Source organism: Catenovulum maritimum, assembly GCF_001050375.1.
Lineage (GTDB): Bacteria > Pseudomonadota > Gammaproteobacteria > Enterobacterales > Alteromonadaceae > Catenovulum > Catenovulum maritimum.
The window spans coordinates 176223-233507 of the sequence record NZ_KQ130486.1 but is presented as its reverse complement, the minus strand read 5'-3'; the positions used below and the strand labels follow the sequence as shown (position 1 = coordinate 233507).

Genomic DNA, 57285 nt, shown 5'->3' with positions numbered 1-57285 from the left:
AATAGCGAAAGCTATACAAGATTAAGCCCTTAGCGAAAGCTAAGGGCTTTTTTCGTTTAAGCTGTAAATAAACTACCACAGTGAAATAAACTACCACAGTGAAATAAACTACTAGATTCAGTTAACTTCTATTCACTTAACCTCGGTTAATTCGTTAGAATAAGCTAACTCAATTTTTCGGTATTTTATTTTGATTACAGCGCGAGCCTTCGTTTTTAAAGATTTTAAGTTTGATCCCGTCTCTAATTCATTGAAGCTAAATTATGCATTAGATGATTATGAATTCACTGAAACTTTTATTTTTGACGCTAAATTAAATATAGATACATCATCTCAGTCTATAATTTCAGCCTTTAAAGTTTTACATCTCATTGCTGGAGTTAGTTATTTAAAAATTTATCCTTTTGCAAAAATCCAGTATTCGGACTACGAATTGACGAACACCCAAGCTGATTTTTATCATAAATTGTACCAAAATGGTTTGGCTGAGTTTGCATATAGAAACAACTTGGATTTAACCGAGAGTTTAGTTTTTCCTAGTTGCTCTGCCAATCAACACTCTGAGCCTGATTCTGGCGCAACACGAATCAAGGCAATAAATAAAGAAGCAACTTCTATTAAACCTCTGGTACTTATCGGCGGGGGGAAAGATTCTTTAGTCAGTGTAGAGGCTATCAAAGCCAATACAGATAAGGCTTGTTTGTTTGCTCTTAATCCTGCAAAGCCAATCCTAGATTGTATTGAAAAAAGTAGTTTGAGCAGCTTAATTGTTAAGCGCCAATTAGATCCTTTGTTATTTGAATTGAATGAGAAAGGGGCTTTGAATGGCCATGTACCTATTACTGCCATTGTCAGCTCTGTTGCTTATATTTGTGCTATCAGTGGTGGTTTTACTGATGTGATTACATCAAATGAGTCCTCTGCGAATGAAGCTACTGTGGTTAACAATGGCCAAGAAATTAATCATCAATACAGTAAGTCTTTAGAGTTTGAATCTGATTTTTCGAACTTTATTCAGCAACAAACTCAAACTCAGATTAACTATTTCTCTCTTTTACGTCAGTTTACTGAAATGCAAATCGTCCGTGAGTTCGTAAAAACAGATGAGTATGATTCGGTTTTTACTAGTTGCAATCGTGCTTTTAGAATATTTCGCGAAAAATCAAAACAGAGGTGGTGTTTAGAGTGCCCTAAGTGTCATTTTGTACACCTTATGTTTGCGGTCAGTGGTGCAAGATTTGAGCGCCTTGAGGCTATTTTTTCCGGCAACCCATTGACACAGGAAGATAATTTAGAGTCTTATCGTCAATTGGTCGGTTTAACTGAGACTAAGCCTTGGGAATGTGTTGGTGAGGTACTTGAATCTGCTACAGCTATCTATGCGCTTTCACTAAAGCCTGAATCAGCTAATTTTATTCTTGTAGTCAAGCTAATGCCGGAAATATTGAAACGATTTTCAATTAGTGAGTTAGAAAGTGCTTACAACCAGATGTCTGATTTGAGAAGCCAGCATAATATTCCTCAACAGTACTTAGGTTATTTCAATGATTGATTATTGTATTTGGGGGTTTGGCAAAGAAGGCCAAGCAAGCTATCAGTATTTATCTCGCTTATATCCGAATGCCAGTATTGCTGTGTTAACAGATGTATTTGATGCTAAAGTCGCCCAGTTATTTACAGATAAGCAATATTTTTATGCTGATGGGGGGCTAGATTTATTAGCGCAGGGACATTTTAAAACCATAGTAAAAAGCCCTGGTATTAGTTTATATAGAGATGAACTCGTTCAAGCTAAATTAAATGGTAGTTTAGTCACATCCTCTACAAATTTATGGTTTCAGCGCTTTCCTGATGCTAAAAAAATAATCGTTACTGGTACAAAAGGAAAAAGCACAACGGCTACTTTGCTGCATTATTGTTTGTCTTTATTCGGGATGGATTTATGCTTAGCGGGTAACTTAGGTACGCCACTAATTGATGTAGAGCCGGGTAAAGACTGGACTATTTTAGAGCTATCATCATATCAGCTGGCTGATTTAACTGAATCTGCTGATATTTCTATTTTGCTTAACCTATTTCCAGAGCATATCCCTTGGCACAAATCGGTAGAACAGTATTACCTCGATAAAACGCATAGCTTGAAATTATCTTCCTCTATTATCTGCAATGGTCAGTCCCAATTGGTCAGCCAGTATTTAGTGGATGTTACTGATAAGACAACTCACTTTGATACCCCGAATGGCTTTAATGTCAAAGATCACCAACTCTATTATAAAGAAGACTTATTGCAGCATAATTTTACCCTTAAGGGAGATCATAACTTAGCAAACTTAGTCTGTGTATTAACTTTACTTGATCAACTTAAGCTTAGTTGGCGTAGTATTTTGATGAAGTTAGCTGATTTTGAAGCTTTACCTCATAGAATGGAGCTGTTTGTAGATGCCAATGGTATTGAATTTATTAATGATAGTATCTCAACTACACCAGAATCGACTAAATGTGCGATTGAATGCCTAGCGAATACTAAATTATTCTTATTGCTTGGTGGTGCAGAAAGACAGCAAAATTATCTTGAGTTGCTCTCGTATTTAGAAACATTAGACATAGGTCACATAGCTCTGATCGGGGTTACAGGTAAACGCATTAACGACTATTTGATATCAGTTAATTCTAAGCTTAATTTTGCATATTATGATCGACTTAAAGACGCGTGTGTATCAATACAAAAACTGGTCAAACCGGGAGAAAAGGTGTTATTGAGTCCTGCTGCTCCAAGTTTTGGTGAGTTTGATAATTTTCAACAAAGAGGCGATGCTTTTTTACTGCATGCAGGTTTCTCACGTTAAGCTTTAATAAGTGCTTAAAGCTTAACGTAAGTCATTCTGCCTAGATTTAGGTCGAGTGGAAAAGCTCTAGTAGGTTCTCAGCCGTTAAATCTTTAATTGATTCGGCAGTTTGTTTTTGGAATAAGTTCTGATTTAGCGACTTTTTATTCTCTTGCATCTTCAGTACTCTTTCTTCAATTGTATTCTGACAAATCAGTTTATATACAAACACAGGTTTAGTTTGGCCGATACGATAAGCTCGGTCACTTGCTTGAGCTTCAGCTGCAGGGTTCCACCAAGGGTCATAGTGAATAACAGTGTCTGCTGCGGTTAAGTTTAAACCTGTGCCGCCTGCCTTTAATGAAATTAAGAAAACTGGATTATCTCCATGCTGGAAACTATCTATTTGAGCTTGTCTATCACGTGTTCCGCCCGTTAGCTTGGAATAAGGTATTTTTCGACCATTTAGTCTTTTCGCGATTAACTCCAACATTTTGGCAAATTGAGAAAAGATTAATATTTTTCGTCCTTCTTCAATCATTTCCGGGATCACCTGCATTAGGTACTCTAATTTAGCTGATGCTTCTATTGTCTTCGTTGACTCTAAATTTAATAAGCTAGGTGCGCAGCAAATTTGTCTGAGTTTTAATAAGGCGTCTAAGCACTCTAATTGACTTTGTGCTAGACCTTTAACTTGCAGTATATTTTTTACTTTATCTTCCATACTGGCGCGTATGGTTTCATATAACACCCTTTGTTCATCTTCTAAGGTAATATATTTCACGATTTCAGTTTTCTTCGGTAGTTCTTTGGCGACTTCTTCTTTTTTCCTTCTTAATACAAACGGCTTAATTTTTTTGTATAGTCGGTTTTGTGCTTCTGCATCCCCTAAGTTTTCTATTGGCTTTCTGTATTCCTTACCAAATTTAGTCACAGTGCCCAAAAAGCCAGGCATCAAAAAGTCGAATAAAGACCAGAGCTCACCTAAGTGATTTTCTACAGGGGTACCACTTAAACACAATCTATATTCTGAAATAAATTTCTTAATATTTTGCGTCATCTGGGCTCTAGGGTTTTTAATATTTTGAGCTTCATCCAATATCATTAATTTAAAATCAACTTGCTGGAAAGTTTCAAAATCTCGGTTTACTAGTGGATAAGTTGTGATGACGGCATCATATTCAGTTAATTCAGCTAATACTTTGTGCCTATCAGAGCCATAGGCTGCGATTATGTTTAGTCCAGGTGTGAACTTACTTGCTTCATTGAGCCAGTTACCGACTAAACTGGTTGGACAAATTATTAATGACGGTTTATCCAGTTGCTTGTTTAGTCGCATTACTTCTAACAAACATAAAGCTTGCAAGGTTTTACCTAAACCCATGTCGTCAGCTAAAATGCCACCGAAATTAAATTCGACTAAGAAATTAAGCCAATTTAAGCCATGCTCTTGATAAGGTCTTAATTCAGCATTGACTGTATCAGGTACTTCAACTTGCGCAATACCGTTAAAACTTTCTAGCTGTTTGGCAAGGTTACGAACATGTTGCCCGCCAATACAGCTATTTATCTCTGGTATTTCATTTAATAAATGAGCTTGCCTTGGCGAAAATTGCGCTTGCTTGGAGTTTGTCTCTTGTAAAATATCAAGTATAGGTCTGAGTTTATCTATATGAATACGGACAAACTGATGACGATTTAGTGCGATTTTAACTTTGCCTCGTTGCAGGCGCCAATTATCAGTTTGCTTTAACCAGTTAATTAAAACCGGTACTAAATCGACTTTATTGCCATCAAAATCGATTTGCATGCCTAGCTTGAACCAATCTCGATTTTCGCTTATTTCGTACTCGAAACTCGGATCATCGACTACGTTAATTGGATGTACGCCAGTTTCATACTCAATTTGCCATCCTTGAGAGACCAGTAAGGGCATGACTTCTTCGAAAATATTTAACCAGAACTGGTCGTAACGTACGCCGATTTCTGTGTTGTAGTAAAAAATAAAATCATTTTCACTGCCAACGCCTTTGGTATGTGCAAAGCCGTAGTTGTCTAGTAAATAAAATGCTTTACGTTCTTGAGATTGGTTTCGATAAAGGTGAATCGTTTTGCCATCTTGTTCTAATTGAGCATATTGTTTACTCAATAGCGACATAGGGATTTCGTACTTGCCATATTTTAATCTAAGTTTGGCAACATAGCTTTCTTCTTTAACCCCGATTCTAAAAATAGGCGTTAAACTTTCTTTGACGATTTCTATTGGTTTTTCGGTTGGTAGCTTGATTAAATTATTGGCTAGATTCTCATTTTGCCATAAGGCGAATTCATTGAGTTCTTTTACTTCAAGTTCTGGGCAGTTGAGTAGGCCAACTAATAAATCACCTGGGATACTGCTATCGATTTGCCCAAGCGTGCCTTTTTGCGGATCTATATACCAAGCGGGTGTTGTCGGTATCACAAACCAGCGTTCAGACTTAGTTAAACTCAGTTCTAATTTATATTTATCTTGATTCAGTCGCCAATTAAAGCTGAGCTTTTGTGGCGCGCCATACTGTAGTGCAGGGGATTTAGTTGATTGCCAATAGCATTTGCCTGATTCAAGCATTAATGCCAGTGCAGATGCACAATTATCATTGGCTAAAATTTTACTAGAAAGTGGTTTTAACTCGAGATCTGCATTTTGGTTTAGCTCAGATATGATCTCTAAATCTTGCTCGGTTACTTTCTTAGATGAATACTCTAAACTTAATTGGATTTGAGTAAAATCTGTTTCTAATTGCAGATTTGGTTGTAAGTTGTAGATGATGCCTTCGAACGAGTTTTGCAACGGAGCCGTTTTTTTATTAAATTTTTTCTGCGCTTGCTCAACATTATTCTTCCATTTTGCAAAAGGCGTTGTTGGCGTTCTATTGATTAAGTTGTTCGCTTCAGCTGCAACTAATGTGGCGACAGCATGTTCACAATTGCCGCTATTATCACAGGTACAAAGGCTAGACATATCTGCCTTATCTATCGCGACTCTAAATTGTTGGTTTCTTAGTTCTACAACTGCGGTAATTGTATTTAAAAGTGGAATCGCCTTTAATTTTTTTACTTTGTCTTGCAAGTAATGGTCTAACCCCTTTTGATAAGTGGCTTTTCCAAATTTTTCCGTTAATTCTGCATCATAAACCGTCATAAAGTATTAGTACCTAGTTGCAATTAATTCACTTAAGCATCGTCCAGTCTACCAAAGAAATTTTAATTTTATTATTAAAATCTTAATTTAATCTCATAGTCTGCTTTACTTAGCCCAAGCAAACGATAGAATTGCCCACAGTATAAGTAATAAGTGAGTTAATTTTGGAATTTACCGATTTAGACCTTGATGATGTGTTAGTTGGCGCAACTACTGAGTTTGGCTATAAAGCCCCAACTGTTATTCAAACACTTGCCATTCCACCTGCTTTGGAAGGTAGAGACATTTTGGCCAGCGCGCCAACAGGGACAGGTAAAACGGCAGCATTTGTATTACCAGCATTACAACACTTATTAGATTACCCACGCCAAAGACAAGCAGGGGTAAGGATCTTAATTTTATCGCCAACTCGTGAATTAGCCGAGCAAACTTACAAAGTTGCTAAAAGCTTTAGTGAATATTGTGATCTAACATGTGCCATCATTACTGGCGGGATTAATTATGGCAAGCACAAAGAAATCTCAGATAAAATTGTTGATGTATTGGTTGCCACACCAGGTCGATTAATGGAATACATAGAGAATGAAACCTTTGATTGTCGAGATATTGATTGGTTAGTGCTAGATGAAGCCGATCGTATGCTCGATATGGGTTTTAAACCTTTAATCACTAAGATAGGTGAAGAATCTCGTTGGCGTAAACAGACACTGCTATTCTCTGCTACTTTAGAAGGGAAAGGTGTCGACTCTTTTGCCGCAACCGTGTTAAAAGATCCAATTACAGTTACTGCTGATTCTCCACGTAAAGAAAAAGCTAAAATTCACCAGTGGATTCATTTAGCTGATTCTAAACAGCATAAATTCGATTTATTAGTCCATTGGCTTAACCAAGAAGAAGTCAAAAAAGCCGTTGTTTTCGTTAAAACCCGTGAAAGAGTTGACGAAATATCAGGCCAGTTAACTGGAGCGGGATTAGCCTGTTGTTGGTTACAAGGCGAAATGCCACAAGATAAGCGTCAAAAGTCGATTAAAGCCTTTACTACAGGGCACAGAAATATTTTGGTCGCGACAGATGTTGCGGCAAGAGGTATAGATGTTGATGACGTGACACATGTGATCAACTTTGATATGCCTCGCAGCGCAGATGTCTATGTGCATCGTATTGGCAGAACAGGCCGCGCTGGACGAAAGGGTACAGCTATCAATTTAATTGAAGCCCATGATATGGTTATTTTGGGTAAAGTTGAGCGATATATTAAAGAGAAATTGCAGCGCCGAGTAGTCAAGGGTCTTGAGCCTCAGCATAAGATCTCTAAAATTGCGCCGAAAAAGAAAAAGCCGAAAGTGCGTAAGTTAGTGCATAAGAAGCTCGTTGCGGGGAAAGCTAAAAAAGCAGCGAAAAAGCCGCTAAAAAGTCAACGACTGATAAGTAAAATAAAGTAACGGGTAAGGTACGTATAGTTCGCTATAGATTTTGTTATAGGGTCTAGATTTAGCGCATTAGCACTTTACTCGTTCTGATTTTATATGCCCTCAATATCCATTCAAACGAGTTAGACTTTTTAAGTTTTAAGTATTTCCCATATTGTAAACTTAACCTTTTTCAAAACGACCTTTCTCTTTTGGTTAGTGATGGGGCTATATATTCATAACTCATCCATTCACGTTTGTTATTTCGGTTGAAACGCTTGTTTCAAGCTAAGCGTATTGCCATTATCCTCGATAGGAATATAGTAAGCACGCGCTGTACTATGATTATTAGGGTAGTGCAACGCGAGTCTTAACTGTCCGGAAAAGTCTTCAAAAATCATGCCGTGCCCGCCGTTATAATCAAGTAAAGGCTCGGGGTCTTGCTTCCATGGGCCAGTCACTTTCCCTGATTCAGATCTTGCAATGCCAATCGTGTACTTGTTTTTGCTAAAGCTTGACCAAATCATAATCAGCTCATCACTTTTAGTTTTATGCAACCAAGGGCCATCAGTGATGTATCCATGAGGTCTAGTTTTACCTTTTGGCGCGAGTGAAGCTAGGCTGACAACCCAAGGTGCTTCAGTTGCTTTAAATAAAGTTTGTGGCTTGGATATCATACGAGATAAATCCTTACTCATTTTGACAGCCTCCATAGTGCCATCCGTTATTTGTGCCCATTCATGACAGAAGATCATCCAAGCTTGGTTGTCTTCTACCCATAATGAACCATCTAAAGCTAGCCAGTCTTCGGGTGTGGTTGGCCCAGGCGCTAATTTTTTAAACGGACCTATTGGTGTGTCTGCAACAAATATTTGAGTGCCGCGTTTGGTCAATGATTTGTCTTGCATCCTTTTGGCTTCTTGAGTTGCCATTAAAGTCACGAATAAATAATACTTACCTTGATATTTGTGCACTTCTGGAGCCCAAACGTCATCTTTTCCCCAACTATCAGCTTCTACTTGAAAAACAGGATAATTACTCGACCAATTTTCTAAATCTTTTGAAGTATGAACCCCTACGCCGACAGTAAAGCTGCCATCGCCTTTAGGGTACTCTCTAGCTGCATATAGGTAATAAGTTTGGCTGGTTTTATCCGCTAAGATAAATGGGTCTCGAACGTAAATATCTTCACGCCCAAGTGGATAACGTTCGCTTTTAGCTGCGGTTAAATGGGAGGGAAGTAAACTAATAATACCTATAAGTATCAAGATTAATTTGGAGTAAGACATAGTGCTAGCTTGTTGTTGAATGATTTCAAGATTTTATGGGTTTAGTCGCTAGGTGCAATTAGATTTGCATTAGTTAACACTTAGTTGGTTTTCTAGATTGAAGAAAATTGCCTTAATTTCCAGTCATAAAGCGTTTAAATAAATGCTAAACTAAGTTTAATTGAACAAATTTTAACGATTTTAATTTCATAGCAGGAGCTTAGATATGATGTATTTACTTGCAATATTGTTACCACCTATTGCTGTTTTAATTGCTGGCCGACCAATGCTGGCTTTACTGAATTTGGTTTTATGTTTTTGTTTGTATATTCCTGGTGTTGTGCATGCCATTTTTGTTGTGCATACCTCTAAAGCAGATAAACGTAATAAAGCGGTTATTGATGCAATCAAAAACAAGGACTAATCATGCTTAAATATGTCTTCGCTGCAATCATGTTTTGCAGTTTAACCGGTTGCCAAACAGCTTATTATTCAGCAATGGAAAAGGTTGGGATCCACAAGCGGGATATTTTGGTTGATAGGGTTAAAGATGCACAAGAATCGCAAACAGAAGCACAAGCTCAGTTTCAATCGGCTTTAGAGCAATTTCAATCTGTTGTTAGTTTTGATGGCGGTGAGTTAGAAGTCGTTTACAACGAGCTAAATGAGCAGTATTTAGATAGTAAATCTGCTGCTGAAGATGTCTCTAGCCGAATTGATAAAGTAGAATCAGTGGCCGAAGACCTGTTTGACGAATGGGAAGATGAGCTAGAGCAATACACTAATACAAAGCTCAAAGCACAAAGCTCAAAGCAGCTTACGGATACTAAAAGGCAGTACTCAAAATTAATTAAATCAATGCGTAAGGCTGAATCTAAAATGCAGCCTTTCTTATCTGCGTTAAATGATAATGTTTTATATTTAAAACATAACCTAAACGCAAAAGCGATTGGCGCATTAAAAGGTGAGTTAGGCAGTATCCAAAAAGACGTGAAAGCTTTAATTGCTGAGATTAATAAATCAATTGAGCAGTCTAATCAATTTATCAAAAGTTTAGAGTAAGCAGCTAGCTTGATTTGAATTTAAACGCACTAAGTTTAACGCTTGTGCGTTTTTTTTATGTCTGCTGTTTGAAAGTCTTCCTAATTTGTAATCCCTAATTGCTGAGTTTAAGTAAGTTTAAGCTGGCTACAAATAAATCAGGTTTTCTATCTCAAATCCTTTTTCCTTTGCCAATTTTTCAAATTGATACTTCACATTATCAGGTACTGTGGGTTTTCTTGATAATAACCACAGGTACTTGGTATTAAAACCAGAAACAGCTGCGTGCTGATAATCGTCATCTAAATAAAAAATCACGTATGAGGAATAGAAGGGGCCGAAAAATGATACTTTTAAATGCCCAGTCTGATCATCTTTAACAAAATAAGCTTTGCCTTGCGCAGTTGACCATTTTTGTTCTTTTTCTGAGAAACCTCGGTTGATGACGTTTACACCGCCGTCATCACGCATTGAGTATTCAGCTGTTACTTGGGTCAACCCTCTTTCAAAAGAATGGTCAAGGCGGCTTATTTCGTACCAAGTACCTAGATATTTTTCTAGCTGAAATTTATTCACAGGCTGAATATTGTCTGGTAAGCCGGTGCAAGAAGCCAAAAATAAGATTAGAGGCAGAAATATGGGTAATTTTGTTTTCAAAAGTGTCACCTGAATTTATCCAATATTAAGACTAGAGCCTCACAAACTCTAGCTCCTAACATATACATACTTTATAAACCCACAAGCAGATCATTTAGATCTAATTCTTAGATAAGTTGCAAATCTAGGTAAGCCACTGCTGGTGGTTCCGGTAAATTTATAAGTGATTATGCTGCCTATAGGTGGTGGGTTTGCTCTTTCGTCATCACTAAAACCCGACCCTATTTTGAATCTTTTTCCGCTTGGCATCTCAACTAAAATCGCACCAATTAAACCTGTATATTTTCCTTTTCCAGCTATATAGCTAATAACTTTGGCTTCGGCATCTTCAAATTGTTTAAGCTTAAGTAAGTCATTTGTCCTCTTGCCTCGATAGCGAGAACTGGCTAAATGCAGCATCAGTCCTTCAGCGCCAGAATTGACATACTGAGTTAAATATTCTTGTAACTCTGTATGGGTATCTAACTTAAATTGCTTAACGAGTTGGATATATCCATTCCCTTTTTGTGAAGGGAGTAGCTGTTTTAGTTGGCTTAGTCGCTGGTCAAAGCTGCCTTCATGGTTTGGTAAATCAAACACCATAAATGTGAGTTGACGCCAGTTTTCAATATCTTTGGTGGAACGCGTAATTGAATTAACAAGTTGGAAATTGCCTCTACCAGCCCAAAGTTCACCGTCTAAAGCTTGTGTTGGAAAATTTTGGGTAAAGTATTTTGGGGCAGGGATTTGATTTCCACTGCGCGTCCATAAAAATTGGCCATCCCAATACGCCCTGATGCCATCGTATTTTTCACTAATCCAATAATCATTTAGCTTGATATCTTGATGATAGTTTTTGGCTAGCATTAAATCTCTTGGCGCCGCTAGAGATTGAGTAAAAAACAATGTATAAAAAATACATAAAATAACTCGAATGAGTGGGATAGGTTGCATATAAAATCCTTTTTATAAGTGATTAAACCAGCATAGTTTAAAATGCTAAGTACAACAATTTTTGTCGCAATTTTAAGTTTAAACAATTACCCTAAGTTGATTCGATTTAGCCTGATCTAGGTTAAATTTGTTAGATGAGAGCGTGTTCTATCAACTCAATCTATGACCAAAGATCAACACGACCTGAGCACTTAAAGGAATAATTAAATGAAATTACTCGCTATTAGCACTGCGAAAAAGAAAACTATCCCTTTTGGAAAAAAAACAATTGAAACAGGGATCTTTAAACAAGCTGCCACGGGCCCAAAACAAGTATTCGCCGATCATATTGAAGGTGACGAACAAGCCGACTTGAAAAACCATGGTGGATTCAGTAAAGCCGTGTATGCATATGGCTTTCAACATTATCCCTACTGGCAAAAAGAACTTTCATTATCTGAAATGCCATATGGCAGTTTTGGTGAGAATTTAACCATAGAAACACTGGATGAAAACGAGTTTCATATTGGTGATAAATATCAATTAGGTGACACTGTGCTAGTCGTTAGTCAGCCTAGAGTGCCTTGCTTTAAACTCGGGATTAAATTTGATTTACCAACTATGCCTAAATTATTTTCGAAATCTTTGAAAACAGGCATTTATTTTTCGGTCGAAAAAACTGGAAAAATTGATATTGGAGATAGCTTTAGATTAATCGAAAAAGCAAAAGATTCTGTTTCAGTTCAAGCTTTGTTTGCTGCTTTTTTTCATCAACCAATTGAAGAATCTAAAAGCTTATTGACTAAAGCAACTAATATTTCTGGCTTATCACCAGAATGGCGTCAGCAAATTATCTCATATCTGGATAAATACAAAACTAACTAAAACACAAATGTATTGCTAGCCTACAAGGATACTAACAGCATGCGACTAGAAACCACCCCAAATTATAAATTACTTATACTTGGACCTATGTTGGCTGTTATTGCCGCCTTAGTTTCTGCTTGGTTAAATCAACCTTATGCGATAATAGCTACGATTGGCATTACAGTATTAACGGCGACTTGGTGGGTAACTGAAGCTTTACCGATTCCAGTCACCTCCATTTTACCGATTGCGCTTTTCCCTCTATTTGGCGTGTTAGATCATAAAACGGCTGCTTCTTCGTTAGGGAGTCATGTCATTTTGCTCTTGATGGGGGCGTTTATGTTGTCAAAAGCGGTTGAAAAAAGCGGGGTCCATAAGCGACTTGCATTAAACTTAATTAGTTTTTTTGGCGAGCAAAACCCAAAAAAAATACTGCTTGGCTTAATGATAACCTCAGCTGTATTAAGTATGTGGGTGAGTAATACAGCAACTACCTTGATGTTGTTACCTATTGTGCTAGCGATTATCAGTGGCGTTGACGATAAGCGCTTCGCCACTGTTTTACTATTAGGTATTGCATATGCGGCCAGTGTTGGCGGCATGGGGACACCCATAGGCACGCCTCCCAATGTGATTTTCTCAGCGGTTTATCAAGCTAATTTTAATCAGGAAATTGGCTTTATTGAGTGGATGAAAACCGCAACGCCCGTTGTTGTTATTTCCATTCCGTTAATGGCACTTTGGTTAGGAAGAAACCTAAGCTTAACTCAGAAAATTAACTTGCCTGTGGTTGGTCAATGGCAGCCTAGTGAAAAACGCGTTTTAGCTGTATTTGGGCTAGTGGCTTTGGCTTGGATATTTAGAAGTGAGCCTTTCGGTGGTTGGTCTGGCTTACTCAATTTCAGTAGCATTGGTGACAGTAGCATAGCTTTATTTGGGGTAGTACTGATGTTTTTAGTCCCAAGTGGCAACCATAGCAAAGATATGAACGCAGATACGAATCTTGAAAACAAATCGGAAAAATTACTAGATTGGAAAACCGCAACTGACATACCTTGGGGTATGTTACTGTTATTTGCGGGTGGTATTTGTGTCGCTAAAGCTTTTCAAGCAAGTGGTTTAAGTGCTTTATTAGGCGATTTACTTTCTGGTTTGTCATCTTGGCCTGTAATTATGATGATTTTACTGATTTGTTTGAGTGTCACTTTTTTAACTGAGATCACCAGTAACACAGCTACAACTACCTTGCTTATGCCGGTTTTAGCCGTTGCTGGAATTGCAGCCAATATAGATCCAAAATTACTTATGATCCCAGCAGCTATGAGTGCAAGCTGCGCCTTTATGCTGCCTGTTGCAACAGCTCCTAACGCAATTGTTTATGGCTCAGATAAGTTTTCTATTACGACTATGGTCAAAGAAGGGGTTGTGCTTAATTTTATGCTTGCAGTGATCATTTCTGCTGTAGTTTATTTAACGGTTTAAAGCTATCGAACTTAAACCGTTAAAAACGCTCTAGATAAACTAAGACTGAGTAGACTCTCTAATAACAAGTTGAGGCTGAAAGCTTATAAATTGCTCTGTGCTGTCACCTTGAGTTGATGGCCTCAAGTTTTTAAAGAGTAGTTCAGCTGCTTGGCTTGCTATTTCTTGAGTGGGTTGAGCTGCAGTGGTTAATTTTGGCCAGGTTTGACGAGAGAAGGGGTTATCCTCGAATCCGGCGATAGCGACATCTTTAGGCACATCTAGCCCTAACAATCTGGCTGAAAAGAGGGCGCCAGCCGCTATTTCATCGTTACAGGCAAATATTGCGCTCGGTTTACTTACTCCAGACATTACTCTTTTGCATGATTCAACGCCAGATTCAAACGAATATCGACCGGCTAACATTAATCCTGATTCTATTTTTATGTTAGCTTGGGTTAGTGCGTCGATATAACCTTGGCGGCGCTCTTGGGAAGAGTTGTGTTCTTCATCACCTCCAAAAAACGCAATTTTTTGGTGTCCCTGTTCAATTAAGTGCTGAGTAATTTGGAAAGCGGCACTTCTGTCATCGACAAAAACGGATGGTGTGGTTACCTTGGAATTAGCATTGCCAGATAATATCCTAACGAGTTTAATTCCTTTTTCTTCAAGACTTTGAATGATATCCGTCATCTCTGATAATGGTGGTGTGAGCAATAGCCCAGACATTCTCGAATGCTTGACCATTTCAACTAGCTCATCCAGCAAATTTTCTGATTTAGAGTTAATCGGGTGGATTAATAACTCGTAATGATTGGCACGGCAAGCATCGAGAATACCTTGTTGCATATCAATTACATAATAAGCATTTGGGTTATCATAGACAAAGCCGATCACATAAGATTTAGTGCCGGCTAAGCTTCTCGCTGATTGATTAGGTTGATATTTTAGTTGGTCAATCGCTTGCTGTACTTTTTCTTTCGTACTTTGTCTTACGCCCGTTTCATTATTGGTGACCCGAGAGACAGTTTTTATCGAAACACCAGCCAGTTTGGCGACATCATTTATCGTTGCTTTCATCGCTTTTAAATCGGTCATTTGTAATATTAAGTCTATATTGGCATTATTCTATAATTAAAAATATTATAATTTATATTGACAGCGTTGTCATATTATACTGGGATAGTAATAATAAAGACATTAATTGAGAATCAAAGTGACAGAACTCAAGCAAGTCGTGCAAGATTATTACCTAGGAATAGTTCCTTTACTTGCGGTTCAAAAATTTTATATGGGCATATCGCCCATATTGGTTTCACTTGGTTATAATCCAGATGCACCTGTTGTTTTAAACAAAGTAACGCGGACTTAATAATGAATACGAAAAAATTCCATGCTCAAAAGATGTTTACAGGCTCACAATGGCTAGACTCTCAAGTTATCACTGTTGAAAATGGAATTATTTCATCTATTCAAGACGCAGTTGAACCTTTAGATAGCGATGTTCAGCCGATTTCAGGCAGCTTAGTTGCTGGCTACATCGACATCCAAGTCAATGGCGGCGGTGGGGTTTTGTTTAACAACCAACCTGAGCTATCTACATTAGTTGCTATGGTTAAAGCACATAGTCAATACGGCACAACTGCTATGTTACCAACTGTCATAACCGATGAATTATCGGTTATGACACAAGCTGCAGATGCTGTGAGCCAAGCAATTTCAAGCCAAACACCTGGCATTATCGGAATACATTTTGAAGGCCCTCACTTATCAATTAAAAAGAAAGGGGTGCATCCTGCTGAGTCTATTCGTGAGCTATCCGAAGCTGAAATGGCGATCTTTAAGCGGGATGATTTGGGGATTAAGCTAATCACTATCGCTCCTGAAAATGTATTACCGGCACAAATAAAACAGCTGGTTGAAGCTAATGTCATTGTTTGTTTAGGCCATTCATTTGCTGACTTTGATACTACGAATAAGGCAATTGAAGCCGGTGCGACGGGTTTCACTCATTTATATAATGCAATGTCTGGATTAGATAGCCGACAACCTGGAATGCTAGGTTCAGCTTTGTTAGCAAAAGAAACTTACAGCGGTATTATTTTAGACTTACTCCATGTCCATCCTGCTTCAGCCAAAATTGCTTGCCAAATTAAAGGCATAGATAAAATGATTTTGGTTACTGACGCGATGGCATTAATCGGTAGTGAGCAAACTGAGTTTGAGTTATTTGGTGAAACAGTCGCATTAAATGGTAATCAATTAAACATAGAAACAGGACAGTTAGCGGGTTCACATTTAACCATGGAAGAGGCAGTGTTAAATGCAATTAAATATTTAAACTTGCCATTGGAAGATGTGTTAAATATGGCGAGTTTAAATCCTGCGCAATTTCTAAAGCAAAGTAAAATTAGAGGACAGATTCAAGTTGGCGCGAGTGCTGATTGGGTCGTGCTCGATTCGCACAATTGCATCAGTCAAACTTGGATTGCAGCTGAACAAGTTTTTCCTTTAACATAAGTTAGGGAAATGAAATTAGCTACTTTAGATCGGACAATCGTACATCTTTTTTCTTAACAGGGCAGGGCAATCGTAGTGTTTCAGGAAATTTGGGAGCGTGTCGGTGATTAAGTCGTGCTGCGTATGCTGGCGGCTAAAAATGAGGAACGTGAACTTTTGCCCATCCACTTTTTATGTGTGTAATTGCGTAGTTCGGCCTTGAATTTAATCCACATAAGCACTACAGATTGTATTGCCAGATGTTGTGGGTTTAAAACAAGTTTCCGGCTATTGCAGAGACTTTAGTCACGCAACCAGAACCCAAAGACGTGTTAAATCAATTTTGGCAAAAAATAGGCTTTAGTAAAACTGAACTTACTTTAGGTATTTTCGCTGCTATATCTGCGACAATAGCGACTTATAGCCTGTTGTTTGCGATTGGCGCTTGGCTATATACTGATGTCTCTTTATTCGCTATTTTAATTTTTATCTCAACCGTGACAGGCTTTGTTTGTTACAAGTTGACGAAGAAAGCGATGTAAGCGATTCTGGTTAAGTGCGAGCTAAAATGTGGCAGTTGAGCAGGCGTGGATTAGCAAAAAATTTAAAGCTAATCTAAAGCTTCTGCGCCATGTTCGGCTCTCACCATATTGATATAGGCTTGTAAGCTGATGCTTTCGCTAGTACTAAATGTTTGATTGGTATTAGCTAAGTTTAAAATTCTGTCTAATCTAAATAACCTATAATCTTGTCGTTTGGTGCACCAAGCGACAAGTGTCCAAGTTTTCCCCCAATAGATCATGCCTAAAGGCCAAACCTGGCGCTGTGTTTGGTTACCTTTCTCATCTTGATAATTGAGTTGAATGACTTGAGTTTGTTTAATTGCATTTGAGATAAGCTCGCTGCAAGTTTGATATTCAATACTGTTAAATCTAGGGATTATCATCCATTCGGGTTGCTGCACCGAGGATTGGTGCAATTTGTCTGGTAAAACTGCATGTATTTTACTTAGTGCAGAAGATGCGGCTTTTGCCATGCCTTGATTACTCCAACTTTGAACCATGCGTACACCTAGCAATAAAGCTTCAATTTCTGCTTCATCGAACATAATAGGCGGAATGGTAAAGTTGGGCTTTAACCTATATCCAACGCCAGCTTCTGCTTCAATTGGAATGCCAGATAAAGAAAGTGCTTGTATATCACGATAAATAGTCCGCTCAGAAACCTCTAATATTTCTGATAACTGAGCGGCAGTAACAACGGAGCGTTTGCTACGCAGCAGGGTTAGTATTTGAAATAGTCGCTCTGCTTTACGCATTTTTCACTCCGGATTAGTTGTACTTAGGCTGATTCTACCTGACAACTTGCAGTTTCTGAAATGGCCGTCATGTGCTTCATTTTCACAGACTCCATGTCCGTTATGGCCATTAAGGCTTTTCCTGCTGTATCTTGGCAAAATGCATCGGCTGCTTTTTTAGCTAACTCCATATTTTGCCAGTAAGCGATATCAAAGTAAGTGCCGGTTTCATCTTGGCTCATTGATCGATAATAAAAGCCTTCCTGAGCGGACAAAAATTCATTTACAGCTTGGTTTATCTCTTCTAGTTTCTCTGCTGCTACTGATTGGTTTAATTTATAGCTAACGATTTCAATTGCTGTTGTTGTCATGACTTTTCCTTAGTTATTAAATATTGTTATTCAAATAGTTACCTAAAATAGTTATTAAAAATTTAGGTTCATTTAAGTTGGAAACTTAGCTTGATTAGCTAAGTTAAAGTCATTCTAAAGTAGGGCTACTGACAGCCTTATGTCAGGAGTGATTAAAAATATTTCTGGGTATTCAGGTTAAATAAGTTGCCAGCTCTACAAATACAAAACGGTGCGACTTTTGATAGTCAGCACCGTTTTTGAAGAAGCGTTAAGTAAAATTTAGCTTAAGCTTGCCAGATTAACTCGGCTTCTAGTTGCTTTTTAATTTTTTCTACATCTTCGCCCTTGTTACCCACATAGACGAAATCAGCTGTTTTAAAGCGGCTACCTTGGCCGGTGTAATATTGGTCGCTAAAGTTTGGAATTTCTTTTACATCGACCACTTTAGGCATTATAAAAACACTGACCTTACCATGCTCACCATCTGTGATTAGGTGTAAGGCTTTAATAGTTCCCATTTGACAAAAATTAGCTGAATAAATGTGGCCGACTTTTCGGTTGAGTTCGCCACCGAAGCTGGCTAATTTAGCATTTACTTCTGTTAAGCTGACATTTAAGTCTAAATTTTCATAGATATTTGTCTCATGGTGAACATGATCTAGCATTAAATCGACAAAAGCCGGCTGAGGATTAACCCCATTAGTTTGATAAATATTTAAACTAATGCCTATTGCAAAGGCAACCGAGGCTGCAATCGCAATATAAGCTTTCGTCTTTGATTTATTACTGCTTGTTTGTGTCTCTAACGCTTGCTTGAATAAAATCTTGCTCGCCAAATCTTCGGGCACATCTATTTTTAATGCATCTTCAATTTGTTTATCAAATTGCTGCATATCTTCGGCAAATTTTCGTTTAGCAGGGTCTTGAAGCATAACTTGCTTTAATTCGCTGTCCTGATGTTTAGGATCAGCGTATATGCGGCGTCTGAATTCTAAATCATCCATTTGAGGACCTCTCTGAAATAGTCGTCTTTTCCATTGCATCCTTTAACATATTTCTGGCACGGAAAAGTCTTGTCATAACTGTGTTTTTATTTAAATTGAGCTCAGTGGCAATCTCATCACCACTGTATCCACCGATTACCTGCATGATTAAAGGTTCTCGGTATTCAGTTGGTAATACGCCTATTTGTTTACGTAGCCAGTCTTGCTCGGTTGAAACCTCATGGCTGGCATTAATATCATCAGCAACAGGCGTTTCTTCGATATCAACAGTATCAAATTGCTTACGCTCAAACCGACGTGCATTCTCGCGGCGTAAAATTGTAATTAGCCAAGACTTAACCGCTTTCTCATCGTTTAAGCTGTCTAAACTACGCCATGCACGTAAAAAAGTTTCTTGTACGACATCTTCGGCAATATGTTGGTCGCGAATTAACCAATAGGCATAACGATACATATCTTTATGATATGCCTGCACCAAAGTTTCGTATTTTTTTTGTTTATCTACCATGTCTTTATTGACCTGGTTTTTTCGTTTTTTCTTTCGCACAAAATCAACAATCATGTTGAAACCTTATAAATATTGGCGGAAAAGACAGATATTTCAGAGCAATAGGGTATTTTAAAAAATGTAAAAGAACAACATCCCCTAATGCTCTACGTTGCAGTCTAGAGCTAAATCTGAGTTATGGTGAGTTAGATTCGGCTTGCAAACTTAGCCCATGTAAACTTAGTTCGAATCAAATTATAGGCTACTGTTGTTATCAGAGCTAATTGCAGTAGCCTTTGTGGTTAAGGATTTAATTTAGCAAGCTGATTTGTATTTGAAGCGCTCGTTAAGTTTTCTTGCCTTAATTGAGTTAACACTTGGCTTAGTTTTCCGGCTTGCCAGTCTTGACCTTGTGCTGCAAATTTAGCGGCTTGCATGGCTGCTATTTCTTGCTCAACTTGGTTATTTGCTAGCTTAACGATTGCTTGATGCATATTGGTGACCGATAGATCTTGGCTAAAGGCTTGTACCCAAATAGGTAAATGCTGCTGAATCGCTTGCCTATCCGATTTTTTACAGGCTTTCAATAGACGAGAGAAAGCGAGTTTTTCGTTATTAGAGCGGGTGGTTTGATCATCTTCAGGACTTTGTTCTGCTTTTTTCCGCTTAACGACACTTGTGACGATCCAAGTTAAGCTAGTCGTCAACCAAAGCACTAAAAAGCAAAGCGCCAAATAATTTAAGTGCCAAGGTTTATTTACGTACTCTATTTGAGTTTCTACCAGTGAGCTTGGCTGGGCTGGCGAGGTATTAGTTGGTGAATTAGCCGGCACTTGGTTTGTTAGGGCGCTTTGTTGTTGTAATTCTGGATTGGCAATGACAGTAATGGTTCGAGCAGGTATGCGAGTTGTTTCCATTTTTTCTGTTTTAGTGTTCCACCAGTTTATCTTGATTTCTGGTAATTCAACCTCGCCCATCTGCATAGGTACAATTGCCGCACTTTCTATTCGTTGTGAGATAATTTGGTTATCCCTTTCACTGGAATGTGTATCTGCTTGGTCTGGATAGACTTTTAAACTAGCAGGGTAGTTAGTCATTAATTCTGGCAGTTGCTCGGCGCTAACATCTAAAGCGGTTAAAGTCAGAGTCCGGGTGATAGGTTCACCTAGTTTAAACTCAGTTTGATTTGGTTGGATTTCGTCATTAAGCATGACAATTTCAGACGGTAGCCAATGGCCTGTGTAATCGTTAGGGATCGCTTTAACGGTTAACTGAGTCGAATCACCTGTGCGAGTAATGGTTTTAGTTCGGTTAACAAAATATTGGCTGCGTCTACCGTCGGCAACTTCGGCCTGAAATAACGGGCTTTCAATCACAAAATCACCACTGCGTTGAGGTGTGATTTTATAACTTCGTTCAATTAGTCGATAGCGGATCCCGTTTAGTATCTTGTCTATTTCTCTATCTTTACCTTGCTGCTCAACTAAAGCACCTTCAATTTTAGGCTCAGTTAAGCTACCGCTTGTCATTTGGATTTGGTTAGAGATATGCAGCTTTACTGTGTAGGTAACTTGTTGTTGTAACCAAACTTCTGATTGGCTTAATTCAGATTCTATGAAAATATCTCTTGCTTGGTTAGCCGCAGCATTAGCCGCTTGCACCACATTAAGTTGTATTGGTTGAGACTTAACCCCTTGATATTCAAAACTTGGAATCACAAAGCTACCTGTATTTTTAGGTATGAGACGAGTGGTAAAGCTAGTGATTCGAGTGGTTGTTGTATTGACCATTCTTGTTTGGCTACTAATTGAAGTCCCTAACACTCTGAAGTCTTTCTCCAGAACAGAAAAATCAAATGCATTGTTGGTTATATTGTCGTTGGCACTTAAGGTGAACTCTACAGACTCATTTACTGTAACTGGGTTATGACTGACACTGGCCGTGATTTGAGTCACAGCTCGTGCTTGAAAGGTCGATACCAATAAACTGAAAGCACATAATAAAAAAAGATTACGAATTACCACGACTTAGTTACTCCTGTTGGTGGCTGGCTATGACGACGTTTTTTGTATTCTAGTTGCATTTTTCTTCGTAATAGATACGAAGGGTCATCTTCAACTTTATTGAGTAGTTGTTGTATCACTTGCTGCTCTTCTTGTGCTTGGCGTTCTTCTTCGGTTAACTCCCGAGCTTGTGCAACTTGCTGTTGCTGAGCTTCTTCTTGCTCTGCATTTTGTTCAGCCTCTTGTTGTTCGGCTTGGGCCGCTTGTTGTTGAGCTTGGCGTTCTGCTTCTTTATCTTTTTCTCTTTGCGCTTTAGATTGGCGCTGGCGTTCTTCCTGTTCAGCTTGATCTGACTGAGACTCGTTCCCTGTTTGATTTTGTTGTTCAGCGTTTTGCTGCTGTTGGTCGCTGTTTTGTTGTGATGAATTTTGCTGGTTTTGTTCATCACTTTGCTGATTATTCTGATCTGAGTTTTGTTGGTCTTGACTCGAATTTTGTTGCTCGGAATTTTTCTGATCCGAATTCTGTTGATTCTGTTGTTCAGAGTTTTGCTGGTCAGAGTTATTCTGATCGCCATTTTGTTGGTTTTTCTGATTTTCTTGCTGCTGTTTTAATTGCTCTGCAAGTTGTTTATTTTGTTGAGCGGGTGCAAAATCTGGGCGCTGCGCTAATGCTTGGTCAAAAGCCTCAATAGCTTCGTCTAACTTACCTAAATTGGCTAAGGCGTTGGCTTTATTATAAAGCGAATCCGCATCGTTTAGGCCTTGATAAGATTCCACTGCCGCTTCGTAGTTACCTTGCTTAAATTGTGCAGCCGCCTTTAGCTTTTGGCTCGCCGCTATACTTTCGGCACTTTGATAATCTTCCGATTTAAGCGCTTGTTGCGCGCGCTGATCTGCCGTTTGCCATATATTATCTAATATATTGGCTTCTACCTTTTGCGGTTGTAGGCTAAACCCTAAGGTAATTAATCCTAGATAGACTAAGCCTCGTCTAAAGGCATAAGCTGCAAATGGCAGAATTAAAATGACTAACCAAGGACCAGACTCTAGCCATCGATCACCAAAGGCAGCTTGTTCTTCAGATTCTTGCTGTTTGATTTGTTCAGATTTTTCTACTTGAGAAATTAAATTATTAATATCGGTATCATCAGGTGTAATGGCTTGAAACACACCTTTGCTGGTATTGGCCAAATTAACTAGTAGCTGGCTATTTAATTTAGGAATGACTATGCCGCCACTGTTATCTTTTAGTAATTCCCCACTCGTTAGCTTAATTGGCGCGCCTGTGTCAGTGCCGACACCTAAAATCAGTAATTTATATTGGGTGCCTGCAAGTAATTTACTGATCCTATTCGCTTCATTATGCTCAATACCATCGGTTAACCAGAATATTTCGCCTTGAAGATAACCTGCGTTTTGCAGCAGTTCGATTGATTTTGACACGGCTAGTTCTGCATCACTGCCGAATACCGGCATGAGTTCAGGAGATAAATTAGGTAATAAACTGATGATGTTATTATTATCTGGTGTGAGAGGGCTTAAGGTAAAAGCATCACCAGCATAACCAATTAAACCTAGATCGCCTTCTTGGATTTTTCTAGCAATTTCAATGGCTTTAAACCTTGCCATTGTTAGCCTATTTGGTTTGATGTCTTCCGCTCTCATAGATAAAGACAAATCAAATAAAATGACCTTTCCTGATTCGATTTGATACACAGGTTGTGGGCGCTTTTCCCAAGTTGGACCCGCTAGTGCTGTGATGATAACTAACCAAACGCTTGCTATTAACCAAATTGGCAGCGCGCCAGCTTTATCTTCCCCAACTAAAACATGTTTAGCTAAGTGGCTCGGGATTAATTTTTGCCACCCAGATTGTTTGACTTTGTAATGTCTAAGTGCCCATAAGCTGATTAATGCTGGCAAAATAGCAATAAACCAATAAGGGCGTAAAAAATGAAAATCAGCCATTCACTTTACTCCGAGTCATGCTAGATTTTATGCTACTAGACCAAATGGATATCGCAGGTGATAGCGCCATTATTAGACTAAGCAAAAAGGCGAAACTAAGCGGCCAAAAGAATAGGGCAGTTAGTGGTCGCATTTGCTGTGCATCAGATTCAATTGGTTCTAGTTGGTCTAATATTTTGTAGATGCTAGATAAATCACCCGCATCTCTGGCTCTAAAATACTTACCGCCAGTTTCTTCGGCTAAAGTCGTTAACATAGCTTCATCTAGATCCGCTGAAGGGTTATGTCGTCTAGTGCCGAAAAAGCTTCTGACTAGCATTTCATCCGCACCCACGCCAATCGTGTAAATTTTAATACCTTGTTTTTTAGCAAGCTCTAATGCTTCTAGTGGCTCTAAATTACCTGAGGTGTTTTGGCCGTCGGTTAATAGAATTAGAATTTGATTGCTTTCTGCTTTGGCTTCAAACCTTTTCGCAGCAAGGCCAATTGCATCACCTATGGCGGTTTTATCGCCGACTAATCCTATGATGCTTTCATCTAGCATTTGGCCTATGGTTTTACGGTCAAAGGTCAGTGGGGTTTGTAGATAAGCAGTATCTGCAAATAAGATTAAACCTAATCTGTCTCCTTTACGACGCTCAATAAAATCTTCCATCACATATTTAACCATGACTAAACGGTCGACTTGTTGATTGCCTATTTGCATATCTTCTTGTTTCATCGAGCCAGATAAATCAACGGCAAGCATTAAATCTCGGCCTTGAGTCGGTAAATTGATAGGTTCGCCAAGCCATTGTGGTTTGGCCGCTGCACAAACTAATAGTAACCAGATTAAACTTGCCAAAATTAAATTGAGTTTGGACTTTTGACTTGCGACTTCATCTTGCTGCAATTGATGCATCGCCAGCAAAGGTGCTTTTAATGATGCCGATTGGCTTTGTTTAGCTGCAGGCAAAAACCTAAATAAAATCGGTAAAGGCAAAAATAAAAATGCCCAGATCCAAGCAAACTCAAACATGGCCGACCTCTTGTTGATCCATCATTTGGTTTGATGAGGTGTGTGTTGCGAGTTGTTGCATGACTTTGTTCTTTGTACTTGAAGAGACAGGTAACACTTGTTTTAAGTAATTCGTAACTAAGGCTTTATCTGCATTTGTTACTTTTTTATCTGCTTGATATAAGCCAGACAACAGAGTATTAAATTGAGTTTGATATTCAGCTTGTTTGTTCTCTGGTAAAAGTGAGATTAATAAGGCTTGCCATTTTTCGCCATGTAAAGACGCAATTGAATAACGCGGTAAATAACTCATTAATGCTCGTTTTAGTAAAGAGTTTAAGCTGATTAATGAGCTTGCTTGTTCTAATTGCTTAATTTGAGCGAGCGCTTGTTGTTTAGCAATGCGTAGCTTGTATTGTTTTATGAGTAATTGACAGCTGAAGAACAGTGCTACTAATGCAATTAGAATAACTAGCCACCAACCCCAAGCGAGTGGCCACCAAGTTGAAACTTCTGGCATTTGGATATGCTTAAATGCCGCAAGCGGATCTTGAGCTTGATCTGGCATCATTTAAACTGTTCCTCTAATGGAATCGCCGCTGAAATATCAATAAGTTTGCAACGGCAAGCTTGTAATTTTTGTTGTTGGGCCTGCATAAATTTTAATGCTTCCTGTTGGTAAGATGCTGCATTTTTGGCATCTCCCAAAATGATCTGACCGATTTTTTCTTGATGGCTAACTTGTAACGACTGTTTGATGTTGCTGCTTGGCAGGCTCAGCTCAAGTGGATCGTAGATGCGATAAGTCTTTAATTCACAGTGTTGGCTGATTTGTGATAAATGCTTAACTGCGGCATCCGTTAAATTTTGGAAATCACTGATTATCACCACCATACTGCCGGGTTTAGCTAGCCTTCTAATTCTTGCACAGGCATCCGTGAAGTTGGTTTGTGCTGCTTCGGCTGTTGGTTTACTGAGCGCATCTAATGCATGGATATACTGCAGCACGCCAGCTTGTCGGCTTCTTGGTTTTAACTCCATATGCTGATTTTGATTAAAGACTAAACCGCCCAAGCGATCGCCTCTTTGTTTGACATTCCAGCCGATTAAAGCGGCTAAATGTGCCGCTTGAACCGATTTATATAAAAGTTGACTACCAAATTGCATACTCTCGCCTAAATCAGTTAGAACGAAAACCGGACGTTCTCTTTCTTCCCTAAACAGCTTGGTATGGGTTTTCCCGGTTCTGGCGGTAACTCGCCAGTCAATCATTCTAACGTCATCACCGGCTTGATAATGTCGCACTTCATCAAATTCCATGCCTCGACCTTTAATGGTCGAAACATAGTTTCCAGCTAGTTGCGCCTGTAAGCCTTTTTTTGGTGATAGATTGAGTAACGCAGTTTTACCACGGTAATAAACTAGTTCTGGTTTAGCTATTGTGACGCCGTTAGACGAAACCTGTGTTAACCAATTAAGGTGCGATTGATTCATAAGACTCGCTATCGATTATTTTAGGTCGTTAAACTAAGGAACCGCAACGAGCGTTAAAATATGATTTAACACTTGAGTTGGTGTGATTCCATCAGCTTCAGCTTCATAACTTAATAATAATCTGTGGCGTAATACATTATGGAATACAGCTTGGATATCTTCTGGCGTCACGAAATCGCGTCCAGCTAACCAAGCTTTGGCTCTAGCACATTTATCTAATGCTATGGTTGCCCTTGGTGAAGCACCGTATGCTAACCATTGAGCAAGTTTTGCATCATACTTTGCTGGTTCACGCGTGGCGATAATGAGGTTGATTAAATATTCCTCTAGCTCATCCGCCATGGCGATGGATAAAACCTCTTTGCGCGCAGCAAAAATATCAGGCTGAGTGAGTTCGGTCGGTAATTCAACTTTTTCAGATAATGCTTCACCACGGGTTAGACGTAATACATCTCTTTCTGTTTTTGCATCAGGGTAAGAAATGTCTAAGTGCATTAAAAAACGGTCTAACTGAGCTTCAGGTAATGGATAAGTACCTTCTTGCTCTAATGGATTTTGAGTCGCCATAACTAAAAAAAGCTCAGGCAATTTGTAGGTTTTTTTGCCGACAGTGATTTGTTGTTCGGCCATCGCTTCTAACAAGGCGGATTGAACTTTAGCCGGTGCTCTATTTATTTCATCAGCCAAAATCATGTTATGAAATAGTGGACCTTGTTGAAATTGGAAAGTCCCATCTTCTGGGCGATAGATATCTGTCCCTGTCAAATCGGCAGGTAATAAGTCCGGCGTAAATTGGACACGATGAAAATTACCTTGGATACCTTGAGCCAGCGCATTAACCGCTCTAGTTTTGGCGAGTCCAGGAGGCCCTTCAACTAATAAATGGCCGTCTGCAAGCAGAGCAATTAGCATACTTTCTGTCATAGCGGATTGGCCTATGACTTGGCTATCTAAATATTTTTTAAGTTCAGTAAATTTTTCTACAAGCATAATATTCTTTTTATTCGTTAATTAGTGACGCTAATTCAATCATTGTTCGATATCATTCATGCTATCCGTTGAAGCACAGATGCTTTGGTTTATGATTACAGATTGATACTGACAGTTAAGTTTATATAAGGTTCAATCTAGAAATAACAAGTTTGAGAAATGAAAAAATTAACAAGTTTATTAACAACTTCTGATACAGGTGACTTAGCTCAATCGTTTCCAGCTAACTTTGATTCAAGTAGCGAAATATTAATTTTAGGGAGTATGCCAGGGCGAATATCGCTAGCACAACAAGCCTATTATGCACACCCAAGAAATGCATTTTGGCCTATCATGGCTAACTTGTATGAATTTGACTTAAATTTACCTTATCCAGAAAGACTTAAGTGTCTTGCCAGCCATAAAATTGCATTATGGGATGTGATGGCTGAGTGTGAAAGAAAAGGTAGTTTAGACTCTGATATTAAATCCGATACTATTATTCCAAACGATTTCAACTGGTTATTCCAGCAAGCACCTAATTTACGCAAGGTTTGTTTTAATGGCCAAAAAGCGGCGCAGGTTTTTAAGCGTCATGTCATGAAAAACTTAACCCAAGCTGAGCAAATTCAATTCCATGTGCTTGCCTCCACTAGTCCTGCATATGCTGCGCTAAAGTTTCAGGATAAGCTTGCCCAATGGAAAGCTGTTTTAGTTTAGCTTTTATCCTTAACCTGATGTAATGGTCTCCTCCCACATTCGGCATCAACGTACCATGATTGAATTGCAAATTTACCAATTTATTTTCGCCACTATGCTTAGACCAATAGAGATCTATTTACTATCATAATGAGTATCATGATAATTTAGCTAATGGGTATATTATGAATTCACCTCAAGCTTTTCCATGGACGATTGATGCGCATAAAACATTTAAGCCATTTTTGGTGGGATTATTTGTAATTTCTATCATTTTTGCGTTCTTTTATGACACTTGGATTGAGCTTTTTGTCATAGGTTTACCCGCTTTAGTTATTCCCTTTCTGCTGATAAATATTGCTCCTAACTCTTTTTGGTCTCGTCATTCTGTCGCCATGAGCGCAATGATCTTTAGTGCATTAAATATCCATCAAATGCAAGGGTTGATTGAGATTCACTTTAGTATTTTTGCTTATTTAGCCGCTATGGTGTTTTATCGAGATTGGCGTGTGATAGTCACTGGGGTTGTCGTCGTTCTAATTTACCATGTAATGTTTTTTGTCATGCAAATACAAGCTATCCCTGTGTATTTATTCGAAGCTGGACATTTAGATTTTAACTACCTTGTGCTACATGCTTTTTATGCAATTCTGGAAGGTTGTATTTTGGTCTATATATGTATTCGAATGCATACCATGGGGATAATCGGCGCAGAATTACAGCAAAATATTGAACAAAAAATGGCGAATGAAGATGCGGTTCAACTCAGTATTAAAGCTCAAACATACGGTGAAATTAAAGTTTTAGTTCAATACAATGAGTTGTTTGAATATATTGATGGTTTTGTGACACATTCTAGGCATGCAGTCGGCGAACTTGAATCTGGATCGCAGCAGTTAAAACAAAGGATTGATAACATAACTGAAATGAAAGATCAGGAAAGTGTCCATACAGATTCTATTGCCGCATCAACTGAACAAATGTCGTCTGCGATAGGAGAGGTTGCTGATAGAGCAAATAAAGCCAATGCTAAGGCGATTGCAACCTTAGAAATGGTTAACTTAACCGAAGCAGCAGTAAAAGAGTCTAAACAAAGAATCAATACATTTGAGAAAACCATTCGAGAAACAAGTTCGGAAATTTCTCAGTTGAGTGACTCATGTAAAGAGATCACCTCAGTCGTGGATGGCATTCAGGCAATCGCAGAGCAAACCAATTTACTGGCTTTAAATGCTGCTATTGAATCCGCTCGAGCGGGGGAGCACGGCCGTGGGTTTGCTGTTGTTGCTGATGAGGTACGTCAACTGTCTTTTAGAACAACAGAAAGTACAGGCAAGATTACACAAATCATGAATGATTTACTGACTAAATCTAATAGTTCGGTTTCTGCTATGCAAAGTTCTTTGGTGCAATTAGAGCAAATGCTAGAAAGCAGCGCACAAGTTGAAAATTACATAGAAAATGCAAGTCTTTCAGTTCAAGAAGTGTCAGAGAATATTGAACTCGTTGCAACGGCAACCGAGCAAAAGGCCGCTTCTGCCCATACTATTGCGCTGTCAGCTGGAGACGTTAAAAAAATATCAGATGAAGAGCGATTGGTTTTAATTGAAATCGCCCGAACGACAACAGAGCTTCATAATTTAACGGATACTTTACGACGTGCGATCGCTAGATTTGGGTAATGCTATTATTGGTGGAGTGATTTTTATTTGGCTGTTTGCCACAGGCATCGCATTTTATTTTTTTTCTCAATCATCCATTGAATGGTTTGATGCTAAAGGTCAGCTACTCGCGATTCAAAGCAATCAAACATTACAATCGGAATATGAGACTAAACTTGCAGACACGCTAATTGGCGAATTTGGCCAACTGAATAATAGGGTGTTTCACATATCTGATGAAGACTGTAGCTGTAATCGACTAGCAGAGCCACATAAAGCCGAGCTAGATAGCTGGTTTAAAGATAAAGGTTTTCAGACAAGTGAATTACCGCTAGCCGTTTTGAAATCACTTTTACCTGCTTCGCCAGCTGTGATTGTGTTTGATAAAAATGGTCAGTTAACTTATTTAGGACCTTATTCGTCTGGTTATTTATGTAACAAAGAGAATAGTGTGGTTGAATTAGCTGTTGCGCCGAGTTTGCAGATAGATGATTTACCTGCCGTTATTAATAGCCAAGCCCAAGGCTGCTTTTGTATTAATTCCCCAAGCTAGCCGCCACTCTTTTGTTCTCTTTCTTTTTATTAACCCTTAACAATTTATGCTTTAATGAAAAGAATATCTTTTTGCTTAAAAATCACATAAAAATTTACGCGCTAGTGAAAAATTATAAATAGATTTATTAATATTAAATAAACTATGTAATATTAGTCATACTAATAAATCACTTCTCTAATAAATATAATGAAAAATAGAATCTATTTAAGTTTAAGGCATGTTGTTTTATGCCTAATTTTAGCATCTGGATATCCTCAATTTGCTCTAGCAACTGACACTGTTGAATCTGCTGGTGTATCTAATGAGCGATTACAGCGATTAACTAATCAACTCAATCAATATGTAGATAAACAACAAATATCAGGCGCAACCATTATTGTTAAGCGCCGTAACCAAACCCTATACCATGCCGCTTTTGGTATGCAGGATATTGAAAATAAAATACCGATGGAAAAAGATAGCTTGTTTCGAATTGCCTCACAAACCAAAGCGCTAGTGAGTGTTGGTATTATGATGTTACAAGAGCAGGGTTTGCTCTTGTTAAATGAGCCAGTGGATAAATATTTACCTGAATTTAGTCAAACCTATGTTGCCGTTGCTAATGGTGAACAAGGTTACCATGTGGTTCCTGCAAATCGTAAAATTACAATCCGTGATTTATTATCCCATACCGCAGGGATTGGGTATCGCTCTAAACTTGCAGCAAAAGCATGGAAAGACGCTGGCATAGTAGGCTGGTACTTTGCTGAACGTAAGGTCACAATGCGTGAAACCGTTAAAACGATTGCAACTTTGCCGCAAAATAACCATCCGGGAGAAGCGTTTGATTATGGATATGCTACAGATATTCTAGGCGTCGTAATTGAAGAAATAACCGGACAAAATTTAGCTCAATTTATTGCTCAAAATATTCTTGAACCGTTAAAAATGCAGCATACTTTCTTTTATGTTCCTAATCATAAAGCCAATAAATTAGCTGCTGTATATTCCTCATCAGAAGCTGGGGTGATTAGAGCGCCAGAGCGAAAAGGTATGGTTAGCCAAGGCAATTACCTTAGTACGGCTGGCGTAGCTTACTCAGGTGGAGCAGGGCTTGTTTCAAACGTTGCTGATTATGCGAAGTTTTTGACTGTGTTATTGAATCAAGGCGAATTTAATGGCGTACGCTTATTATCAAGAAAGTCAGTGGAGCAAATGAGGGTAAATCATATTGGTGATATACATTACTCGGCTGGGCGGAGTTTTGGGCTAGGTTTTGCTATCACTGAAGATATCGGACAAACGGGAGAATTAGGCTCTAACGGCGAGTATGGTTGGGGTGGTGCTTATCATTCTTCCTATTGGATTGACCCTGCCGAAGAACTGATAGTTGTGTATATGACGCAGTTACTTCCTGCAAAAAATATTGATGATCACCAAAAAATTCGAAGTTTAATCTATCAAGCTATTATTGATTAATCGAATCTCAATTGATTATATTTAGTTGGTAAAATTTAAATGATCCAAAAAAAATAAGCGCAATTTTGCGCTTATTTTTATCATTTTAATATTTAAACATGACCTGTTTAAGCACGACCAGTGAATTTGCTCTCAGTTGTGTTTATTTTGATTTTATCGCCGGTAGAAATATGCTCAGGAACTTGAACGACTAATCCAGTCGTTAAGGTTGCAGGCTTAGTTCTTGCGCTGGCAGATGCACCTTTAATTGATGGTGCTGTTTCTTCAATTACAAGTTGAACTATAGTTGGTAGCTCAATTGCCACTGGGCTTTCACCAATTATAACTACTTGAATGCCTTGTGTTTCTTCGTTGACAAATAATATCTCTTCAGCAATTGCATCTTTATTTAAGTGGTATGGCGTGTAATCTTCATTATCCATGAACACATACTCGTCACCATCAACATACGAGAACATAGCATCACGACGAGTTAAATCAGCAAAATTAAGCATGTCGACATCTTTAAATGTCTCGTCAACTTTTGCGCCGGTTACGACATCATATAAGCGCATTCTATATAAGCTACCGCCTGCTCGACCTTGCGGCACAGAACGTACTATATCTCTTACCATCATAACGCGACCATTGAATTCAATCGCGGCATTCTTTTTAATTTCACTTGCCTTTGGCATCAGTTTATTCCTTAAATAATTTTATGAGGAAAATAGCAGAAATTTTGCCGCTAACCAAGCGGCATAAGTGCAAAATAGTGTGATTAAGATGCTTTTAGTGCAACTTCTTTTGCAATTGAATTATCTTTATATAAACGGTAGATAGTAGAAATGTTGACGGCTACGAGTACAGCTTCTAATAAAACGCCACCAATAGAACCAACCGCTATGTTGTTGATTAACCAAATACTCGCACCTAGCATTAGGCCGATTCTTAACGCTATTCCTTTTAAGCAAATGAGTGCGTAAGTCCCAATAATACCGGCAAACATTGGGGTTAGCTCTAATAATGATGAGCTGGTGGATAAACCCGCAATAAGATAAACGCCAATAAAACCCAGCGCAAATTTTGCTGAACTTGAGTACATAGCAAATAAAGTTCTTAATATACTAACGCCGCAGATTAATGCTGAAGTGATCGCATCGAGTAAGAAAAAATGGAATCCGTGTATCACTAGCATCATCAACATTAACAGCTTTAACTTGAAGTCGTCTTTTTGATAAAAACTAGCGATACCAAAAGCAAAACTAATTAAGCCTAATATTTGGGCGGGTGAAGTTATATCGAGCGGCATGGGAACCAAATGAGCAAAGAATTAATGAGGGTATTATACCTTTTATATAGACAAGGCATCTTCTAATGCGAAGATTTTTTAAAGTAATTTGGATTAAATTAACTAGATACGTAAAGGCCTTGCATTGATTGTAATTTAAACGTTTTGCTTGGTTAATTTTGTGGAAGCTATTTGGTGATATTTTGATCTAGCTTCCACTTAAAATTTGTTGTTTGTACTCCAATACAGTTACTTAATATTGATGAAACTGGTGTCGGCTTCTACTTTTTCGGGCGTAAACCAAGCGAGTTTGTTGTGCAAGTTGACAACTTCACCGATGATTAGCAGGGCAGGTGAGCCTATTTGATATTTTTCTCGCATTTCAGGTAAAGCGGCTAAATCGCCAATGTAAACTTTTTGCTGGGGTGTCGTGCCTTTTTCAACAATCGCCACTGGCATATTTTCAGCCATACCTAATCTAACTAAGTTTTGTTTAATTAAATCAGCGCGAGTCAGCCCCATGTAAAACACAAGAGTTTGATATGGGCGAACGAGTGCTTCCCAATCCGGCTCAACCCCAGCTTTACTGTTTTGACCAGTAATAAATACAACTTTACGTGCGTAGTCTCTATGAGTCAATGGGATACCTGCATAGCTAGAGCAACCAGAAGCCGAAGTCACGGCAGGGACAACTTCAAAAGGCACATCAGCTGCAACTAAGGTTTCAATCTCTTCACCGCCACGGCCAAAAATAAATGGGTCGCCGCCTTTTAGGCGACAAACTTTCTTGCCTTCAAGCGCAAGCTCGACTAATAAATCATTAATTTCATCTTGCTTTTTAAGGTGTAGATTTTTCTCTTTGCCGACACAGATAAATTCAGCATCTTTACGCGCTAAATTTAAAATATTTTGCGAGACTAATCTGTCATGCACTATCACATCAGCATATTGCATTTTTTGCAATGCCTTGATCGTGAGTAGCTCTTCGTCACCAGGACCTGCGCCAACTATCCAAACTTCACCGCCCGTATTTTCCTTGTTGAGTAGACGTTCCACTAGCTCAGATTTATCCTGACTGCTCATGCTATCAAAGCGGGTCATGATTGAGCTGGTAAAAAATCTTTCCCAAAAATCTCGACGTAAATCTATCGTATTGAATTTAGCTTTAACCTTAGAGCGTATTGAACCCGCAAAACTGGCGATTTCACCAAGCGATTTCGGTAAGCTAGTTTCTATCATTGCTCTAATTCGTCTTGCTAAAACAGGGCTAGCGCCGGCAGAAGAAATTGCAATGACAACAGGCGATCTGTCAACAATTGAGGGCGTGGTATATCGGCAAGCTGAAGGCTGATCAACCGCGTTGATTAAGATCTTATTCGCTTCACAATAATGATAAATACTTTCATTGAGTGTTTCATTGTCGGTTGCTGCAACAACGAGCCTCATATCTTTAATTAACGCTTCTGAGTAGGCTTGAGCAATATAAGTAAACTTTTTTTGCGCCAATAAATTTTGCAATTCAGGGCTGAGTTCAGGTGAAATTACAGTTAACTCGGCTTTTGCTTTTAGCAAGGCTGTAATTTTACGAAATGCTACTTCACCACCACCGACAACGGCACATGGGAAGCTTTTTAAATTAAGAAAGATTGGAAATTGTTCCATTGAAAACCCCTTGAAATGCAAATGCGGTACTAGTTTACCTTAAATTGGTAATTATGCTGATCAGAATTTTCTTAATTGCCGGCAGTTGTTGCTTGTAAATTGGCTGATCGGGAAAATTTTATACTAGCAGTATTTGCTATCTAGCAAGCTTTGATGATCCTCTCTTGTGTTAGGTTTTGTTATGTTATAACATTTAAATTGTTGTATTATCACATATCGAGGTGGGGATGCATATCAAGAAGCGAATCGCAGTTGCGGTTGCTGCAATGATGCCAATGGCTTCATTGGCTAAAAATATTGAAGGAACAATTGTTAATCAACTTGGAGAGCCTATCTCAGGGGCTAGTATTCAAGTCGAAGGCACAGATAAAACTGTTATGACCAACCAACAGGGGGTCTTTTCAATTTCTAATCTGGCTGTGGGTGAGAATAAATTACATATAATCGCGAAAGGGTTCGCGCACTCACATCAGCACGTCGACGTACCAGAAACAGGTATAAATCAATATCAGGTAGCACTTGCGCGTTCACCCATTGAAGTGATTGATGTTGTTGCTTCACCTGTTCACTTGTCTGTGATGGAGTCAACAATACCTGTTAATGTCATCGCTGGAGAAACGCTCAGACAGCAGCAGGCAGATACATTAGGCGATAGTTTAGAAAAACTAGCTGGGGTTAATACTAATTTTCATGCGAATGTGGCAAGTACACCTATTATTCGAGGCTTGAGTGGACCCCGTGTGTTGATTGCTCAAAATGGCTTGGATGTTGGCGATGTTTCTCGGGTTGGGCCGGATCATTCGGTAGCGACAGAAGCCGCAACCGCACAGCAAATAGAGGTATTTAGGGGGCCTGCAACTTTATTTTATGGCAGTGGTGCAATTGGCGGTGTTGTTAATGTGGTTGATGGACGCATACCGACAGACAATGCAACTCGCGGCGAATGGCAAATACAAACGAGCTCGGTTAACCAGCAAAAACAAGGTGCATTTAATTTAACCACAGGGACAGGCTCAGTTGCTGTGTATGCAGACGCATTTTGGCGAGATTCAAAAGACTATAAAGTCCCAGTTGACGAAAGGCGAATTGCAAATAGTGCGGAAGAGTCCAAAGGCTTTACGTTAGGCACAAGTTATTTACTTGATAACGGTTACTTTGGCGTGTCAGTGGAAAAGTTTAAGCGTGAATATGGCATACCAGGGCACTCGCATGGTGACGAGGCAGCTGCAGAGCAGGTTTATGCCGATTTGGATCAAACCCGAATTCAATTTTTATCTGAGATTAATTTATCTAATCCTGTTTTCAACCAGCTAAACCTTAGAGCTTCTAACAGCGATTATGAACACGCAGAAATAGAAGCGGGTAGCGTTGGCACATTGTTTAAAAATTCAACTCAAGAGTTTCAACTTGAGCTACAGCACAACCCTGTTTTTGACTGGAAAGGCGGGCTAAATTTTCATTATAAAAATAGTGAAATATCGGCTGTCGGTAGTGAAGCTTTCACACCTCCTTCTACAGCTGAAACTTTTGCTATGGCAATACTCGAAGAAAAACATATTGGTGATGTTTTGTATCAGGTCGGCGCGAGAGTTGAGCAAGTTAGAATTAGCTCTGACCAAGTCTTATTACCTGATTTACCCTTGCACGCGCATGCTGAAGATGAAAGCGCAGAAGATGCGCACGAGCATGATCATAACGAGCATCAAGCTGGCGATACTCGAGTTTTTGATATTGAACATAAATTTACCCCGATTAGCTTTTCTGCAGGTTTAGTTTGGGATTTTATGTCGGATTATAACTTAGGTGTTTCGTTGTCTCGTTCACAGCGTGCACCGTCAGCTTCAGAATTAATGTCTTTCGGCCCACATATCGGCACACGAAGTTATGAAGTAGGGGCTTTATTTGAAATTCATCAGGAATCAGACTCTGCGGAATTTGAGCTGAACAAGCAGCCGATTGAATTAGAAACTTCAAAAAATATAGATTTTACATTGAGAAAGACTCAGGGGGATCTAGGCTTTGTTTTTAATCTATTTTATAACCAAGTTGATAATTACTATTATCAAAGTTCGACCGGACTTTTTGCTGAAGTGACTCATGAACATGCAAGTGATTCAGAAGACAGTGACGCACATGACCATGACCATGATCACGACCATGCTTCTGAGTTACCGGTTTATACCGCTCAGATAAATGATGTGGTTTTACACGGTTTTGAAGCGCAAATTGCATGGCAGTTAACGAATGAATTTAAAACCAGTTTATTTTCTGATTTTGTTCGAGCCAAGTTAAAAGATGGTGGAGACTTACCTCGTACACCGCCACTTAGATTAGGGGCACAATTTAGCTATCAAAATGAAAAGCTGAGCGCACAATTACATATAACGCGTTACCAAAAACAAGACAAAATTTCAGTTTTTGAGACAACAACGCCTGGCTATACGCTCATGGATGCCAACCTAGCTTATGACTTAAATTGGTTTAATTTGGATACGTCTGTCTATCTCAAAGTCAGTAATTTAACCAACACGGAAGCTAGGGTTCACACTTCATTTCTTAAAGATTTAGCACCTAGACCAGGACGTAATGTTACCGCTGGTATACGTGGCTATTTTTAAGAATTTCTCCCGATAAAATTTACTAAAGGAATTTATACATGCAAGTATTTCATTGCAAATTATTAGCCACTGCTGTTAGTGCAATATTGTTATCTGCCTGTGGCGATGCAGAAACCAACATAGTAGAGAAAGATCCAATAAAAGTTGAAGATGATCACAACCATGGTGATGGATATTTAATTGAGAGTGCAGGCCGATTAGCTGTGTTATCTGCAGATAGTAATACCGCTTCTATTTATAACCTAGATGATAAAACTTTGTTAGGTAGCTTTGCTTTAACATACGATTCGAGCCGACTATCTGCTTCTGCTGGTTATCGTTACGCGTTAATTACCACACGCGGTGAAGATCTGATTGAGTTTATCGACGGCGGTTTATGGCGTGAAGATCATGGTGAACATTTACACGACTATAAGCAAAATCCAAGTATGTCGACCTACCAATTAATGGGGAGCAGACCAACTCATATAGTGAATCATGATGGCAAGCTAGCGGTGTTTTATGATGGCGACGCAAATACGGGTGCAGCGGCATCGGTACAAGTCATTACAGATACAGATATCACTAATAAAACTCAATCTTTACCCGAATTGAGTTATGCCATCAATATGCATGGTGTTGCAGAGCCACATGATGATTATTTAATTACGACAGTACGCCGTGATGATGCTGAAAGTACTTCAGGTAATAAAATCTTACCTGATCAAGTTGCTGTTTATCATTTGCACGATAATGAATATGAACAAGAGCATGTTTTTGCCACTGCTTGTCCTGATTTACATGGCGCTGCTCAAAATGAGCACTATCAAGTTTTTGGTTGTAGCGATGGTGTTTTAGTGACAGAAAAAACAGAGACAGGTTATCGCTCTGCTAAAATTGATAATATAGCGAGTTTAGATGGCCTACGCGTTGGCAGCGTTTACAGCCATCATGAAGTGGTCTCATTTGTTGGTGTTGCTTCTCAACATGGCGGTGGTACTGCTGTGTTAGTTGAAATAAATCCAGATGACTCTGAAATGGAGAATATTGATTGGCAGGCTTTAGATAATGCTCAGCCTATTTCGTATCACTTTTCTAGCGATGGCGAACATTTTTTGATTTTAGATAATTTAGGTTATTTAACCCTACTGAGCGCGCATCAAGAAGGCGGCCATAGTCATTGGGAATTTGAAACCCGAATTGATATCTCAGAAGAAGATGTCGCTAGTATGCCTGATGGAATGTCATTTAGTATGACGCTTTCACAAAATAGTCACTTAGCTTTTGTTGCCGACCCGATTGCTCAGCATATTGTTCAAGTTGATTTAGAATCTGCACAAATTACAGCTGAGATCGAATTAAACTTTACCCCAGCCTCACTCACTTGGTTAGGGATTGCAGAAACTGAACATGATGCAGACCATGATCATTAATCCCGCTTAAGTTAGATATGGAGGCCTTAGGTCTCCATATTTTTGATGGCGCCTTCTGTCTTAACTGTATTAAAGCTCGTCTATTTCAGCGAGCTAAACAACAGCCAATTCATTGCGCGTTATTAATAAGTAAAGCAAGTTATTGTTCAAAAATAACATCCAGATTATTACTCCTAGTAAACACCCCTAACATTGCTCATAAAAAGAGAGAAATAAATTATTTTCAAAATAACTGCTAATGATAATTGTTATCATTGGCGTTTGTGTTTATCATGTGCACCAATTTTAGTAACGAGAAGTAAAAAACGATGTCAAAAAATATATTTATGGGTTCAACCGCTTTATTAGGCGCTTTATCTGTGGCTGTTTCTTCAGCGTATGCGCAAGAGTCAGAAGTTGAAGATAAAAATATTAAAAGCAAAGAAACTGAATTAATTGAAATTCATGGTGTGCGTAATTCGCTTTATAGTGTTAAACGTTCTGGCGATGCACGTCGTCTTGTTGATTTAGTGGATACACCGGCCACTATTACAGTGCTAACTAAAGACCAAATAGATGAGTCAGGTCGTTCTGATTTAAAAGAAGTATTGTCAACACAAGCGGGTGTTACTTTGGGGACTGGTGAAAATGGTAATGCGTTTGGCGACCGTTATATCATTCGTGGTCACGAAGCCCGTTCGGATGTTTTTGTTGACGGTTTACGAGATCCTGGCATGAATACGCGAGAGAGCTTTTCAGTTGAGCAAATTGAAATAACCAAAGGCCCTAGTTCGACTTTCGCTGGGCGAGGCTCTTCAGGCGGTGCAATTAACAGCATTACTAAAAAGGCATCAATCGGATATGACTTGGGCCGAGTTGACGTTGGATTCGGTAGCGACAATTATTACAGAGCGTCTGTTGATGTGAACAAGCCAATCAGCGAAGGCTTCGCGACTCGAGTTAACATTATGAAATCGAGCGAAGATGCCCCGAAAAGGGAAGGTGCGGAGCGTAAACGCGAGGGGGCTTTAATATCTGGAATATATGACGATGGTAACAAAACTCGAGTTTGGGCGGATATTTATTACCTTAATGCGGAAGATGTGCCTGATTTAGGTTCAACGGTAATAAATGGTGAGATAGTTAAAGACATTCCTGTTTATGCACAACAAGGCGACTTTATGAACTCGGAAGCTTGGTCTACTACCTTAAGAGTTGAACACCAACTGAATGATACATGGAAGTTTTATAATATTACTCGCTATGGTGAAACCGAAAATGGGTATATCGCAACTAGCGCGAGTGGGACTACAGGCTATTTAACTGAAGACGACGCCAATAACGGCGTTAACGGATTCGGCACATTCTCATTCGGAACTCATCATAACGCTCAAGAAGTAGAACACTTTGCTACTCAGTTTAACTTTTTGGCTGAAATTGAAACGGGTGCTATTGAGCATAAATTGTTGATTAGTGCAGAGTATGCAGACTACACAGTACAAAATTTCAATTACGACAACAGAGGTGAATCAAGTTTTAACAATTGTTGGAGATCGAGTCGGGGCGGCGTTGGTGAAAGTTTTTGTGCTTTAGATAATCAGGGGAATTTAGTCGCTGGCTTAAACACAAGTATCGACCGCTCATCAGCAACACGTGGCAGCCTGAAAAATGATTATAATTATCAAGTTTCAGCCGTTTCTTTAATGGATACAATGCAACTGACTCAGGATTTAATGGTATTTGCAGGTATACGTTTAGACTCATACGACTATAGCAATTTAGCTTATAGAAACGGTGAAGGTACCGCTTATGAATTTTCAGATACTTTAACCAATGGTCACTTTGGTGTGGTATACGAATTGGTTGATGATATTAATCTATATGCTTCTTACGGCACCGCAACCAATATCAATGGCGGTGAATCCGATGTTGGCGCTAATTGTGGTTACGGTGGTGTGTGTAATGATGCAGAAGGCAATACAGATTCAGAGCCTGAAAAAGTAACAAATATAGAAATCGGCTCAAAAATGTCGCTCAATGACGAATTGTTGTTTTTACAAGTGGCGGCATTTCGCTTAACTAAAGACGATGTGATGGAAGGTGCAGGACGTGATTATGAACCTGTGGGTTCGCTCAATACTGGTAAGCATCAGGTATCTGGTATTGAAGTCGCCTTAAACGGCCAGGTTACAGATGCGCTAAGTATTCAAATCACAGCGGCTAAAATGGATTCTGAAGTGATTGAATCAGCGCATGAAACAAATATTGGTTTGCCATTAGCTTTATTTGCGGATGAAAGCTTTTATGCTCAGGCTCGTTACCAATTAACCGACGATTTTGCATTTGGTGGTGATTTTACTTATAAAAGTAGTATGACAGGTGGTCAACCTGATACAGGTTCAACAGGCCCAGAGGTACCAGCGTATCGAGTATATAATATGTTCGCGAGCTATAACTTTAGTGAAGATTTAACCGCACGTATTAATTTAGGCAATGTATTTGACGAAGAGTATTATACCTCAACTTACCGAGCGGCTAAGTTTATGTATATTGGCGATCGTCAATCATTACGAGCCACAGTAACTTACCAATTCTAGGAGAAAAAACCATGGTCTTGATTGAGCAATTGCTAACTAAACAAGAAGTATCCGTTATCCGTCAGCATCTCGATCAAGTACCTTGGTTAGATGGCAAGGGAACCGCTATGGGCATGGCTGCCGAGGTTAAAAATAATGGCCAAGCGGATACGAATAATCAAACCGTTCAACAATTAGCTAATTCTTTATTGGCTAAATATGGTGACACAGCGAAACTCGTTTCGGCTGTATTACCACATAAAATCTTTCCGCCGTGTTTTAATCGTTACAGCTCGGGTGAAACCTATGGTTTTCATGTAGATGCCGCAGTGATGCGAATGCCAAATTCTGCTGAAGTATTACGATCTGATATGTCGATGACGTTGTTTTTGTCTGAGCCAGAAGAATACGAGGGCGGTGAACTTGTGATTCAAACTGAGTTTGGCGAACAAAGCATTAAGCCAAGGGCAGGAGATGCGGTAACCTATCCTTCAAGCAGTTTACATAAAGTTACGCCTGTTACATCGGGTGTGCGCATTGCTGCAATTACTTGGATGCAAAGCATGGTACAAGATACTCATATAAGGGAGTTATTATATGAGCTTGATCAAAATATTCAGCAACTACTAAGCAATGATGCTGTGCCAAGAGCGCAACTCGATAGCTTGCATCATGTGTATCATAATTTGATTCGTAAGCATGCTAGTATTTAACATCAACTCGGGAGAGCAACTTGCTTTCTTGAGTTTCCCCCTGATAACAGCGTTAAATTTACCTTGCTCTAAGAAAAGCACTTCTCAAGAAACAAGAGTTAAATAATATCGATAACTTAATCGCATTAGCGAATTTGTTAGCAAGAGATTAGTTTTTTGATTAGCTTTGGTTACAATTAATTACTTGAAAAACGCATGCGATTGCGTTGTGCCCAAAATCATAAATGCCAGTCATAGCTAAAAGGGCTTGTAGCAATTTGTTTTAAGTCACTGTAAATATTGGGTGGTTTCAACATAAAATACGTTTACAGGAACGGCTTTTTATTCGTATATCCAACTATAATATTTAATCCATCAGACATTTCGCACCATAAGTCGATACTCTAATATTTGGATATAAATCCGGTGTTGGTTTAAGATGATTATGGGTTAAAAACACCTTGTAGGCGCGATGCTTGCTCGCGCGTTTATACTATAGACCCAAGCAGACTCAGATATTAAGTGCAGTAACTAAAAACCGCTCACTGATTTTTTTTTTAATAAAATGTATTAGGATCTAATAATTTAATATAGTTTCGGGGTAAAGGTATTTTTCATTCATTAAAGTAAACCCATAAAATTTAAGTGGTTTACTACTGCCGATTACCTCTTCAACTAAGCTAGGGTATATAATCAAGCATTCACCGTTAAAATTTAATTTAATTCTAAAATTAACTTGTTCTGAGTGCTCAGGCCATAATTTATTATCAACCACAAAGCCTTGATAGCCAGCTTCAATCAACATATCTATTTTTCTTTCGCCTTTGATTACAAAATTAGTTATACCTAGCTCACCTTGCTGCTGTTTTATTTTTAATTTTGAGCCCATTTGGACTGGTAATTTACACAAGTTATCTCTTGCCAAGTAACTGTTGGTAGACTGAAAGCCGACAAAGAGCAAAATAATCAAACATATTGTTCTTTTCATACTACTCAAGTTTTATATAGTTATGATGGCTTTTAATGCCGTTATTAAAGTATCCACCTTGAGATTTAGCAGTTAGTAACTGGTTAAACTTAGATTTTGTAACGCCTTCATACCTATATATTGCTTTGCTGTGAAACTGAATATCTAGTAATTCATTTAATTGTGAATACCCAAATTGATAAATAGCACTGGATGATGCCTGATTTTGCTTATGCATAGGGTAGGGGATTAAGTTGTTCGCTATTTGAGTTAATTGTTTTGCGATCTTTATTGGTTGACCATCTAGTCCCTGTAAGTAGGATTCAATTAAGCTATGACCAGATCTATCTAAACTGTTAACTTGTGAGGTGTGGTTCGCTTGAACTGAATCAAACGTCGCACGGACTAGTGCCATTACAGTATCTTCGGTATTCGTTAAATGACCAATTATTTTGGGGTGTACGAAAGATAGCGTCCCCCCAGGTATGTCTACAGGACTAGCAAGTTGCATAATTCCTAGCATAGGGTAATCTATTAATTTATACCCATCAGGGTAACTATAGCTCTCATAAGCTTGGCTTAATATTGCGTTACCATAGAAATTACCCTGAGAGTGTGTTATTAGGATCACCCTCGTGTAGGTGTCTAACAATAATTTAACCGAGTGTAACCCAAAAATGCTTTCAGGTTCGCTAAGAGTTAAATGGTATTCGTTATTAATATCCATTAAAAACTCTTGGATTTTTTCTTTCTCTTTTACCGTGACCTTGCTGGAAGAGTTATATTCGCCATTTAAAAACTCAATAATTGCATCAGAGGCTTCATCATCTTCCCACTTGTGTCTTCCCACTTCAAATATTTGAGATGTAAAAAATTCAGATACATTATGAGTTCCGCTTACTTCAGAAATAAAAAATTGTTTATCCATATGATTTTGGATAAAGCTTTTAATTGATATCTTATTAGCGATAAACCCCGATGCATCAGTGAACATTCCATTGATATAATGAAGTTTTATTTTATCGACGTTGGACTCACAAAAAGGGTAAACAAAGCTCGAAAATAGTAAGTTCAAAACTAAAAAAATGTATTTCATGTTTTTTCCATTAATATTGTTGAAGTTGCTCGCAAGGCTCAGCTAAATCAATCGAGAACTCTCTATTAGCTAAGTTTTTATAAAGCTCTTCTTGTATTAGATATTTATGCTTGACCCGTAATAAAGTATTAAAAAACATTCCTTCTTTCCAAGAGGGGTCCTGACTTTTTTTACATGCTCGGCTTAAAATTAGTTGAGATAAAACCTGTAAAGCTTCGTTGCTTGTTATTTGTTTCTGAATATTCCATTAGGCGTGTATAGATTAAACCGGATTTAAGAGCATGTTTTTTAGTCTTATTGGGTAGAGAGCTCATAATTATTTTTAACTCGAAGTCATCTCGTATATTATTTAAATTAGAGTCTACACCTAGCAGTGTATTCAGTTCCTGAGATCGTGGATCGTAATCTGGTATTGAAAAACCAAGGGCAGGGTGATCAAATTTAAACCAAAACTCAGTCTTCCACTTTTTATTATGTTTATTCGTGTTTTTTACGAGTGTGTAATAGTGTTGCTTATAAATGACACTATCGCCTAATTTGTAATGATTTAATTTTTGCCAAGGTTTTATGTTCGTTAATTGGATACGCTTTCCGAAAGAAGATATTAATTCCGTTGGATTAATATCTTCTTTATTTTGTCTCTTAGATATTAATTTATGCCAATCAGCTTTAGGGTGATGTATATATATGTAGTGATTAAATTTAACTACATCGCCTTTTTTATATTTCGCGTTAATATCAAAGTTAGGTAATGCCTCAAACTGAGTTGCTTGAGTCAAGAAGCAGGTAAATAACAAGCACACAACAAATAATGCTTTTTTCATATATCATCCTTGTAAAAGCTATCTCCAAAATATAAATATAGACTTCATTGAGTCATATACAAGGTCAAAATTATTGATTAAGTGAAGTTGAACGATCTGATTTGGTTCATCACTTCAATGTTTGGGTAATTTTGCGAAATGTGTTGAAATTTCTACTATAGCACCGTTCTAAGCCAGTTAAGCATGCCGATGTTAAAGCTGAAATCAACTGGTCACTTTCGAGTATTATGAATATATAGAGATGAGGGGCGCTTAGCTTAAGAGTGCCTCTGTTCACTCGGGTTGAACTTACTTTACTCTATCGATGAATCAAGCAAAACCCTGCTTAAAAATAATACTAGTCTCGACAGTGCCTAGCTTATCTCCACTCGAATTGACACTACTTTTAAGGTTGAAAATAAATTAAGACAGGAGTATTAATAGTTAAGACAATTTTTCCTACAACAGGGACATGTATGAAATATTTTGTAATCTTATTTTTATTTTCTGGATTCGCTAACGCAGATAATCGCTTACACCAGTTAGGTTTAGAATATACTATTGGGTCTATCGGTGATGATGCTTCAGAGCAACTATCTGATTTAAATGATGTACTCACAATGCATATCGCTTTTAACTATCAGTACGAGTTACATGATTATGTCTCAATTGGTGTGGGTCATCTGAGTGGCGATAGTAGTAATGGCGATATCTTCTTTTGGGAAGGGCTTTTAACCGACTCCAGACTTGAATATAAAGCCTCTTATTTTTTTGCAGAGGGACGAACTGTTTTATCTAAACGAAATCGATTTTATGCCAGATTAAAAGCCTTATCCTATGATTACGATGTGATAGATGATGAAGAAGTAAAATATCAGGAAGATGGCTCTGATATAGGATATTCGATAGGCTGGATGCTACATACTGATTCCGGATTGACCTTTAATGTCGGATGGGAAAAGAGTAATTTAGGTAAGCACGTTAGTATACAAGGTTTTAATTTGGGGTTAGGTTATAGGTTTTAACTCTATTCGAGCATTCATCAATATATAGAGTTGTGATTATTTACTGAAAAATGGGAAAATGAACACGCCTTTATTGGTTGAGGTTCGTTTAGGCTCGTCCTAAGCTACGCGGGCTTAAACCCTACTTGGGTATTAATAATAGGCAGTTACACATATTTTGTTACAGGGTCCGCAATTACCGAAAACTGTCGCTACATATTAAACAACAGCATAAAGTCAAAAACGCGCGAGCAAGCATCGCGCCTACAAGGTGTTTTTAATCGCTCTAATCTTAAGGCCAACACCGAGTTTATATGCTACATATTTAACATATTGACTAATAGTGCTGAAACAGCCTTCTTCATTAACAGCAAAGGTCAGTAAAATAAATTTCCAAAAACAAAAAACGACCCATATAGAGTCGTTTTTGATTGGTTTGTGTAGGGGAGTTAAATCCCACTTCCACCTTCGTGAAGACCACATTCGCGTTTTAAACCAAAGAAGCGAGTTTCTTCTTCTGTCATACCCAGTTCAAGTGGGCGCGAAGTGTGCCAGTCACCAACAGACACATAACCCATATCCCAAAGCGGGTGGTATGGTAAGTTGTTATCTTTAAGATAATAGTGAACGTCTTTGTTTGTCCAATCTATAATCGGATAAAACTTATAACGACCTGCGCTAATTTGTAGTACAGGTAAATTAGCTCTGCTACCTGATTGGTCACGGCGTAAGCCTGTATACCAAACTTCAGCTTGTTGCTCTTCTAAAGCACGTTTCATTGGTTCAACTTTGTTGATTTTGTTGTATTTTTCAATACCTTCAACACCTTGTTCCCAAAGTTTACCAAATCTTTGTTCTTGCCAAGCAGCGCTATAAGGCGAACTATAAATTTTCAGATTTAAATTTAAACGCTCAGTGAGCTGATCGATAAATTCGTAAGTTTCCGGAAATAAATAGCCAGTGTCAGTTAAAACAACCGGAATCTCCGGTTGTTCTGTTGTCACTAAGCCCAGCATAACAGCGGCTTGAATACCAAAGCTAGATGACAAAATTTGCTTAGCAGGTAAATTTTTACATGCCCAAGCAACGCGCTGCTGCGCTGTCATTTTTTCTAGTTCAGCATTCACCTCAGCAAGCTTAGCTTGCTGAGTTTCTGTATCTGCTTGTAATAGTGCTTTAAAATCAATCAACTGCGTGGAACTCTCGACCATCGTAAACCGCCTTAACAGCGCCAATTCGAACTACGAAATCACCAAAACCTTCACCAGATTCACGTTCTTTACTGTAGCGACCGAACAAACTATCTACTTCTGCTAAAATTTCATCTTCACCAATGTTTTCTTTATACATTTGGTTTAAACGTGTACCTTTGCCGTCAGCACCTAGGTACATATTGTATTTACCAGGACCTTTACCAACAAAACCAATTTCAGCTAAGAAAGGACGACCACAACCGTTAGGACAACCTGTCATACGCGTTACGATTTCTTGATCTGCAATACCGTGCTTTTCAGCTAATACGTCAAATTTTTCAATTAAACGAGGTAAGTAACGCTCAGACTCTGCCATTGCAAGTGCACAAGTTGGTAAAGCAACACAAGCAATGCTGTTTAGCATAATTGGCGATAATACTTTGCCTAATAAACCAAATTTACGACATAAGCCTTCAATTTCAGCTTTGTCTTCAGTAGCAACATTGGCAATCATGATATTTTGATTAGCCGTCATGCGGTATTCGCCTTGATGAACTTTAGCGATTTCGCGTAAACCTGTTTTAACTGTACGGCCTTCGTCGTCTACGATTCGACCAGCTTCTAAGAAGATAGTTAAGTGGTGTTTACCATTTACATCTTCAACCCAACCAAAACGGTCGCCTTGGCTAGTGAATTCGTATTCGCGAGCTGGTTCAAATTTCTTACCGGCATGCTTCTCAGTTGCTTCACGGAATGCATCTACACCCATGTCGTCTACTGTGTATTTAGTACGAGCACGTTTTCTGTCGTAACGGTTACCGTTATCTCTTTGCGTTAGCATAACTGCTTGGGCAAAATCTAATGTGTCTTCTGGTTTGATAAAACCAAGAACACGCGTTAGTTGAGGGTAAGTGTTAGTATCGCCATGCGTTGAACCCATACCGCCACCAGCTGCTACGTTAAAGCCAGCTAAACGACCATTTTCGTCTTCAATGGCAATAAAGCTTAAATCATTTGCACTGATGTCTACATCATTGTACGGAGGTACAGCAACGGCAATTTTAAACTTACGTGGTAAATAAGTTTTACCGTATACAGGCTCTTGCTCTTTATCACCGTGATCAACTGGCTCTTCGTCTAACCATAGCTCGAAGTAAGCGCGTGTTTTAGGTAATAAGTGCTCAGAAATTTTAACCGACCAATCGTGCACATCTTGTTGAAGCTGTGTTTGGATTGGGTTAGTGGTTGCCATTACGTTACGGTTTACATCACCACAAGCAGCAATTGCATCTAATTTAGACTGGTATAAGCCTTTAATTAGTGGTTTTAAATCGCGCTTTAAAATACCGTGATATTGGAAAGTTTGACGCGTGGTTAAACGGATTGAGTTGTAATCTGTTAACTCTTTCGCGATATCGTCAATTGCTAACCATTGGTCCATACCAATTACACCGCCCGGTACACGAGCACGTAACATAAAGGTATGCTTAGGTTCTAATTTTTGTGCCTTACGCTCAGCTCTAATGTCACGGTCATCTTGCATATAAAAACCGTGGAATTTAGTAATTTGCGTATCGTCGTCTGCTACAGCACCTGTTACTTGGTTTGCGACACTTTCTTTTAATGTGCCGCGTAAGTAGTTACTGTTAACTTTTAAATATTCGTTGGCAGCTAATTTCTTTTCTGTCATTAGTACACATCTCTCTGGTAACGTTTGTTTTTACGCAAGTCGCTAACATAAGCTTCAGCTTCGTCGCGGCTCTTGCCACCTTGTTGCTCTACGATAGTGACTAGAGCTTCGTGAACGTCTTTTGCCATTCTAGATGCGTCACCACAAACATAGAAATAAGCGCCTTTTTCAAGCCAAGCCCATAAAGCTTCTGCTTGCTGTAACATTCTGTCTTGAACATATACTTTTTCAGCTTGGTCGCGTGAGAAAGCAAGGTCAATTTTATTTAGCACACCATCTTTCAGGTAGCTTTGCCATTCAACTTGATATAAGAAATCTTCTGTGAAGTTCGGGTTACCGAAGAATAACCAAGTTTCGTTTTCACGGTCATTTGCATCAATTTCTTGAATGAATGCGCGGAAAGGTGCAACACCTGTACCTGGACCAACCATGATAACTGGAGAATTATCTTCTGGTAATCTGAAGTGGCTGTGCTCAACGAATACGTCAACTTCGCCGCCTTCTTCTAAACGCTCAGCTAAGAAACCAGATGCGCCGCCTTGGTGCTCTTCACCAAATGCTTCGTATTTAACCACACCAACTGTTAAGTGAACTTCTTCTTCTACTTCAGCTTGGCTAGAAGCGATAGAGTAAAGTCTTGGGGTTAAACGACGTAAACAGCTAATTAAACCTTCAAGGCTAATTTCTGCTGCATTTTCACGAATAATATCAATGATTTGACGGCCATCTATATATTCGCGTAAAGCTTGTCTGTCTTCTGCTAATTTAGCTAATTCAGCGTTATTTGATAACTCAGCGTATTTAGCAACAAAACCAGGGTGGCTTAACGTTAATTCGTAGTGACGCGTTAATGCTTCTTCAAGAGAAACTTCAGCATCATCCACTGTTACTTTTGCTGCTGCATCTAAACCACATTTTTCAATGATTTCAGCAACGACTTTGGCATCGTTTTTAAACCAGATACCTAAAGAATCACCCGGTTGGTAAGTTAAACCTGAATCTTCAAGTGATATTTCGAAATGACGAATATCTTTAGAAGAATCACGACCAGTGATTTTTTGGTTAACTTCTAATGTCGCGGTGAACGGGTTCTTTTTGTTGTATTGAGAAACCGCTGTTGCAACTGCAGATGCTGCTGGCGTAGCAACTGGTGCTGCCGCAGTTTCCATTGTTGCTGCAATCGCTTTTATTGCGCGCTCAATCCAAGCTGCTGAATCTGCTTCGTATTCAACATCACAGTCAACTCTTGGCTCGACTGCTGTTGCGCCTAATTTAGCTAAACGCTCGTCGAAATCTTTACCTGTTTGGCAGAAGAATTCGTAAGAAGAGTCGCCTAAGGCTAATACAGAATATTTTAAACTGTCTAGTTTTGGCGCTTTTTTGCTGGCTAAGAAAGCATGAAAATCAATTGCGTCATCTGGCGGATCGCCTTCACCTTGTGTACAAGACACAATCAGAACGTGGCTTTCAGCTTTTAATTCCTTGGCTTTATAATCTGCCATAGAAACGCAACGTACATCTAAGCCTGCGGCTTTTGCTGCTGCTTCAGCTGCAACGGCTACGCCTTTAGCGTTACCAGTTTGCGAGCCAAATAAAATCGTTAATGTTTGCTTATTAGCAACTGGTGCAGCCGAAGCTTGCGCTGGCGCAGCACCACTTTGAGATAAACCATATAAATAACCACTTACCCATGCCAACTGATTTGCTGACATAGACGCGGTGATCTGATTGAGCTGATTGACCTGCTCCGCTGCTAGCGGGCTAGACAATTCTGTTAGTTGTGAAGACATTCCCACATAATCCCGTGACCTATTTTAGCCCTCTATTCTAGATGGGATATGGCAAACATAAAAAGAATAAATATTAATTCGTTATGCCATAAAAGAATATCGATAGTTATTTTTGTTCGATATCTGCCATGCCATTGGTTACAACTGTCATTTCATCACATAATTTTTCGAGGAGTTCTTCAATGTTGACTCTGACATCTTTCTTTAATTGGGACTCAATATTATTGGCTAAATAACGTAAGTACGGGACACCTGAATAACAGGTGGAACCATGAAATTTATGAATAACATCAAGTAGATATTTGTCATCGCCTTTTCTTAAAGCGTATTGAATGTCTTGTTTTACCGTATCAAAACTGTCGACCAACATAGTCAACATTTCGACTGCAATGTCATGTTTGTTGTTGGCTTTTTCCATAGATAACTGCCAATCAATTCCGCTTTGCATTGAGTTCGGCATAGCTGAACTTTTTTCGCTATGCGTACTTTTTGCAGCCCCACCTAATACCCATTTATTGACCAATTGATTAAATTTAATCATATCTATTGGTTTTGACAGGTAATCGTCCATGCCACTGCGGAGTAATTTTTCTCTTTCTTCTTTAAACGCGTGGGCAGTAAATGCAATGATAGGTGTGTGTTTGTTCAGGTTACCTTGACGAATAAAACTTGTGGTTTGAATGCCGTCCATTTCTGGCATTTGCACATCCATTAAAATTAAATCAAAAACTTGTTCTTCTGCTATTTTGCAAGCTTCTTTACCTGAGTTTGATATCGTTAAATCGACCCGCCCATTGCGTAAAATTGCGCCAAGTAATTTGAGGTTAGTTTCGTTATCGTCGACAGCGAGCATTTTGATGCTTGGCTGATTATCACTTTGTTGTGATATATCTGGAACAGAGGCTTCATTTGCAAGCCACTGCATGCTGTTATATTTTTCCCAAGCTTGATCTAATTTACAAAAACTAAATGGCTTCTCAACCACAGGCTGCTGGCCGAGTAATTTTTTATGCTGTTCTGGCAAGCTTGAATATAAAGGGACAGATAATAGTACAAGCGCATGCTCTTGCTGTTTTTCGGCAAATGAAGCTTGTAATGGCAGTAGCTCTAATGATTCTTCGTCTGAATCACTGGCAATAATAATCAAATCGTAATTATTTTGTTGGTGTAGTTGCGCTTCCCAATCTTCTGTTTCTTCAAAAATATCCGCGACAATACCAAGCTGTTGGAATAGTATTTTATAGCTGTTGTGAGTGATAGGGTGTGGGTCTAACACTAAGGCCTTGTTAAGTCTGACTGGCTTTTCAATTAAAGTCGGTTTTGAGGTGGTGAGAGGAATCTCTAATGAAAAAACCGAACCACGGCCAAGCGCACTATCTATTTCTAAACGACCACCCATCTTTTTGACTAGGCCATGGGTAATGGCTAAACCAAGACCAGTACCACCATATTTTCGGGTGGTAGTCGCATCAGCCTGATGGAACGCACTAAATAATTTAGCTTGTTTTTCTTTGCTGATGCCAATTCCGCTATCTTGAATTTCCAGCTTTAGCTTGTGCTGGGTTTCTGAAATTGACTCTATGTTTATGCGTAAAATGACAAAGCCTTTTGGCGTGAATTTAATCGCATTAGATAGTAAGTTATTCAATATTTGTTTGAATCTATGCTGATCCCCAATCGCAGCAATAGGCAGTACGTCAGATTCAATACAAAACTCCAAGCCCTTGGCAAAAGCATCACGCGACATAAGTTTGGTGACGTCTTCTACCGTTTGGGTCAGGTTAAATGCACTGTATTCTAGCTCTATTTTACCCGCTTCAATTTTAGAGAAATCGAGTACGTCATTAACAATCGCGATTAGGTTGTCTGCCGATGCATTGATGGTTTCAACATAATCTGTATAGGGTTCTGGCAGGTTGGCTTTTTCAAGTTCTTTGGTAAATCCGACAATGGCATTGAGCGGGGTTCTTACCTCGTGACTCATAGTGGCTAAAAATTGAGATTTTATCTTACTGGCTTCGAGCGCTTCTTTTCTAGCTATATCTAGTTCAGCATTTTTCTCTTCAACTAATAATAGATTTTGTTGTATATCTTTAGTCGCATCTTCAATTTCAGATTCTAGTTTAGATTGATGGTGATAAAGCTGCTCAGCCATCACATTAATACCATCTCTTAAATCTTTAAATTCAAACTGAACAGGGGTGTTGAGTCGAAACTTTAAATCTCCACTTCCGATACGCTTAACCGCAGCAACGAAAGCATGAAGCGGGCTGATAACTCTATGTAGTAAAGCGCCCATTAGGAGTGCGGTTAGTAAGGCTGAAATCCCAATTAAGACAAATAGGTTTAAGTTAGTTAAAAATCTTTGATAAGCCTCTTTCGACATATCTAATACCAGCAACACATGGCCTAAAGATGGCGAATCTGTTTGCTCACTTTGCCACTGAGATATAGGGTTAAAGTGGTTATCTAAGCCTAAGATATCGGTAATCAATAAAGTGGAGTCTTCTTTGTCATGATGAATGACGATATGCTGGCTGTTCGGCTCAAAATCTAAATTGTATTCGTAATTTACATTTTTATAATTGGAGGCCGCGAATAACTCACCTGTATCATCAAAAATAATCAAATTTTCTATTGGCAAAGATGAAGTGGCAGTAATTTCCCTTAAACGACTCTGTAAAGCTTGTTTGTTTAAGTTGATTAAATTAAATTCACTTGTGTAGGCGACGGCTTCTGCTAACGTTTTTGCTTGTTCTTCTATTAATTGGTCACGATCAGAGCCGATAAACTGGACTATGTAGATGGAAATTCCAATCGTCATTAATATGCTAGGTAAGATAGCAAAAATAATTGCATTAATAAAAATACTAGGTTTAAACATAAATTTATTATTTTTCTGAATGTTTAGCTTAATAGTCCAGTATTATCTATTATCAATAACAACTCAATATAATGGATTGCATAAACGCAATTAAAACAATTTTTAATATGCTTTTGAGGAAATTTTTTTTAGTCACTATGCTTTGTTTAGTTAGCCAAACCGCGGTTGCTATTAACACAGTTGGTTTTTATTTTGCTGACAATAAAAATGCGACCAAGATGTTTGACTATGCGAAGCACTTATTTGCTAACGAGTTTGAGCTAGTTGAATATTCAGCTGAAATGTCTGAGACCTTGCCTGTGATTATTCATGGCTATAGTTCCAGCATTGAATTTGCTAAATCAGGTAAAGATAACCCTGTCATTGTTATTGGTGTTTCTTCGTTTCAAGCGAAAAAATTGCTTAAAGTCAAAGATTGCCACACTTGGCTTATTTTGATGGATGATGCTTCGCCTCAACGAATAAAAGCCTTGTTAGGTGTACTACCTAAAAATAATAGTATTGCGCCTTTTAGTTACAGCGAGCATATCCAAAACTGGCAAGCTATACTGGACAAAACTTATTGGATGCCTGCTAAGCCAGAAGAGAAAACCTTTAATTTAATCAAAAGGGCTGCTAAAGAAAGTGATAGCTTTATTCTGGTACCCAATGCCATGCCGATCTCACCTAGTTTAGCGAATATATTATTTCACTATTTGTATAAACAAGATGTCTTGACCATAGGCTATTCTAAATGGTCGTTCGAAGCTGGTGCTATGATAGTCAGTTACGCTGATTATACTCAGTCATTGCTTGCAGCCCGACATTACCTTGTTTCGCAACCAGAATGGCCAAGTAAGGCTTATGTTTGCCTGCAAAATTTTCAAGTTAATGAACATTTAATCAAGAAAATTGCGCCTAGCATAACCAATGAGTTGTTAAATTCGATGGCGTACTCGCTCAATATGGGTTGCTATTGAGCAGTAAAAAATATAAACAAAGATAAAGACGCTCCAGGCTATAAATTAGTCACAAACCTTCAATTTAATTTTTTCAGCAAAACATCACTTTTCCAACTAATATTTAACCATTGATGAAATATAGTTAGCGGAATACCGCTCTTGTCTTTATCTGCTTTTTCGCCTCGTTTAATCATAGGAATAGACATCTTGAAGTTAGATTTAAATGCCAAAGTTGGTATTGTATTACTCCTACTGACAGTATCTCTTCTTGCTAGCCACAGAGCTGGTTTGCTAGATGTGTCGTTTGATTTGTTAGCAGAAAAACATAAATTCACTTTGCATAAGCTGACGGATGGCACGTCAGTGACTGTACATGAGCAAGACAAAGACTACATTAAAGCCAGCTGTACAATTGAAAATCTTAATGGATACCGCTTTTGCGGAGTTGGTTTATGGCTATCAGGCAATGGTAATGGCGTTTCTCTTGAGCGATATGATCGAATAAGTGTTGAAGCCAAGGTAACAAGCTTAAGTGTAGAGGATAAAACCAATACAGTTATCACCAATGATAATCATGGTTTACGGGTTTATTTTAGAAACTTTAATTCTGAGTACTCCAATCTAGATGATCTGCAATCATTAAAATTTAATGGCGTGCTATATGAGCCGGTCAAAAATAAATTAACGACCATACCTTTTGATTATTTTAATGTTGAAGGTTGGTGGCTATCTGAATACAAAGTGCAGTTCGAAAATGCCCAGTTTGATGTGTCTAATATAGTGCTAATCGAATTTCTAAGTAGCGAAATTAAGCAAGAAGGGCAGTATTTAGTTGAGATTAACCAAGCCGTTTTGCGTGGTGCTTTAGTTTCTGAAGCAACCTTATTAAAGTGGATGTTATTGATTTGGTGTTTGGTTATTTTTTATTTAATTAATCGGCAAAGAGCCGGCTTAAAAAAGGTATCCATAACAGATTCTTTAACTGGTTTAGTAAATCGCAGAGGAATAAATGATTGGTTTTCTACTCGACTGAATCGCGATGGTTTAGTTTTATTTTATATAGATTTAGATGATTTTAAAAAAGTAAATGATAGTTATGGACATTTGGTTGGTGACGAACTTTTATGCCGCTTTTCTGAAATCGTGCTGGCTACAACTAAACAAGATAGCCAGATAGATTTACATCTTTTTTCTCGATTATCGGGTGATGAATTCGCGCTGGTATTAAAAAAAGCGGATGAAGACGAAGTTAATCGATTTGCTCAAGCACTATTTGAGGTGTTCAGTAAACCGCTAAAATTAACTAGTGCAATGATAAAAGTTAACTTTAGCTTAGGGATTGCGATTTGCGAAACGGGCCAGTTTGATTTCAATGAATATCTGAATAAAGCCGATGCCGCTATGTATTTCGCTAAAGAACAGGGTAAAAATCAATATAAAATCTTTGATGATCATATTCAGCAGAACATCATCTTCCGCAAAAATATTGCCCAGCATCTTCACAAGGCGATAGAAGATGACGAGTTTGAACTAGTATTTCAGCCCATGTTTTATTCGCATAATTTGTCTATTGCCGGTGCTGAAGTTTTACTTAGAGCGACCTCGACAGAGCTTGAGGGTATAGGCCCTGACGTTTTCATCCCTATTGCAGAAGAGTATGACATTGTGGTTGAAATCGATATGTGGGTGATTGAGCAAACCTTTATCAAAATAATGCAAGAACGTAATATGCTGAATAGTCGCTCTATGCTTTTTTGTATCAATATTTCTGCCCTTGAACTTAGAAATGCCAGTTTTCCAAAAGACTTTAAAAAATTACTGCGAAAATACGAAATAGAGCCTAATAAAATAGAATTAGAATTTACAGAAACGCGGTTAATTGAAGCTGACCATAATGCGCTAAATATTCTTAAGCAACTTAAGGCGCTCGGCGTTAGCTTAGCACTGGATGACTTTGGTACGGGTCACACTTCGTTTAATCAATTATTAAATTTTCCGATTGATTGCCTAAAAATAGACAAAAGTTTTGTCTCTGATTTAACGACTTGTGCAGAAATGAAAACTTCCATGATCAATGCAGTCATTTCGATTGCTAAATCGTATAAGCTTAAAACCGTGGCCGAAGGCGTTGAAAATATTGAACAATATTTGTATTTAACACATAACGGCTGTGAGTTTATGCAGGGTTATTATTTTTCTAAACCTATCAGTTGGCCGGAACTGTTAAAATTTATGACTCAAGGACAAAGTGAACACCTCGCCATGGCGGCTTCTAAAGTGGACATTAAAACTCGATTCTTCCAATAATTAAGTCATTTTAAAGCTGGATTTTTATTCAAATTATCGCTATCCAGCTGCGCTATATTTGGGTATAATCCGCGCCTCTTTTTATCAAACTTTCATTGGCTATGACGAATAAAACAATTTTGCATGATAAACACCTAGAATCCGGCGCGAAAATGGTTGATTTTCACGGTTGGGATATGCCTATCCGTTACGGTTCTCAAATCGAAGAGCATAAAGTTGTGCGTGAAGCAGCTGGTATGTTTGACGTATCACACATGACAGTTGTTGATGTTAAAGGTGTACAAGCAAAAGCTTATTTACAATATTTACTGGCCAATGATGTAGATAAATTAAAAGTATCAGGTAAAGCTTTATATTCTGGTATGTTAAACGAAGCGGGTGGGGTAATTGATGACCTTATCGTTTACTACTTTGCCGAAGACGACTACCGTTTAGTGGTTAACTCAGCAACACGCGAAAAAGATTTAGCTTGGTTGAATAAAATTGTAGCCGACTTTGATGTTAGCTTAACTGAGCGTGACGACTTATCTATGATAGCCGTGCAAGGCCCACAAGCCAAAGCGAAAGCCGCTGAGTTATTTACCCCAGAACAAAATGCCGCAGTTGAAGGCATGAAGCCATTTTTTGGTGTGCAAGCGGGCGATTTATTTATTGCGACTACAGGTTACACAGGTGAAGCGGGTTACGAAATTTTATTAGCTAACGAAGCTGCCCCAGATTTTTGGCAAAAATTATTAGACGCGGGCGTTGTGCCATGTGGTTTAGGCGCGCGAGATACATTGCGATTAGAAGCTGGTATGAACTTATACGGCCAAGATATGGACGAAGAAACTTCGCCATTAGCTGCAAATATGGGTTGGACAATCGCACTTGAGCCAGCAACACGTGATTTTGTTGGCCGCAAAGCATTAGAAACATACAAAGCAAGCCAAGCTGAAAAAATGGTTGGCTTGGTTATGGAAGAAAAAGGCGTACTACGTGCGGGCTCAAAAGTTCGCTGCGAAGCGGGTGAAGGCTTTATCACCAGTGGTACTTTTTCTCCAACATTAGGATTCAGCGTAGCTTTTGCTCGTGTCCCAGTTGCAATTGGTGACACAGCCGAGGTTGAAATGCGTAAAAAGTGGGTTAAAGTGAAAGTTGTAAAACCTGCTTTTGTACGTAATGGACAGTCAGTGCTTTAAGCCTGCACGCAACAAATTTAAAAAGATTAAACAGTATTAAGGGTAAATAAGATGAGCAAGATTCCTTCAGAGTTAAGATTCACAGACAGCCACGAGTGGGTTAGAGACGAAGGTAACGGTATCGTTACTGTTGGTATTTCTGATCACGCACAAGA

At 38.7% G+C, this 57285-nt stretch carries 48 protein-coding genes (1 of these 48 cut by a window edge); 23 read left to right on the top strand and 25 right to left on the bottom strand.

The genetic code is table 11. The features are described 5' to 3' along the window. Positions 1-190 precede the first annotated feature (190 nt). A complete protein-coding gene (locus tag XM47_RS07510; protein ID WP_048691262.1) occupies positions 191-1552 on the top strand; it encodes a MurL-like N-terminal domain-containing in 1362 nt (453 codons plus the stop codon). Then, positions 1545-2846, top strand: a complete 1302-nt coding sequence (murD, locus tag XM47_RS07505) for a UDP-N-acetylmuramoyl-L-alanine--D-glutamate ligase (RefSeq protein ID WP_048691261.1) — start codon at positions 1545-1547, stop codon at positions 2844-2846. The genes XM47_RS07510 and murD overlap by 8 nt, the downstream gene beginning before the upstream one ends. Positions 2847-2892: 46 nt before the next feature. Here the strand turns inward: murD and XM47_RS07500 are convergent, their stop codons facing one another. Beyond that, the gene (locus XM47_RS07500; protein WP_048691259.1) at positions 2893-6006 is read right to left on the bottom strand and encodes an SNF2-related protein; all 3114 of its coding nucleotides are present in this window, start codon (positions 6004-6006) and stop codon (positions 2893-2895) included. A 164-nt stretch (positions 6007-6170) separates the two neighbouring features. On the opposite strand from XM47_RS07500, the gene srmB reads away from it, so the two are divergent. Then, a complete protein-coding gene (srmB, locus tag XM47_RS07495) occupies positions 6171-7448 on the top strand; it encodes an ATP-dependent RNA helicase SrmB (RefSeq protein ID WP_048691257.1) in 1278 nt (425 codons plus the stop codon). A gap of 227 nt (positions 7449-7675) precedes the next feature. Here the strand turns inward: srmB and XM47_RS07490 are convergent, their stop codons facing one another. Further along, positions 7676-8704: a glycoside hydrolase family 43 protein gene (locus XM47_RS07490; protein WP_048691255.1), complete on the bottom strand. Its 1029-nt coding sequence runs from the start codon at positions 8702-8704 to the stop codon at positions 7676-7678. A 205-nt stretch (positions 8705-8909) separates the two neighbouring features. Between XM47_RS07490 and XM47_RS07485 the strand changes: the two genes are divergently transcribed. Continuing rightward, the gene (locus XM47_RS07485) at positions 8910-9107 is read left to right on the top strand and encodes a YqaE/Pmp3 family membrane protein (RefSeq protein ID WP_048691254.1); all 198 of its coding nucleotides are present in this window, start codon (positions 8910-8912) and stop codon (positions 9105-9107) included. A gap of 2 nt (positions 9108-9109) precedes the next feature. Next, positions 9110-9745, top strand: a complete 636-nt coding sequence (locus XM47_RS07480; protein WP_048691252.1) for a DUF2959 domain-containing protein — start codon at positions 9110-9112, stop codon at positions 9743-9745. Between the two features lie 126 nt (positions 9746-9871). Here XM47_RS07480 and XM47_RS07475 read toward each other — a convergent pair whose 3' ends face one another. Both XM47_RS07475 and XM47_RS07470 read right to left on the bottom strand, forming a co-directional pair. Beyond that, positions 9872-10381 (bottom strand): lipocalin family protein, encoded by a 510-nt coding sequence (locus XM47_RS07475; protein ID WP_048691250.1) that lies wholly within the window; start codon positions 10379-10381, stop codon positions 9872-9874. Between the two features lie 90 nt (positions 10382-10471). Further along, on the bottom strand, positions 10472-11314 hold the full coding sequence (locus XM47_RS07470) for a DNA ligase (protein WP_053084526.1): 843 nt from the start codon (positions 11312-11314) through the stop codon (positions 10472-10474). 207 nt (positions 11315-11521) lie between these two features. On the opposite strand from XM47_RS07470, the gene XM47_RS07465 reads away from it, so the two are divergent. Both XM47_RS07465 and XM47_RS07460 read left to right on the top strand, forming a co-directional pair. Then, entirely contained in the window at positions 11522-12178 is a 657-nt protein-coding gene (locus tag XM47_RS07465) for an MOSC domain-containing protein (protein WP_048691248.1), read from the top strand. A gap of 39 nt (positions 12179-12217) precedes the next feature. Then, the gene (locus tag XM47_RS07460; RefSeq protein ID WP_048691246.1) at positions 12218-13642 is read left to right on the top strand and encodes an SLC13 family permease; all 1425 of its coding nucleotides are present in this window, start codon (positions 12218-12220) and stop codon (positions 13640-13642) included. A 39-nt stretch (positions 13643-13681) separates the two neighbouring features. On the opposite strand, the gene XM47_RS07455 is transcribed toward XM47_RS07460, so the two are convergent. Continuing rightward, complete coding sequence (locus XM47_RS07455) at positions 13682-14719, bottom strand: LacI family DNA-binding transcriptional regulator (RefSeq protein WP_342669141.1); 1038 nt, start codon at positions 14717-14719, stop codon at positions 13682-13684. Between the two features lie 118 nt (positions 14720-14837). Here XM47_RS07455 and XM47_RS19110 point away from each other — a divergent pair, with 118 nt between their 5' ends. The 3 genes from XM47_RS19110 (at position 14838) to XM47_RS07445 (ending at position 16662) form a co-directional block, all read left to right on the top strand. Beyond that, on the top strand, positions 14838-14993 hold the full coding sequence (locus tag XM47_RS19110; protein ID WP_154665748.1) for a hypothetical protein: 156 nt from the start codon (positions 14838-14840) through the stop codon (positions 14991-14993). A gap of 2 nt (positions 14994-14995) precedes the next feature. After that, positions 14996-16141 (top strand): N-acetylglucosamine-6-phosphate deacetylase, encoded by a 1146-nt coding sequence (gene nagA, locus XM47_RS07450; protein ID WP_048691242.1) that lies wholly within the window; start codon positions 14996-14998, stop codon positions 16139-16141. Between the two features lie 308 nt (positions 16142-16449). Beyond that, complete coding sequence (locus XM47_RS07445; RefSeq protein WP_048691240.1) at positions 16450-16662, top strand: hypothetical protein; 213 nt, start codon at positions 16450-16452, stop codon at positions 16660-16662. Positions 16663-16730: 68 nt separating this feature from the next. Here XM47_RS07445 and XM47_RS07440 read toward each other — a convergent pair whose 3' ends face one another. From XM47_RS07440 to XM47_RS07395, 10 genes are all read right to left on the bottom strand, one after another. Further along, positions 16731-17438, bottom strand: a complete 708-nt coding sequence (locus XM47_RS07440) for a helix-turn-helix transcriptional regulator (protein ID WP_048691239.1) — start codon at positions 17436-17438, stop codon at positions 16731-16733. A gap of 23 nt (positions 17439-17461) precedes the next feature. Then, complete coding sequence (locus tag XM47_RS07435) at positions 17462-17788, bottom strand: hypothetical protein (RefSeq protein ID WP_048691237.1); 327 nt, start codon at positions 17786-17788, stop codon at positions 17462-17464. A 266-nt stretch (positions 17789-18054) separates the two neighbouring features. Beyond that, positions 18055-18774 (bottom strand): DUF3379 family protein, encoded by a 720-nt coding sequence (locus XM47_RS07430; RefSeq protein ID WP_048691235.1) that lies wholly within the window; start codon positions 18772-18774, stop codon positions 18055-18057. Further along, positions 18767-19336: a sigma-70 family RNA polymerase sigma factor gene (locus tag XM47_RS07425; RefSeq protein ID WP_048691234.1), complete on the bottom strand. Its 570-nt coding sequence runs from the start codon at positions 19334-19336 to the stop codon at positions 18767-18769. The genes XM47_RS07430 and XM47_RS07425 overlap by 8 nt, the downstream gene beginning before the upstream one ends. Positions 19337-19563: 227 nt before the next feature. After that, entirely contained in the window at positions 19564-21216 is a 1653-nt protein-coding gene (locus tag XM47_RS07420; RefSeq protein WP_172656510.1) for a BatD family protein, read from the bottom strand. Between the two features lie 62 nt (positions 21217-21278). Beyond that, the gene (locus tag XM47_RS07415) at positions 21279-23234 is read right to left on the bottom strand and encodes a VWA domain-containing protein (protein WP_048691229.1); all 1956 of its coding nucleotides are present in this window, start codon (positions 23232-23234) and stop codon (positions 21279-21281) included. Next, complete coding sequence (locus XM47_RS07410) at positions 23227-24252, bottom strand: vWA domain-containing protein (protein ID WP_048691227.1); 1026 nt, start codon at positions 24250-24252, stop codon at positions 23227-23229. Before XM47_RS07410 ends, XM47_RS07415 begins: the two co-directional genes overlap by 8 nt. Continuing rightward, on the bottom strand, positions 24245-24802 hold the full coding sequence (locus tag XM47_RS07405) for a DUF4381 domain-containing protein (RefSeq protein ID WP_048691225.1): 558 nt from the start codon (positions 24800-24802) through the stop codon (positions 24245-24247). The genes XM47_RS07410 and XM47_RS07405 overlap by 8 nt, the downstream gene beginning before the upstream one ends. Further along, on the bottom strand, positions 24799-25725 hold the full coding sequence (locus XM47_RS07400; protein ID WP_048691224.1) for a DUF58 domain-containing protein: 927 nt from the start codon (positions 25723-25725) through the stop codon (positions 24799-24801). Before XM47_RS07400 ends, XM47_RS07405 begins: the two co-directional genes overlap by 4 nt. Positions 25726-25758: 33 nt before the next feature. After that, the gene (locus XM47_RS07395; RefSeq protein WP_048691221.1) at positions 25759-26715 is read right to left on the bottom strand and encodes an AAA family ATPase; all 957 of its coding nucleotides are present in this window, start codon (positions 26713-26715) and stop codon (positions 25759-25761) included. A 159-nt stretch (positions 26716-26874) separates the two neighbouring features. On the opposite strand from XM47_RS07395, the gene XM47_RS07390 reads away from it, so the two are divergent. The 4 genes from XM47_RS07390 to XM47_RS07375 all read left to right on the top strand — a co-directional run bounded on the left by XM47_RS07390 (position 26875) and on the right by XM47_RS07375 (position 31068). Further along, positions 26875-27414, top strand: a complete 540-nt coding sequence (locus XM47_RS07390; protein ID WP_048691219.1) for a DNA-deoxyinosine glycosylase — start codon at positions 26875-26877, stop codon at positions 27412-27414. A gap of 164 nt (positions 27415-27578) precedes the next feature. After that, the gene (locus XM47_RS07385; protein WP_048691217.1) at positions 27579-29075 is read left to right on the top strand and encodes a methyl-accepting chemotaxis protein; all 1497 of its coding nucleotides are present in this window, start codon (positions 27579-27581) and stop codon (positions 29073-29075) included. After that, positions 29053-29607, top strand: a complete 555-nt coding sequence (locus tag XM47_RS07380) for a DUF6436 domain-containing protein (protein WP_149865476.1) — start codon at positions 29053-29055, stop codon at positions 29605-29607. The genes XM47_RS07385 and XM47_RS07380 overlap by 23 nt, the downstream gene beginning before the upstream one ends. 189 nt (positions 29608-29796) lie before the next feature. Continuing rightward, the gene (locus XM47_RS07375) at positions 29797-31068 is read left to right on the top strand and encodes a serine hydrolase domain-containing protein (RefSeq protein WP_048691213.1); all 1272 of its coding nucleotides are present in this window, start codon (positions 29797-29799) and stop codon (positions 31066-31068) included. A gap of 107 nt (positions 31069-31175) precedes the next feature. On the opposite strand, the gene efpL is transcribed toward XM47_RS07375, so the two are convergent. The 3 genes from efpL to cysG all read right to left on the bottom strand — a co-directional run bounded on the left by efpL (position 31176) and on the right by cysG (position 33997). Next, positions 31176-31742, bottom strand: coding sequence for an elongation factor P-like protein EfpL (efpL, locus tag XM47_RS07370; protein WP_048691212.1), 567 nt, complete (start codon positions 31740-31742; stop codon positions 31176-31178). An 83-nt stretch (positions 31743-31825) separates the two neighbouring features. After that, entirely contained in the window at positions 31826-32356 is a 531-nt protein-coding gene (locus XM47_RS07365; RefSeq protein ID WP_048691210.1) for a YgjV family protein, read from the bottom strand. 228 nt (positions 32357-32584) lie between these two features. After that, the gene (cysG, locus tag XM47_RS07360; protein ID WP_048691208.1) at positions 32585-33997 is read right to left on the bottom strand and encodes a siroheme synthase CysG; all 1413 of its coding nucleotides are present in this window, start codon (positions 33995-33997) and stop codon (positions 32585-32587) included. 227 nt (positions 33998-34224) lie between these two features. On the opposite strand from cysG, the gene XM47_RS07355 reads away from it, so the two are divergent. The 4 genes from XM47_RS07355 (at position 34225) to XM47_RS07340 (ending at position 41295) form a co-directional block, all read left to right on the top strand. After that, positions 34225-36615, top strand: coding sequence for a TonB-dependent receptor (locus tag XM47_RS07355; RefSeq protein WP_048691207.1), 2391 nt, complete (start codon positions 34225-34227; stop codon positions 36613-36615). Between the two features lie 38 nt (positions 36616-36653). Then, positions 36654-38027, top strand: coding sequence for a hypothetical protein (locus XM47_RS07350; RefSeq protein ID WP_048691205.1), 1374 nt, complete (start codon positions 36654-36656; stop codon positions 38025-38027). 308 nt (positions 38028-38335) lie between these two features. Continuing rightward, on the top strand, positions 38336-40603 hold the full coding sequence (locus tag XM47_RS07345) for a TonB-dependent receptor (RefSeq protein WP_048691203.1): 2268 nt from the start codon (positions 38336-38338) through the stop codon (positions 40601-40603). An 11-nt stretch (positions 40604-40614) separates the two neighbouring features. Next, positions 40615-41295 (top strand): Fe2+-dependent dioxygenase, encoded by a 681-nt coding sequence (locus tag XM47_RS07340; protein WP_048691201.1) that lies wholly within the window; start codon positions 40615-40617, stop codon positions 41293-41295. A 556-nt stretch (positions 41296-41851) separates the two neighbouring features. Here XM47_RS07340 and XM47_RS07335 read toward each other — a convergent pair. The 3 genes from XM47_RS07335 to XM47_RS07325 all read right to left on the bottom strand — a co-directional run bounded on the left by XM47_RS07335 (position 41852) and on the right by XM47_RS07325 (position 44161). Then, positions 41852-42262: a hypothetical protein gene (locus tag XM47_RS07335; protein ID WP_048691200.1), complete on the bottom strand. Its 411-nt coding sequence runs from the start codon at positions 42260-42262 to the stop codon at positions 41852-41854. A gap of 1 nt (position 42263) precedes the next feature. Continuing rightward, positions 42264-43337 carry a KTSC domain-containing protein gene (locus tag XM47_RS07330; RefSeq protein ID WP_048691198.1) on the bottom strand — a complete coding sequence of 358 codons (1074 nt, stop codon included), beginning with the start codon at positions 43335-43337 and terminating at the stop codon, positions 42264-42266. A gap of 170 nt (positions 43338-43507) precedes the next feature. Beyond that, complete coding sequence (locus XM47_RS07325; protein WP_048691196.1) at positions 43508-44161, bottom strand: hypothetical protein; 654 nt, start codon at positions 44159-44161, stop codon at positions 43508-43510. A gap of 455 nt (positions 44162-44616) precedes the next feature. Between XM47_RS07325 and XM47_RS07320 the strand changes: the two genes are divergently transcribed. Further along, on the top strand, positions 44617-45165 hold the full coding sequence (locus XM47_RS07320) for an outer membrane beta-barrel protein (protein WP_048691194.1): 549 nt from the start codon (positions 44617-44619) through the stop codon (positions 45163-45165). A 428-nt stretch (positions 45166-45593) separates the two neighbouring features. On the opposite strand, the gene XM47_RS07315 is transcribed toward XM47_RS07320, so the two are convergent. From XM47_RS07315 to XM47_RS07300, 4 genes are all read right to left on the bottom strand, one after another. Next, complete coding sequence (locus tag XM47_RS07315; protein ID WP_048691192.1) at positions 45594-46355, bottom strand: phosphoadenylyl-sulfate reductase; 762 nt, start codon at positions 46353-46355, stop codon at positions 45594-45596. Further along, positions 46327-48027 carry an assimilatory sulfite reductase (NADPH) hemoprotein subunit gene (cysI, locus tag XM47_RS07310; protein ID WP_048691190.1) on the bottom strand — a complete coding sequence of 567 codons (1701 nt, stop codon included), beginning with the start codon at positions 48025-48027 and terminating at the stop codon, positions 46327-46329. The genes XM47_RS07315 and cysI overlap by 29 nt, the downstream gene beginning before the upstream one ends. Continuing rightward, positions 48027-49817 (bottom strand): assimilatory sulfite reductase (NADPH) flavoprotein subunit, encoded by a 1791-nt coding sequence (locus XM47_RS07305; protein ID WP_048691189.1) that lies wholly within the window; start codon positions 49815-49817, stop codon positions 48027-48029. Before XM47_RS07305 ends, cysI begins: the two co-directional genes overlap by 1 nt. A 106-nt stretch (positions 49818-49923) precedes the next feature. Next, the gene (locus tag XM47_RS07300) at positions 49924-52701 is read right to left on the bottom strand and encodes a response regulator (protein ID WP_245623437.1); all 2778 of its coding nucleotides are present in this window, start codon (positions 52699-52701) and stop codon (positions 49924-49926) included. Between the two features lie 107 nt (positions 52702-52808). On the opposite strand from XM47_RS07300, the gene XM47_RS07295 reads away from it, so the two are divergent. The 4 genes from XM47_RS07295 to gcvH all read left to right on the top strand — a co-directional run. After that, positions 52809-53660 carry a hypothetical protein gene (locus tag XM47_RS07295; protein ID WP_149865475.1) on the top strand — a complete coding sequence of 284 codons (852 nt, stop codon included), beginning with the start codon at positions 52809-52811 and terminating at the stop codon, positions 53658-53660. Positions 53661-53849: 189 nt separating this feature from the next. Next, on the top strand, positions 53850-55949 hold the full coding sequence (locus XM47_RS07290) for a putative bifunctional diguanylate cyclase/phosphodiesterase (RefSeq protein ID WP_048691186.1): 2100 nt from the start codon (positions 53850-53852) through the stop codon (positions 55947-55949). Between the two features lie 101 nt (positions 55950-56050). After that, positions 56051-57130, top strand: a complete 1080-nt coding sequence (gcvT, locus tag XM47_RS07285; RefSeq protein WP_048691184.1) for a glycine cleavage system aminomethyltransferase GcvT — start codon at positions 56051-56053, stop codon at positions 57128-57130. Between the two features lie 51 nt (positions 57131-57181). Continuing rightward, a protein-coding gene (gene gcvH, locus XM47_RS07280; RefSeq protein WP_048691182.1) for a glycine cleavage system protein GcvH crosses the window boundary here: on the top strand, positions 57182-57285 show its 5' portion. 286 nt of this gene lie beyond the right edge of the window; the window shows 104 of its 390 coding nt (coding positions 1-104); it begins with the start codon at positions 57182-57184; its stop codon lies beyond the right edge, outside the window.

Coding starts and splice junctions, on each gene's coding strand:
- murD (WP_048691261.1), top strand. CDS start 1,545: ATGATTGATTATTGTATTTGGGGGTTTGGCAAAGAAGGCCAAGCAAGC.
- XM47_RS07500 (WP_048691259.1), bottom strand. CDS start 6,006: ATGACGGTTTATGATGCAGAATTAACGGAAAAATTTGGAAAAGCCACT.
- XM47_RS07490 (WP_048691255.1), bottom strand. CDS start 8,704: ATGTCTTACTCCAAATTAATCTTGATACTTATAGGTATTATTAGTTTA.
- XM47_RS07485 (WP_048691254.1), top strand. CDS start 8,910: ATGATGTATTTACTTGCAATATTGTTACCACCTATTGCTGTTTTAATT.
- XM47_RS07480 (WP_048691252.1), top strand. CDS start 9,110: ATGCTTAAATATGTCTTCGCTGCAATCATGTTTTGCAGTTTAACCGGT.
- XM47_RS07470 (WP_053084526.1), bottom strand. CDS start 11,314: ATGCAACCTATCCCACTCATTCGAGTTATTTTATGTATTTTTTATACA.
- XM47_RS07465 (WP_048691248.1), top strand. CDS start 11,522: ATGAAATTACTCGCTATTAGCACTGCGAAAAAGAAAACTATCCCTTTT.
- XM47_RS07460 (WP_048691246.1), top strand. CDS start 12,218: ATGCGACTAGAAACCACCCCAAATTATAAATTACTTATACTTGGACCT.
- XM47_RS07455 (WP_342669141.1), bottom strand. CDS start 14,719: ATGACCGATTTAAAAGCGATGAAAGCAACGATAAATGATGTCGCCAAA.
- nagA (WP_048691242.1), top strand. CDS start 14,996: ATGAATACGAAAAAATTCCATGCTCAAAAGATGTTTACAGGCTCACAA.
- XM47_RS07440 (WP_048691239.1), bottom strand. CDS start 17,438: ATGCGTAAAGCAGAGCGACTATTTCAAATACTAACCCTGCTGCGTAGC.
- XM47_RS07435 (WP_048691237.1), bottom strand. CDS start 17,788: ATGACAACAACAGCAATTGAAATCGTTAGCTATAAATTAAACCAATCA.
- XM47_RS07430 (WP_048691235.1), bottom strand. CDS start 18,774: ATGGATGATTTAGAATTCAGACGCCGCATATACGCTGATCCTAAACAT.
- XM47_RS07425 (WP_048691234.1), bottom strand. CDS start 19,336: ATGATTGTTGATTTTGTGCGAAAGAAAAAACGAAAAAACCAGGTCAAT.
- XM47_RS07415 (WP_048691229.1), bottom strand. CDS start 23,234: ATGGCTGATTTTCATTTTTTACGCCCTTATTGGTTTATTGCTATTTTG.
- XM47_RS07410 (WP_048691227.1), bottom strand. CDS start 24,252: ATGTTTGAGTTTGCTTGGATCTGGGCATTTTTATTTTTGCCTTTACCG.
- XM47_RS07405 (WP_048691225.1), bottom strand. CDS start 24,802: ATGATGCCAGATCAAGCTCAAGATCCGCTTGCGGCATTTAAGCATATC.
- XM47_RS07400 (WP_048691224.1), bottom strand. CDS start 25,725: ATGAATCAATCGCACCTTAATTGGTTAACACAGGTTTCGTCTAACGGC.
- XM47_RS07395 (WP_048691221.1), bottom strand. CDS start 26,715: ATGCTTGTAGAAAAATTTACTGAACTTAAAAAATATTTAGATAGCCAA.
- XM47_RS07390 (WP_048691219.1), top strand. CDS start 26,875: ATGAAAAAATTAACAAGTTTATTAACAACTTCTGATACAGGTGACTTA.
- XM47_RS07385 (WP_048691217.1), top strand. CDS start 27,579: ATGAATTCACCTCAAGCTTTTCCATGGACGATTGATGCGCATAAAACA.
- XM47_RS07375 (WP_048691213.1), top strand. CDS start 29,797: ATGAAAAATAGAATCTATTTAAGTTTAAGGCATGTTGTTTTATGCCTA.
- efpL (WP_048691212.1), bottom strand. CDS start 31,742: ATGCCAAAGGCAAGTGAAATTAAAAAGAATGCCGCGATTGAATTCAAT.
- XM47_RS07365 (WP_048691210.1), bottom strand. CDS start 32,356: ATGCCGCTCGATATAACTTCACCCGCCCAAATATTAGGCTTAATTAGT.
- cysG (WP_048691208.1), bottom strand. CDS start 33,997: ATGGAACAATTTCCAATCTTTCTTAATTTAAAAAGCTTCCCATGTGCC.
- XM47_RS07355 (WP_048691207.1), top strand. CDS start 34,225: ATGCATATCAAGAAGCGAATCGCAGTTGCGGTTGCTGCAATGATGCCA.
- XM47_RS07350 (WP_048691205.1), top strand. CDS start 36,654: ATGCAAGTATTTCATTGCAAATTATTAGCCACTGCTGTTAGTGCAATA.
- XM47_RS07345 (WP_048691203.1), top strand. CDS start 38,336: ATGTCAAAAAATATATTTATGGGTTCAACCGCTTTATTAGGCGCTTTA.
- XM47_RS07340 (WP_048691201.1), top strand. CDS start 40,615: ATGGTCTTGATTGAGCAATTGCTAACTAAACAAGAAGTATCCGTTATC.
- XM47_RS07335 (WP_048691200.1), bottom strand. CDS start 42,262: ATGAAAAGAACAATATGTTTGATTATTTTGCTCTTTGTCGGCTTTCAG.
- XM47_RS07330 (WP_048691198.1), bottom strand. CDS start 43,337: ATGAAATACATTTTTTTAGTTTTGAACTTACTATTTTCGAGCTTTGTT.
- XM47_RS07325 (WP_048691196.1), bottom strand. CDS start 44,161: ATGAAAAAAGCATTATTTGTTGTGTGCTTGTTATTTACCTGCTTCTTG.
- XM47_RS07320 (WP_048691194.1), top strand. CDS start 44,617: ATGAAATATTTTGTAATCTTATTTTTATTTTCTGGATTCGCTAACGCA.
- XM47_RS07315 (WP_048691192.1), bottom strand. CDS start 46,355: ATGGTCGAGAGTTCCACGCAGTTGATTGATTTTAAAGCACTATTACAA.
- cysI (WP_048691190.1), bottom strand. CDS start 48,027: ATGACAGAAAAGAAATTAGCTGCCAACGAATATTTAAAAGTTAACAGT.
- XM47_RS07305 (WP_048691189.1), bottom strand. CDS start 49,817: ATGTCTTCACAACTAACAGAATTGTCTAGCCCGCTAGCAGCGGAGCAG.
- XM47_RS07300 (WP_245623437.1), bottom strand. CDS start 52,701: ATGTTTAAACCTAGTATTTTTATTAATGCAATTATTTTTGCTATCTTA.
- XM47_RS07295 (WP_149865475.1), top strand. CDS start 52,809: ATGCTTTTGAGGAAATTTTTTTTAGTCACTATGCTTTGTTTAGTTAGC.
- gcvT (WP_048691184.1), top strand. CDS start 56,051: ATGACGAATAAAACAATTTTGCATGATAAACACCTAGAATCCGGCGCG.